Raw genomic sequence first — 57,671 nt, forward strand, 5'->3', positions numbered from 1 at the left:
TCCTACGACAAAAAGGACCGGATCTTCATCTATGGCAAGCACGGCCATGCTGAGGTGCGCGGTTTGCTGGGCCAGACCAGTGGCCACGCTGTGGTATTCGAGAGCTTGGATGAATTGCTTAGCCACGAGCTGCCAGCCAACATTACGCTCTACAGCCAGACCACCAAAAGCACGGATTCGTTTTACCGCATTAAAGGAGAACTTGAGGGCCGCGGGTATCAGGTGAATGCCAACGATACCATTTGCCGGCAAGTAAGCAACCGGGACAAAGACCTACGGCGGTTTGCCGATCAGTTCGACCAGATTGTGTTTGTGTCGGGCACTAAAAGCTCTAATGGCAAAGTGCTGTACCAAGTCTGCAAAGACACCAACGAGCACACGCATTTTATTTCCAGTACCGACGAGCTGCGGGCAGAGTGGTTTCAACCTGGCCAATCGGTGGGAATCTGCGGCGCTACCAGCACCCCCATGTGGCTGATGGAGCAGGTCCGCGACGCGCTGCTGGCTTTCTGACAGCCAGCCTCTCATCGGCCATCCGTGAATTTTTGCTTGTTCGGGGCTGTTGGCCAGATCAGGTAGCTTTGCTTTTATGCCCGCCACTATTTCTCCCCAATTCTCCGGTCCAGCCACTTCCCGGCGCGTCAAGCCTACTCCTTTGGGAAACAAAGGAGTGTGGATGGCGCTGGGTATTTTGGGGTGTTGGGGGGCTTTGCTGACGTTTCTGCTGGCTTTTTACCGTCCTGACTGGGCTACTCCGTGGCCTTACCTGCTGGCTCTGCTGCAGATGCACCTGTACACTGGCCTGTTTATTACGGCGCACGATGCCATGCATGGCGTGGTTAGCTCCAGCCAGCGCCTCAACAATGCGTTAGGTACATTGGCTGCCGGCCTGTTTGCCTACAATTGGTTTCCGCGGATGCTGCCCAAGCACCACGACCATCACCGCCATGTAGCCACTCCCGACGACCCCGACTACCACAACGGACGGCACCCGGGCTTTCTGCCGTGGTTTGGGCGCTTTGCCTGGAACTACGTGACCGTATGGCAAGTGGTGCTGATGGCTGCCACGTACAACGTACTCAAGCTCTTCTTCCCGCAGGCAAATGTTATTGCGTTCTGGATGGTGCCGGCGGTGCTTGCTACACTGCAGCTCTTCTTTTTCGGTACATACTTGCCGCACCGTGGAGAGCATGCTGTTGATAACGTGCACAAATCGCGCAGCCAGTTCCGCCACCATGCGTGGGCCTTTATTAGCTGCTATTTCTTTGGGTATCACTACGAGCACCACGATCAGCCCTATCTGCCGTGGTGGCGGCTCTGGCGTACCAAATAAGCCCATAAGAAAAAGAGCAATAGGCCACTTATACAACCAGTTGCAGCAACTACCATGCAACGTTTCTGCGTGGTAAGCGTTTTTCAACTGAATAGGAGGGCAACTCACAGAGCAGCAGGCACCACAGTGAAGTTGGCAAAGGCAATGCAGCGATAGGCCGTGCAAAAGCAGCGCAACGCAAACCGCCCCCGGTAACCCCTACAAGAAGGAGAGTGGGCCGACGGTACTTAACATCTGATTTGGTATATATTTATACCTTGCCCGTAACTGCCTGGGAACTAATGCTTGTTAGCGGTACGTATTTCATACTCATCGAGCAACTATGCTATTTGGCCTCTTACATGCGCTGCTTGCCATTCGGAGGCGGATGCTATGGGGGCTTCTGTGGCTGCTAGCAACTACTGCTGCACCAGCGCAGCCGGTAAGTGGTTCAAAGCAAAGCACAACGGCTGTTGCGCAATACCTGCGGAAAAGCGAGGAATTGCTGCCGCTGAATCCGGCGGCAGCATTGCTGCAGGCAGAGCAGGCGCTGCACTTGGCCGCTGTCAGTGGTCCGTCCGTCGAGGTGGGAGCTGCTTATCTAGCCATTGGGGCAGCATATCAGGCCCAGCAACACCACGAGCCGGCCTTGCGCTACTGCATGCGGGCATTGCGCCTGTATCAGCAATTACGCAATAAGCCCGGCCATGTACGGGCGCTACGCTTATTGGGCCGGGCTCAGTATCTGCAAGGCGACACAGGCCAGGCACATGACACATACAGGCAGGCGTTGGCACTAACGCTGGCTTTGCAGGACCCTAGCGCAAAAGCACTGCTATATGGCAACTTGGGAGAGCTGTATGGTGCCGGAGAGCAGTGGCGGCGGGCCCTGCGCAGCCACGAGCAGGCATACACAGAGTGGCAGCAAGCTGGCAGCCTTCCCGGACAGGCTCAGGCCCTGAATGCCATCGGGCTGGCACATCACCAGTTGCGGCAATATAGTCGCTCGTTGTATTACCTGCGTCTTTCGTTGCAGCAAGCCCAGCAACTCAGTGACAGTACCAGCACCGGTGAGGCGCTGGCCAGCACCGGGCGCGTATACCAGGACGTAGGCAACTATGAAATGGCTATGAGTTTTTACAACCAGGCCATCAGCCAACTGCCACAGCAAACGCCGCCAGTGCGGCGGGCGGCGGCCTTACAATCCTTGGCGCTGGTGCAGGATTCGCTTTCCTATCGGGTAGCCGCCATCCGTACCTTAGAACAAGCCCTGCCATTAGCTCAGCAAGCCGGCTCTCCGGTTCAGATTAGCGCCATATACCAAAAGCTCGCCAGCCTATACCAGCGCGAAAACAACTACCCGCAGGCGCTGGCGGCGCTACGCCGCTATTCCGATTTGCAGGATAGCGTGTTTGCCGAACAACGCTCGGCCCAGATTGCAGAGTTGCAGACGCGCTATGAAAGTGAGAAGAAAGGGCGCGAGATTCAGCTGCTGCTGAAAAACCGGCAAATCCAGGATGCCAGTCTGCACCGCCAGAAACTGTTGCGCAATGCCATGGCAGTAGGAGCCTTGCTGCTGCTGCTGACAGTGGCGGCCCTGTACCGGGGCCGCCGCGAGCAGGCCCGCATCAACCGGCTGCTGCAACGAAAAAACCGGGCCATCAACCGGCAAAAACAGGAGCTGAGCCACCTCAACCGCACCAAGGATACGCTGTTCTCTATCATTTCGCACGATCTGCGTAGCCCGCTCAGTTCACTCTATTCCATGCTCACGCTGCAGAGCATCGGCAACCTGCCGCCCGAGCGGATGGCAACGCACACGGAACGACTAAGCCGCACACTCGATGTAACCTTACGGCTGCTTGATAACCTGTTGAACTGGTCGGCAGCGCAAATCCAGGGCGACAAGGCGCGCCCCGAAAGAATTGAACTGCAGACTGCTGCCGACGAGGCATTGGCACTGCTTGCGGGGGATGCTGAGCGCAAAAATATCGGCTTGCACACCCAGCTACCAGAGCAATGCCTGGTGAGTGCCGATGTGAACATGCTGCGTCTGGTACTGCGCAACCTGATAGGCAATGCCATTAAGTTTACGCCGGCCGGTGGTACCGTAACCCTGGCTGCTCGTCTTCAGCAGGCAGGAGTGTGGGAAGTATCAGTGGTGGATACCGGCGTAGGTATTGCCGCACCCGACCAAGCCCGGATTTTCGGCGAAACTGGTTTGCATTCCACCCTGGGCACTGCCCGGGAGAAAGGAACTGGGTTGGGCTTGCGGCTATGCAAGGAGTTTGTAGAGCGCAACGGAGGACGAATCAGCTTTGAGTCGGTGCCGGGGCAGGGCAGTACCTTCCGGTTTACATTGCCGGCTGCGGTGCCTGAAGTGCTGCCAGTACCTCCTGTTGCATCAGGGCCAGCTATTGCTGCTGCCGCCGGATAAGCGTACGGTTCACAATCCGTTCTGTTACCCGCTCACGGTAGGTCTGGCCTAGCGGCAAGGCATGGCCTCCCACCCGCACTTCCAGGTTGCTCACCGACTCAATCCGGGCAGAGTTTACCAGGTAAGACCGATGGGTGCGAATGAACATGCCAGCCGGCAGCTGCTCTTCCAGATTTTTCAGGTTGACCAGGGTAAGGTGCGTGCGGCCGTCGGCGGTGTTAATCTTGGTGAAGTCTTTAAGTGCTTCAATGTACAGTACGTCGCGGTAGTGCAGGCGCACAAACTGGGCGTCAGTACGGATAAAAAAGGAGCCCCATCCCGCCAGTGTATCCTGCTTAGGGTCGTTTTCCGGCGAGTTGGCCCGCAGGATACCTGCTACTTTATTTACAGCTTTAAGGAAACGGTCCAGTGAAATGGGCTTCAGCAGGAAATCAATTACATCAAGGTTGAAGCCCTCCATAGCATATTGCGGATGAGCCGTCATGAGCACCACTAGTGGCGGGTGGTGAAGCGAACGAACCAGGTCCAGGCCACTCAGGTGAGGCATCGTGACATCAGAAAACAGCACCTGTACGTCATTGCTGAGCAGGTAGCGGTGGGCCTCCAGCGGGTCAGTGAATGTTGCTTTCACGTCCAGAATGTCCGTCATGGACACATAGGCCTGCAACAGGTCCAATACCAGCGGATCATCGTCGAGAAGCAGGCAGGTAATCTTCATGAAAGAACGGGAAGAAGCAGGAGATAGGGTCAAGATAGTAGAGTTTTGGAGAGTATGAGATATTTTCTATAAGAAGAAATCAATCTTAACGGCAAATATTACCATATACGTCTACTTTTTGGTGCTATTGCTCTACTTTACTGACTTATAATCAGTGGCTTCACTTAACTTATAGAATAGCCCTGATGCCAAACTGCTGGCGGCTGAAGTATTGGATTTGCTTGTTCTGCTTACCGTTTACCGCGCCCTGTTTCTTTTCTGCCTGCACACCTCGTTTGTACTGTCATGAACCCGGCTTACCTCCCCGCTGCCGCGTTGCCCCCGGTTGTGTTGGGCGTCGCGCTTACAATTGGTTTGCACGAAGGCCTGCGCCGGTCGCTGCACACAGTCTTCGGCTTGAAAACCCGCGCCATCAATATGCGCATTGACCCGAGTATGGATCTGATTTTCCTGTGCGAAGTTACGCTGCCCGGCACACTAGCCTGCCTGGCGGCTCTCACGCGGCCCGGTATTACCGCCGTGGCGCTACGGGAAGCTCATCTGGAATGGCAGCCTGATCCGGCGCATCCTATCGGGCGTGGCACCTCCACACTGGCGGCGCTGGAAAGCGGCAACTGTTTCCTCACGGCTAATACCCGGAAAATTCCGATTGCCTCGTTTTCCGCCGCCGACGTGCACCCGACCCGCGTGGATATGGAGCTTCAGGGGCGGCCGAACTTGCTGGAGTACCTGCGCTCCGATTGGTTTACGCTGGAAATATCCGGTACCAACCGGCGGCGGCTTACCCGGCCATTGGGCTTTAGTGCCGTCCTGGAATTCGACCTGCAAATGAGTCCGGAGCTAAGCTAGATTTGCTGGGTAAGACCAATAAAAAGCCTCTCTGCGAATGTGCGGAGAGGCTTTTTGCTGGTGCTACTCGCCGCCGGTATGGATAGCATTGGTTTTTTTGCAGCAGTCAGGCAGGCGGTTGTAGGCGCGGGCTTCGGCAACCTGCCCATCAGCGTCGTAGCCGGTTTTCTGCACAGCCGAACGCAGTGTGGTTGGGGTGGTTTTGTCGGGCCGGTAGCTGACGGTGAGCACCTGCGTAGGCACATCAAGCACGGCAGACTGCACACCCTTTTCATACGCCATAGCCTTTTCAAGGCGGGTTTTGCACATGTCACATACGGCGGAAGTCTTTAGCTTCACCTGTTCGGTAGCAGGGCCCTTGGTTTTGGCCGGTACGGGTGTCTGAGCCCGTGCGCTGAAGGAAACGAGGCTGATAGCCGAAAGCAGAGAGAATTTCAGGAAGTTCATAGCAAGTTACGCAACGCTGCCGGGCAGCAAGAAAGCAAAGGTGAAGCCAGGGGTACCGGCAAATCACTTAACAAATACACCGCCAGAAGCGTGCCGATACTCTGGCGGTGCGAAATTATTCCAGCCGGAAACGCAGGCCAGCGTAGGTGAGGCGGCCGAATGTAGGCCCCCACACCATTGCAGCATCAAAGGCCGGGCTGAATGGTGCGGCTGCCCCGGTAATAGGAGTAGGCTGGCGGAAGTTGGTTAGGTTTTCAATGCCGGCATACACCTCAAAGCGCTTGAAAGCGCGGGTCACCTGGGTGTTGAGCAGCGCAAAACGGCGCGCGTAAGGCAGCTGCATTTCGTCGGTGCCGTGCTGGTGGCCCAACTCGCTGGGATTGTAGGCCAGTGGGCGGCGACCATAGAGCTGCATGGTCAGGTCGGCGCGCCATTTGTCGAAGGCCGTAGCGTAGCCCACGTTGAAAAACAGGCGGTGCGGCACCGTCAGAGGCCGCGGGAGCAATACGTCGGAGTAGGTGGTCTGCACATCGAGGTACTTGTAGGCCGCTTTTGCGGTGAGGCCTTTCACAGGCTCTATCTGCACCTCGGTCTGGAAGCTACGTGAGAAGGACCGTCCGCCGGCCGCCAGGTTGCTGATCAGCAGTAAATTGGGTGAGCTGTACATATCGGCTATCACCTGGTTCTGAAACTCGGTGTGGTAGTAGTCGGCCACGAAGGTGGCGGGGCGGCTGGCCACTGTGAAGTATTGCGTGAAGCTGCCGCCTACGTTCCAGGCCTTTTCGGGCTGCAGGTTGGGCGCAATCAGGAATTCGCGTGAGCTAAGCAGGGCGCTGCTGTTTTCGGCAATGGGGTTGGCCACCCGAAAGCCCGTACCGGCTGCCAGCCGCAGCACCGTGTTTTTGGTAGCGTCGTACTTCACATTGAAGCGGGGCGTGAACTGCCAGCCGTAGAGGTTGTGGCGGTCGAGGCGCAGGCCACCCACCAGCGTGAGGTTGCGCGCGTTCTGGTAGGTGTACTCAACGAAGGTGCCGGGCACATTTTCCAGGCGGTTGCGGTGCTCCCGGGCGTAGCGTTTCTCAGGCGTATCGGTGGCATACGCAATGCCCTGGCTGAAAAACTCCCGGTAGTCGTCGTGGAGGTAGCTTAAACCCAGGCGGTAGGTGTGGGCCGTGGTGCCCAGTACGCTCTGGAATAGCAGCGTAGCCAAACCGGTGCGCTGGGTGCCGTCGTACTGGCGGATGGTGCGCTGGGTGCTGGTCGGCGTCAGGATGCGGCCGTAGGAGTAGTCGGAGCTGAAGTTGTGGGACGTACCGCTCAGCAGCAGCCCCAGGCTCTGATAAGGCCGGCCGCGCCAGGTATAGGAGGTTTTGGCGTAGCCGGTGTAGCGAGTGGTGCGAGTCGTGAAGCCATAGTCGCGCTGGTAGGCTTCAGCGCCTTTCGGGCGGAAAGCCAGTTGCCCGCCTTCCCGGGTTTCGCGCAGCGCGCCCAGCCCTGCTTCACTCACTAAGCCGTTGCCCGACTGATATTTCCACTTGTTGAACAGGTTGTACTGCGTGGTCAGCGGCAGGTCCATGAACCCGTCGGTGTTGCGGTCCACACGGCGGCTCAGGTGGTCAGTGTGAAGTAAAAAAGCCGTGCTAACCTTCTTGCTTAGCGGCGAGGCCAGATTCAGGTTCAGGTCGAATTTGCCCAGGTCGTTGGCGTAAGCGTTGAAGAACAGCCGCTCGGCCTTATCAGGTTCCTTGAGGCGGATATTGACTTGCCCGGCAATGCTTTCGTAGCCATTCACCACCGAGCCCATACCTTTGATGATGTCGATGCTCTCAATCCAGGTGCCGGCCAGGTAGCCCAGGCGGTAGGGCGTGGCCAGCCCGCGCAAAGCCGGCAGGTTGTCCACGGTCAGCAGCGAGTAGGCGCCATCCAGCCCCAGCAGCTGAATCTGCTTGGCCCCCGACACCGCATCGGTGGTGGAAACTTCCACCGCGGCGTTGGTTTCGAAGCTTTCGGCCAGGTTGCAGCACGCCGATTTGGTTAGGTCGCGGCTGGTTATCACCTGGGTGTTGGTGGGCGTGAGGGCCGAGTACGCCACGGCGCGGCCTTCCACTTTCACTTCGCCCAGCTCAGTGCCGGGCTGCAAAGCCACCCGCACATAGGGGGGGCCGATGGCGGCTACGGCCACGGTATCGGCGCGGTAGCCGAGGGCGTTGATGATGAGCCGGCTGGCCTCGGCGCGGGCCGGGCGGGCTAATGAGAACTGGCCGGTAGCGTTGGTAGTGGCAGCCTCGGTGGTGCCAAGCCAGCGCACCACGGCGCCGGGCAGCGGGGTGGCAGCGGCGGCATCCGTCACCTGGCCCCGCACCGGAGCAATACTATCAGTGGAAGATTGGGCCGAGGCGCTAGCAGCCGCGCCCAGCACCAAGCCGAGAGTAGCCGCCAGCAGAGGCGCAGAAATAGAAGGCATATAGTCAGGAAGTTAGCGTTCATTCAGAAGAAAACAGCTGGTGCAGCACACAGCAGTTTCAGCCGGCCTGAACCCAGGCCGGCCCTGAATAGACGCTAGACGACCAGCACCTGAATGAAGGCCAGCAGCTGCCGGCCCGCCCGTGTGGGTGGCGAGCTGTCGGAGGCGTGCCAGACCGCGGCGTGGGCCACGAGGGGCGCCGGAAACAGTGTGGGCCAGGCAGTAGTTGGCAGCCAATCAGCAATGGCAGGAAGAGGCAGCAGCTTCACCCAAGTTAGCTCCGGCGCGGGCACATCCAGCTTGTGCAGATGCGCCTGGAAGTCGCAGCAGGTACTCTTCAGCTGAGCCTTGGTGGGTTGAAGCAGGGCTTCCGGTTTGGTTTCGGCAGCCGGGCAGCGGTGCTCTGGGGTGCTGAACACCACAGCCGTGCTGTGGTAGCCGCTCTGCCGGCAGGTATGCTGTAGCACCGCCATGCCCACAGAAGCAGTGAGCACCAGCAGCGCCAGTAGCGCACTGAATAGCCGATGGGAGAGGGGACGCGTCATGAGCGTTACAAAGATACGTAACCCAAGGCAGGCTTACAGAGGCAAAGCATCTAGGTGTGCCAGGTAAAGTGTGCCAGGTGAAGCCCGGCGGCCAGTAAGCTTAACAGTGGATGGAGCGGAACCGACGTGCTGGTGTCTGACATTCTGTCAAGTATGCTGAAACAGATGCTTGCAACGTATTCCAATGAGCTTAGTATTGCGCTAAATATGCGGTTTTTAGCGTTTAAACGGCGTTTTCAGGGAGTGGTAGAAAATGGTAAATAGTGGTTGCCTTTTCTACGGCATTGTGTACTTTTGCTATCATCCCTCACCTGTGCCCACCAAGTATGCACCTGCTCTCCGGCGAATACGACTGCAAGCTGGACCCGAAAGGGCGGCTGGTGCTGCCGGCCAAGGTGAAGAGCAGCCTGCCGGAGGCGTCCGGCAACCAGTTGGTGCTGGTGCGGGGCTTTGAGCCCTGCCTGGTGCTCTACCCGCGGGAAGCGTGGCGCGTGATTCACGACAAGGTGATGGCGCTCGACGAGTTCAACGAAGAGTACCGGCAGTTTCAGCGCAACTTCTTCCGGGGCATGACCGAGGTGGAGTTGGACAGCATCGGGCGGTTTATGCTGCCGGGCTCCATGCGGCGCTACGCCGGTCTGGAGAAGGAGGCCATTATCGTGGGCCTCGGCAACCGCTGCGAAATCTGGGATACCACCCGCTACGACGAATACCTCATCAAGGACCAGCAGAGCTTCTCGAAGCTGGCCCAGAAATTTCTCACCACCGAAACCGGGCCTGGCGGCTCTCTGGCCGCATGAGCGAAACCTCCGCAAACGACTACCTGAACGATACGGCCTACCACCGCCCCGTAATGCTGCGTGAGTGCCTGGAGGCACTGGAGCTGCGCCCCGAAGGCCGCTACGTGGATGTTACGTTTGGGGGCGGCGGCCACTCGGCCCGTATCCTGGAGCACCTGAGCGGCGCCGGCCACCTCTACAGCTTCGACCAGGATGCCGACGCCGAGCGGGAGGCTGCCAAGCTGGCCCGGCCGCAGTTCACGTTCATCCGCAGCAACTTCCGCGACCTGTACCAAGAATTGCAGCGCCACGGCGCGTTGCCCGTTGATGGGTTGCTGGCCGACCTAGGCGTGTCGTCGCACCAGTTTGATACGCCGGAGCGCGGCTTCAGCACCCGCTTCGACGGGCCGCTGGACATGCGCATGAACGCCGAGGACGGACCTACCGCCGCCGACATCATCAACGAATACCCGGAAGCCGATCTGCACCGCATCTTCGGGATGTACGGCGAGGTGACCAACGCCCGCACGCTGGCCCAGACCGTGGCCTCGGCGCGGCGCGGCCAGACCATCGACACCATTGCCGGCCTGAAGAAAGCCATTGCCAGCTGCACCCCGCGCGGCAAGGAAAACAAGTACCTGGCCCAGGTATTTCAGGCGTTGCGCATCGAGGCCAACGACGAAATGAAGGCTCTGCAAGAAATGCTGGAGCAAACGGCGCAGGTGCTGCGGCCCGGCGGCCGGCTGGTGGTAATGAGCTACCACTCGCTGGAAGACCGGCTGGTGAAGAATTTTCTGGCCAAAGGCAAGTTCTTTGGCGAAGTGGAAAAAGACCTGTTCGGCAACACGAATCTGCCGTTTGAGGTCCTGACCCGCAAGCCTGTGGAAGCTTCTGAGGCCGAGATAGCCGCCAACAGCCGCGCCCGAAGCGCGAAGCTGCGCATCGCAATTAAGAATTAGTGATTAAGAATGAAGAATTACCGCTTTTCCTGCGCAAAGCATACGCTGCCGGCTCTGACCAACGGGGTGTGCGTTAGCGTGACGGGCACCTGTGCCGGTGTGGTAATGGCCTCATTACTAATTATTAATTGCTAATTATTAATTCCAACGCCGTGGCTCTCAATACCGTCAAACCCGTCGTCAGCCAGCCCCGCTCCAATGCCCCGCGGCACGTGGAGCCGGAGCCTGTGTTCCAACCGGAACCCGAGCCAGCGCGGCCTGCTGAGCGCGCCCCGAAAGCGGCCAAAGCCCCTAAAGTGACGCGGCCGGCGGCGCCCCGCAACTCGTGGAGCGTGTTTTCGCTGCTAGAGCGCCTCACGCGCATGGATGGCCTGTTTCGGGAGGGTCTGCCGGTGCGCTACCTGCCGCACGTGCTGTTCGTAATGCTGCTGATTCTGATTTATATCGGCAATACGCACTACGCCACCCGCATGAACCGCAGCATTCAGCGGCTTAAGGTGGAGGCCGAAGATTTGCGCGCCGATTACACAACGTTGAAATCAGACTATATGGAGGCCAGCAAGCAAAGCGAGGTGGCCCGCAAAGTGGCTGCCTACGGGCTGGTGGAAAGCTCTTCGCCGCCGTTCCGCATCGAAGTGCCCGCGGGCCGCCTCGACGAGGCCGCCCTGGATCTGGTGCCGGTGCTGACGGCCGACTCGCTGGCGGCGCGCGCCTTGCGCGACTCGCTGCGCCGCGCCGGCCCCGTCGGGCCTATTGATTCAATGTCCATTGAGGTGGGGGCCCCGCCCGTGCCTATCGGAACCGACGCGACCGGCGAACCGGCCGCGCCCGAACCCGCTGCTACACCTCGCCGCCGCTAACTGAAACGCTGCTAACCAAAACCATGAAAGGAAGCGTTAAAAAATCCATCGTTACCCGCGTACGGCTGGCGTTTTTGGGCGTCTGCCTGTTTTCGTGCGCGGTGGTCTGGAAGATTTCCAACATCCAGTTCAAGGAAGGCGAAAAGTGGCGCGCCCTGGAGCAGGAACGCCGCGTGGTGTACCAGCCTGTGTTTGCCACCCGTGGCACCATCCTCGCCGACGACGGCAAAAGCATCATGGCTACCTCGCTGCCCTTCTTCCGGGTGGCCTGGGACCCGAGCGTAGTAGACCGGGAAGTGTTCAATCAGGACGTGGATTCGCTGGCCATTCAGCTGGCCCATTTCTTCGGCGACCGGAGCGTATCGGAGTACAAGCGCAAGCTCAAGAACGCCCGGCTGGCCAAGCCGTCGGTGCGCTACATCCGCCTGAACTCACGCCAGATCAACTATCAGGAAAAGAAGGAGCTAGCCAACTGGCCGATTTTTCGGGAAGGCAAAAACAAGGGCGGCGTCATCTTCGAGAAGGTGGACAAGCGCTTCCGGCCGTTTGGCGGGCTGGCGCAGCGCACCATCGGCTTCGTGAACGAAGACAAGAACGGCGCGGGCCTGGAGTTCACCTTCAACCGCCATCTGGCCGGCAAAGACGGCGAGGCCCTGTTTGAGCGCCTGCCCGGCGGCAACAAGCCCATCTACGACGGCACTGAGGTGAAGCCGATTCCGGGCTACGACGTGCAAACCACGCTCGACATCAACCTGCAGGACGTGGCCGAAAATGCCCTCTACAAGTCGTTGGTGGACAATAATGCCCAGTACGGCTGCGTGATTCTGATGGAAGTGCAGACCGGCGAAATCAAGGCTGTGGCCAACCTGGGCAAGGTGGCCGAGGGCGTGTACCGCGAAGACTACAACTACGCCATTGCCGACCAGGGCCGCACAGAGCCGGGCTCCACGTTCAAGCTGGCCTCCATGATGGCCCTGTTCGAGGAAAACCCCGACCTCGCCCTCGACGACATCGTGGACACCGGCAACGGCCGCATGTACATCGGCGGAGCCGTGAAGACGGACTCGCACGGCTACGGCAAAATCACGATCAAGCAGGTGTTCGAGAAATCCTCAAACATCGGCGTGGCCGTGCTCGTGGACCGGCAGTTCAGCAAGCAGCCCCAGCGCTACGCCGACCACCTCAAGCGCTTCGGGCTGCACAAGCCGCTGGGCTTCCAGATGGCCGGCGAGGCACGGCCCTACGTGAAAGACCCACAGGACCGCAGCTGGAGCCGTACTTCGCTCACCACCATGAGCATCGGCTACGAGTTGAAGCTGGCCCCGCTCCAGACGCTGGCCTTCTACAATGCCGTGGCCAACAACGGCGTGAAGGTGCAGCCGATGATAGTGCGCGAAATCAAGCAGGCAGACAAGGTGCTGGAGCGGTTTGAGCCCACCGTGCTGAATCCCAAAATCTGCTCCGACGAAACGCTGGCCAAGATGAAAGCCATGATGGAAGGCGTCGTGACCGAGGGTACTGCGCGCGGTATCCGCAGCGAGGATTTCACGATGGCCGGCAAAACCGGCACTGCCTGGAAGTTCAAGAACGGTGCCTATACTAAGGTGTACTCCACCAGCTTCTGTGGCTACTTTCCGGCCGAGAAGCCCAAGTACAGCTGCATTGTGGTGGTCGATTCGCCCAAGAAAGGCCGTATCTACGGCGCCGACGTAGCCGCGCCGGTATTCCGGGAAGTGGCCGACAAAGCCATGGCCCGCGACGCCGCCAGCCAACGGCCGCTGCTGGCCCGGGCTGCGGTGCAGAAAGCCAAATTACCCTATGCCCCGGCCGGTATGCAAGACGAGCTGCGGCTGGTGTGCGAGCAAATTGGCGTGAAAAGCGAAGGCGCCGCTCCTGATGAAGATTGGGTGCGCACGCCTCTGGCTGCCGACAGCAACTCGGAAACACTGGCTCTGCAGCCCCTGGCTGTGAAGCCCGGCCGGGTGCCCAACGTCACGGGCCTCACTTTGCGCGACGCGCTGTTTCTGCTGGAAAACCGGGGCCTGCGCGTGCGCACCCAGGGCACGGGCCGCGTGAAGGCGCAGTCTGTGGCGGCGGGCACAATGGCGCGGCGCGGCACGGTGGTAGTGCTGGCGCTAGAACCCATTGGGCAGCGCTCGGCGGGGCCTGCACCGGTAGCGGCCCCGGCTCCTAGCCAGTTGGCCGAAAACAAGCTGCTCACGCCCATCGACACCGACCTCGACGCCAAAGCCCGCGCCCTGGCTGCTAAAGCCAAAGCCCGCCTGGCCGGCACCACGCCGGCCACAGCTGCGCCCATTAGGAAAACGCCTGACCCAAAAGCCACAGCGCAGCAGTCCGCCTCCGCCAAGCCTAAAAAGAGCTAGAACGACTCTGCGGGCTAAAAACAAATGAACGACCTTGCCTAATCAGCCCGAAATAACGCCCCCACTTTTCGCCTTGCTCGCCGACGTCACCGTGACGTCGCAGCATGGCCCCACCGACGTGCTGGTGCAACAGCTCACGCTGGACTCGCGGCAGGCCGCTCCCGGCGCAGTATTCTTCGCGTTGCGCGGCGCCGCCACCGATGGGCACCAGTTCATTGAGAAAGCCGTAGCGCAGGGCGTGGCCGCAGTGGTATGCGAGCAGCTGCCCGCCGAGCTGCATCCGGCCACCGCCTACGTGCAGGTGCCCGACTCGGCCGCGGCTATGGCCCACATGGCGGCGGCCTTCTACGGCCATCCGTCGCGCAGCCTCACGCTGATTGGCGTGACCGGTACCAACGGCAAAACCACCTGCGCCACACTGCTGCACAAGCTGCTGCGTGAGCTGGGCTACCACACCGGCCTGCTGAGCACCGTGCAAAACCAGATTGACGAGCAGGTGATTCCGGCCACTCACACTACGCCCGACTCCATCCGGCTCAACGAGCTGCTGGCCCGCATGGTGGAAGCCGGCTGCACGCACGCCTGCATGGAAGTGAGCAGCCACGCCGTCGTGCAGCACCGCACCACGGCGCTGCGCTTCGCCGGGGGCATCTTTACCAACCTCACCCACGACCACCTCGACTACCACGGCACGTTCGACAACTACCTGAAAGCCAAGAAGGGCTTTTTCGACATGCTGCCCAAAACGGCCTTTGCGCTTTCCAACGCCGACGACAAGCGCGGCATGGTGATGCTGCAAAACACCGCTGCCCGCCGCGAAACCTACTCCTTGCGCAGTGCCGCCACGTTCCGGGCCAAGCTGATTGAAAACGCCGTGCACGGCCTGCACCTGGAAATCGACGGACACGACGCGCAGTTTCGCCTGATTGGGGTGTTCAATGCCTACAACTTGCTGGCCGTGTATGGCGCGGCGGTGTTGCTGGGCGAGGAGCCACTGGAGGTGCTGACGGTGCTATCGGGGCTGCTGTCGGCGCCGGGCCGCTTCGAACCTGTCGTGTCCGACAAAACCCGCGTGACCGGCATCGTGGACTACGCTCACACGCCCGACGCGCTGGAAAACGTGCTCCAGACCATTGCCGATATCCGCCAGCCTACGCAGCAGGTAATTACGGTGGTGGGCTGCGGCGGCAACCGCGACGATGCCAAGCGCCCCATCATGGCGCACCTGGCCTGCCAGGGCTCCGATAGGGTGGTGCTGACCTCCGACAATCCCCGTTTCGAGGACCCCAACGCTATTCTGGTGCAGATGCAGGCTGGCGTGAAAGTGCAGGACCTAGCCAAAGTCCTGACCATCCCTGACCGGCGCGAAGCCATCAAAACCGCCGTCACGCTGGCCGGACCCAACGATATTGTGCTGGTAGCCGGCAAAGGCCACGAAACCTACCAGGAAGTGAAAGGCGTGAAAGCCGATTTCGACGATAAACGAGTATTGCAGGAGATGTTTGAGCTGCTGGGCAAGTAGGTCTGACCGTCTCATGAACGTCCTGCTGAGCTTGCCGAAGCATCTCTACCACTTCGTTGCGCAAGTAATTCAACGAAGCGGTAGAGATGCTTCGGCTCCAGCTCCGCCTTCGCTCATCATGACGGTCTGATTTGACTTGCTTTCTTATTATTCTGACAGCCAGCCCTACACCAAAATCAACACAAACGCAACGCTTGCCGAACCCCGAAAAACTGGAACCTTTGCAGCTTGCCACCACTCTGACCGCAACCTGCTGACCTCGCGCCCATGCTGTACTACCTCTTCAACTACTTATATAAAGTGCATCACGTGCCCGGCACGGGCGTGATGCAGTACAGCTCATTCCGGGCGGCGCTGGCCATCGTCACTTCGCTCATCATTGCCCAGTACTTCGGGGCGCCGCTGATCCGGCTGCTGCAGCGCCAGCAGATCGGGGAAAGTATCCGCGACCTGGGTTTGCAGGGCCAGATGGAGAAAAAAGGAACGCCCACTATGGGTGGACTGATCATTCTGCTGGCCATTCTGGTGCCGGTGCTGCTGTTTGCCAAGCTCGACAACATCTACATCGTGCTCATGATTCTGAGTACCGTCTGGCTTGGGCTGATTGGCTTCGTGGATGACTATATTAAGGTAGTCAAGAAGGACAAGGAAGGGCTGGCCGGCCGCTTCAAAATCATGGGGCAGGTGGGTCTGGGTCTCACGGTGGGCTGGGTGCTGTTCTTTTCCAACGATGTGACCGTGCGCCAGTATCTGCTGGCCAACGGCCAGGCCTCGGCCGTGGATGCCAGCACCATCTACCAAGATGTGAAGCTGATGATTACGACGGTGCCCTTCCTCAAGAACAACGAGCTCAACTACGGCGACCTGTTCGCCACGGCCGGCGACTTCTTCAACGAGTACTACGCCTTTTTCTACATTCCCATCGTCATCCTCATCATCACGGCTGTCAGCAATGGCGCCAACATCACCGACGGCCTCGACGGGCTGGCGGCGGGCACTTCGGCCATTATCGGCACCACACTGGCCATCTTCGCCTTCGTGAGTGGCAACGCCTTGCTGGCTGACTACCTGGATATTATGTTCATCCCGAACTCCGGGGAGCTGGTGATTTTCTGCGCCGCTTTTGTGGGGGCGTGCGTGGGCTTCCTGTGGTATAATAGCTACCCGGCGCAGGTGTTCATGGGCGACACCGGCTCGCTGGCCATCGGCGGCATTATTGCCGTGCTGGCCATCATCGTGCGTAAGGAGCTTCTGATTCCGGTGCTGTGCGGGGTGTTTCTGATTGAAAACCTGTCGGTGATGCTGCAGGTAAGCTGGTTTAAGTACACCCGGCGCAAGTACGGCGAAGGCCGCCGTCTGCTGCGCATGTCGCCGCTGCACCACCACTACCAGAAGCTCGGCTACCACGAATCCAAAATTGTGTCGCGGTTCTGGATTGTGGGCATCATGCTGGCCGTGCTGACGCTGGTTACTTTGAAATTGCGCTAATGATAGTTCCCGCAGAGGCCGCAGAGTCGTTCTGGAACGACTCTGCGGCCTTGCAGGAACCTTGTAAAAAACGAAACTATGCACTACGTCATCTTGGGAGCCGGGGAAAGTGGGGTAGGGGCGGCGCTGCTGGCGCACGCCAAAGGGCACTCCGTATTCGTTTCCGACCAAAGCCCGATTCAGCCTGTATACAAGGAGAAGCTTCACGCGGCCGGCATTCCGTTCGAGGAAGACCAGCATACGCTAGCAGAGGTGCTGAAGGCCGATGAGGTAGTGAAAAGCCCCGGCATCCCGGAGAAAGCGCCCGTTATTAAGGCATTGCGGGAGAAGGGCACGCCTATTATTTCCGAGATTGAGCTGGCCGGGCGCTACACCAAAGCCCGGTGCATCTGCATCACGGGCACCAACGGCAAAACTACCACCACGCTGCTCACGCACCATTTGCTGAAGGAAGCGGGCTACAAGGTGGGGCTGGCCGGCAACGTGGGCTTCTCGCTGGCCGAGCAGGTGATTGAGGACCAGTACGAGTACTACGTGGTGGAGCTGAGCAGCTTCCAGCTCGACGACACCTATGCATTCCAGCCCTGGATTGCGGTGCTGCTCAACATCACGCCCGACCACCTGGACCGCTACGAGTATTCGCTGGAGAAATACGCTCAGTCCAAGCTGCGCATCGTGCGCAACCAGGACAGCAGCAACTACTTCGTTTACAACGCCGACGACGAAAACATCCAGCGCTACTTCAAGGCGGCGCTCCGGCCGGTCAACCAAATGCCGTTCAGTTTGCATCACCGCCCCGATTATCAGCTGGGCGCCTACTACATCGATGAAAAAGACGTGTGCGTAGATATGCTGCCGGGGTATTTCAGCAAAACCGAGAAAATCAGCGTGGCCGCCTCGCCCCTGATCGGGCAGCACAACCGCCAGAACATGCTGGCCGCCATGCTGTGCGCCCGCCTGGCGGGCCTGGAAAAAAAGCAGATTGAAGTTAGCCTCGGCACCTTCCACAACGCCGACCACCGCCTGCAGCCCGTGGGCGAAGTTCAGGGCGTGCGCTTCATCAACGACTCCAAAGCCACCAACGTGGAGGCCGCCTGGTACGCGCTGGACGGCCTGCATCAGCCCATCGTCTGGATTGCGGGCGGCACCGATAAGGGCAACGACTATACCTCCCTGGTGCCGCTGGCAGCTTCCCGCGTGAAGGCTCTGATCTGCCTTGGCGTGGAGAATGAAAAGCTGCGCGAAGCCTTCGGCGACGTGGTGCCGCACATCGAGGAAACCCGCAGCGTGGAAACGGCCGTGCGCCGCGCCGCCGCGCTAGCCGAAGAAGGCGACGTAGTGCTGCTCTCGCCGGCCTGCGCCAGCTTCGACCTGTTCAAAAACTACGAGGACCGGGGCCGGCAGTTTGCGGCGGCCGTGGCCCAGTACCGCGACGACCTCACTCAGGAGGAGGCCAACGAATAACGGTGGCGCTTCACGCGCCCGACACTAAAGCACTAGGCACTAAGTACTAAGCCCCAATCATCATGGACATCATCAAAAACTGGCTGCGGCAGAACCTGAAGGGCGACCCGGTGCTCTGGGGCATCGTGATTCTGTTTTCGCTGATTAGCATGGCCGTGGTGTACTCGGCCACGGGCACGCTGGCGTACAAAAACGAGCTGCGGGGCCGCGCCGGGTCGTCGGAGATGATTCTGTTCAAGCATACCAGCCTGATTTTCGCGGGGCTGGCCCTGATGTGGCTGGCCCACCGCATCGACTACCGCAACTACTCGCGCCTGTCGCTGTATGCGCTGCTGGCCTCGGTACCGCTGCTACTGTTCACGTTCTTCATGGGCGGCACCACTCTTAACGACGCTTCGCGCTGGCTGACCATCCCGGTCATCAATCAGACTTTTCAGCCCTCCGACTTAGCCAAGCTGGCGCTGATTACGCACCTGGCCTCCATGCTCAGCCGCCGCCAGCAAAACGTGCAGGACTACAAAACCACGCTGCTACCTGTGATGCTGTGGGTGGGCGTGATTTGCGGCATCATCATTTTGAGTAACGCATCCACAGCGCTTTTGCTCTTTGTTACTTGCTTGCTGCTCATGTTTATTGGGCGTGTGCCGCTCAAGCAAATGGCCATAATGGTGGCCATTGGTGTAGTGGTAGGCGGCGTGGGGCTGGCTTCGGGGCAGCGCTACAAAACTGTGCTTTCGCGCATTGAGAGCTTCACCGACAAGAGCAAGCCGGTGCCGTTTCAGCTGGAGCACTCCTACATAGCCATTGCCACGGGCGGCGTCACGGGCAAAGGTCCCGGCAACAGCACCGAGCGCAACATTCTGCCCCACCCGTATTCCGACTTCATCTACGCTGTCATCATCGAGGAGTATGGCCTCGTGGGCGGCGTGGCGGTGCTGTTTCTATACCTCGCCTTTCTGTATCGAGGGCTGCTGACGGTGGTAAACAGCCACGGCGCGTTCGGGGGGCTGCTCTCGGCGGGGCTGAGTTTTAGTTTGGTCTTGCAAGCCATGGTAAACATGGGGGTGGCCGTGGGGCTGGGCCCGATTACGGGCCTGCCGCTGCCGCTGCTGAGTATGGGCGGCACCTCGCTCATCTTCACCGGCATCAGCGTCGGCATTATCCTGAGCGTAAGCCGCGGCGAGCGGGAAATCCGCCCTGTGGTGGGTGAACCCGCCGACACCGTGCGGATTCCAAGGAAGACGGCGTATGCGTAAGCCGTTAGTTGTCAGTTGTTGGTTGTTAGTCCGGGTTTCGGAGAATAGCTGCCACCAGCCTGACAACTGACAACCAACAACTGACAACTACATGAAATTCATCATCAGCGGCGGCGGTACCGGAGGCCACATCTTCCCAGCAGTGGCCATTGCCAACGAGCTGCGCCGCCGTTTGCCCGACGCCGAAATCTTGTTTGTGGGCGCCAACGGCCGCATGGAGATGACGCGCGTGCCGGAAGCTGGCTATAAAATCGTGGGCCTCGACATCAGCGGCCTGCAGCGCCGCCTTACGCCCGAAAACCTGATGTTTCCTATCAAGGTGATGCGGGCGGTGCGCAAAGCCGGCAAGCTCATCGAGCAGTTCCGGCCTGACGCGGTGGTGGGCGTGGGCGGCTACGCTTCGGCGCCGGTATTGCTGGCCGCCACTTCGCGCGGCATTCCCAGCCTCATTCAGGAGCAGAACTCTTACGCCGGCCTCGTCAACAAGCTGCTTGCCAAGCGGGTCAACAAGATCTGCGTGGCCTACGACGGCATGGGCAAGTTCTTCCCCGCCGACCGCCTTGTACTTACCGGCAACCCGGTGCGCACTGAAATTGCCACCGGCAACCGCGCCGAGGCCTTGGCCTTCTTCGGGCTTGATGCCAGCCGGCCGGTGCTGCTCGTAATTGGGGGAAGTTTGGGTGCCCGCACGCTCAACCAGGCCACGGCTGCCGCGTTGCCGCGCCTGCAGGCCGCCGGCGTGCAGTTGCTCTGGCAAACCGGCAAAGTCTACTACCCGCAGGCCCGGGAGCAAGCCGCGCCCTACGCCGCCACCGGCCAGCATGCGCTGGAGTTCGTGCAGCGCATGGACCTGGCCTATGCCGCCGCCGACGTGGTGGTGAGCCGGGCCGGGGCGCTGTCGGTGTCGGAACTGTGCCTCACAGGCAAGCCCAGCATCCTGGTGCCCTCGCCCAACGTGGCCGAAGACCACCAGACTAAAAACGCCATGGCCCTGGTGCGCAAAAACGCCGCCCTGCTGGTGCATGACACCGAAGCTGCCACCCGCCTCTACGACGAAGCCCTAGCGCTATTGCAGAACCCCACGCAACAGCAGCAGTTGAGCGCCAACGTACGCCAGCTGGCTCACCCGGAAGCCACAGGCGCCATTGTAGATGAGCTGCTGAAGCTGGTAAAGCAGTAACTACAGTACGTCATGCTGAGCGAAGCCGGAGGCGCAGTCGAAGCATCTCTACCTCTGGCTAATCAAATAGTGCTATAACGAAGCAGTAGAGATGGTTCGGCAAGCTCAGCATGACGGCCAACGACTTACTCCATCACCTAATCACCTGTTACCTGTCACCCTTCACCTGTCACTTCACTTGAAACAGCTCGTTTACTTCCTTGGCATTGGCGGCATCGGCATGTCGGCGCTGGCCCGTTGGTTTCGGGCCAACGGCCACCAAGTGTCGGGCTACGACAAAACCTGCACGCCCCTGACCGACGCGCTGCAGGCCGAAGGCATTGCCGTGCATTTCGAGGATGCCGTAGACCAGATTCCGGTTGAAGTTCGCCTGAACCCCGGCAATACGCTCGTAGTCCTGACACCGGCCATTCCAAAAGACCACCAGGAGTGGGCGTGGCTGCGCCAAAACGGCTTCGACATCCGGAAGCGCAGCCAGGTGCTGGGTGTGCTCACGCAGGGCCACCGCACCATCGCCGTGGCTGGCACCCACGGTAAAACCACCACCAGCAGCATGGTAGCGCACCTGCTGCACCACGCCGGCGTGCCCTGCTCGGCGTTTCTGGGCGGTATTAGCGTGAATCTGGGCTCCAATCTGCTGCTGCCACCCGCCGGCCACCCCGAGGCGCCGGTAGTAGTGGAAGCCGACGAATACGACCGCAGCTTTCTGACGCTGCACCCCACCATTGCCATCGTCACAAGCACTGACGCCGACCACCTCGATATTTACGGCGACAAAGAGTCGTTGGTAGAGTCGTTCCGGCAGTTTGTGGGCCAGATTCAGCCTGGCGGGACCCTGCTCATCAATCACACCGCCGACCCCAGCGTGGCCGCCGCCGCGCCCGCTGGTGTGCAGGTGATTCGTTATGGCCTGTCGCAGGAGCAGGGGCCAGAGCTGTACGCCACTGATATTACGGCTCAGGGCCACGAGTTTCATTTCAATCTGCACGGGCCGCTGGGCACGGTGCCGGGCCTCACGCTGGCTGTGCCGGGCTTCCACAACGTGGAGAATATGATGGCCGCCGCCGCCGTAGCCCAGCTGGAAGGCGTGGCGCCAGCGGCCCTGCAAGCGGCTGTGGCAGCCTACCGGGGCGTAAAGCGCCGCTTCGAGTTCATCCTGACGGCTGGCACGCCGGCCGCGCCCCAGGTATATCTCGACGATTATGCCCACCACCCACGCGAAATAGAGGCCTTCCTGCGTTCTGTGCGGGCGCTGTATCCGGGCCGTCGGCTGCGCGTTGTCTTCCAGCCCCACCTGTTCTCCCGCACCCGCGACTTCGCACCGGGCTTTGCCGAAAGTTTGAGCCTGGCCGATGAAGTGGTGCTGATGGACATCTATCCGGCCCGGGAACTGCCGATGCCTGGCGTCACGTCGGAATTGATTTTGTCCCAAATAACCGCCCCTAAAAAATCGTTGCAGACCCGCGACGAAATTCTTGCCAGTGTTGAGCTAGACGAAGATTTCGACGTGCTGGCTACCGTTGGAGCCGGTGATATTGACCAGTTAGTACCGCGTTTAAAGAATATTTTACATCTTCGTTGGCATGGAACTCAAGCGTAAGGTTAATAACGTGCTGTTTGCCGCTGGCTGCCTCGTGCTGCTGGGTGGGCTGGCCGTGTTTGCCGGCGTGCGCCAGGCCAGCCGGCCCGTGGGCCAGGTGGTTGTCACTATCGGCAACGAGTTCAATAACTTTTTCATCAGCGAGCGGGAAGTAACGGCGCTGCTCACCCGCGACGGCCAGCAGCGCCTGGAAGGCACCACGCCCGAAGAACTCAACCTGCCCGCCCTGGAAGCTCGCCTCAAAGCGCATAGCTTCGTGAAGGACGCCCAGGTGTACCGCGACCTGGCCGGCAACCTGCACGCCGACGTACGCCAGAACCGCCCTATCGCACGCCTTGTGCACGCCGACACCCGCCAGGACTCCTACCTCGATGCCGACGGCCACAAGCTGCCGCTTTCATCGTTGTTTACGGCGCGGGTAGTGCCGGTGGCGCGGCCGGGCGGCCAGCCGCTGTCGGCCGGCTTTTTCCAAGATTCCACGGGCCAGCGCTACTTGGAGCTATTGCGCTACATCGACGAGCATTCGTTTTGGCGGGCACAGGTGGCGGAGGTCTTTATTGCCCCCAATGGCAAGGTTTCTTTCACCCAACAAATAGGAGACCAGCAGGTAGAATTTGGTTTTCCTGAGAATATTTCGGAGAAATTTGCGAAACTGATGGTATTTTACCGACAAATACCCCCGGCCCTGGGCTGGGACACGTACCACCGCGTCAACATCGAATTCAAAGACCAGATAATCTGTGAGTGAGATTTTCTCGCTCTGTTATCTTGAAAAGGCTATTTTTGCCTTTCTACACCTGCTCCCACACGCACCTCTCTGCCAGCTTTCCCCGACATCCTCCCCATGCAGCACGATAAGATTGTAGTCGGCCTCGACATTGGAACCACCAAAATCTGCGCCCTTGTAGGCCGCAAAAATGAATTCGGCAAGCTCGAAATTTTGGGCATGGGCAAAGCCGTGTCGGAGGGGGTTGTGCGCGGTATCGTGTCTAACATCGACAAGACCGTAGATGCTATCAAGCGGGCCATCCGGCAGGCAGAAGAGCAGTCCGGTATCAATATCGGCGTGGTGAACGTGGGCATTGCCGGGCAGCACATCAAGAGCCTGCAGCACAACGGCAGCATCACGCGCGCCTCGGCCGACAATGAAATCACGCAGGAAGACGTGGAGCGCCTCACCGGCGACATGTACCGCCTCGTGACGCCTCCCGGCTCGCAGATCATCCACGTGATGCCCCAGGACTACAAAGTCGACTACGAGGAAGGCATTATGGACCCCGTGGGTATGTCGGGCGTGCGGCTGGAAGGCAACTTCCACATTATCACGGCGCAGAGCACAGCTATCAACAACATCAACAAGTGCGTCACGAAGGCCGGCCTCGAAATCGACAACCTGATTCTGGAGCCGCTAGCTTCCAGTATGTCGGTGCTGTCGGACGAGGAGAAGGAAGCCGGCGTGGCTCTGATTGACATTGGCGGCGGCACCACCGACCTGGCCATCTTCAAGGACGGCATCATCCGCCACGCAGCGGTGCTACCGTTTGGCGGCAACATCGTGACCAGCGACATCAAGCTGGGCTGCCAGGTGATGCAGAACCAGGCCGAGCAGCTGAAGGTGAAGTTCGGTAAAGCCATTGCCGAGGAAGCTTCCGACTACGAAATCGTGAGCATCCCCGGCCTGCGCGACCGGGCTCCCAAGGAAATCAGCCTCAAGAATCTGGCTTATATCATTGAGGCCCGGATGGAGGAAATCATCGAGCTGGTGTATGCTGAGATTCAGCGTACGGGCCACGCCGATAAGCTGGCAGCCGGCATCGTGCTGACGGGCGGCGGCTCGCAGCTCCAGAACCTGGTGCAACTCACGGAATATGTCACGGGCCTTGACACCCGCATCGGCTACCCCAACGAGCACCTCGGCAAGAGCAAAATCGAAGCCGTTAAGTCGCCGATGTACGCTACCACCGTGGGTCTTGTCCTGACTGGCTACCGCTCGCTCGATGAGCGCCTGAACCGCAACTACGAGCAGGAGCAGGAAACCCGTCAGGTAGCCACGCCGCACTATCAGCCGGCAGTTTCTGTTCCGGCTGCGCAACCCGTAGCTAAAGCGGAGCCCGCCAAGCCTGCTGAACCCAAAAAGCCTTCTGGTGCCAGCAAATTCCTGTCGGACATCATCAGCCGCACCAAAGGCCTGCTCATCGACGATTTCGACGATAAGCAGTATTAGGTAATTGGGGCCTTGGGGGCTGAGGGTCGTGGTTTTTCTGATCCTACATGTTCATCCAAGACCCTAAGCACCCAAGTCCCTAAGACCTCAACCAATGAACTATAAATTCGACATCCCGGCGCAGTCCAAGTCCATCATCAAGGTGATTGGCGTGGGTGGAGGCGGCTCCAACGCCGTCAACCACATGTTCAGCCAGGGCATCAAGGACGTGGAATTCGTCATTTGCAACACCGACAAGCAGGCCTTGGCATCCTCCACGGTGCCCAACCGCCTGCAAATTGGTTTGGATCTGACGGAAGGCCTTGGAGCCGGCGCCAATCCTGAACGGGGTAAGCAAGCCGCCATCGAAAGCCGCGAGCAAATCCGGGAACTACTCAGCAACGGCACCAAAATGGTGTTTATCACGGCCGGCATGGGCGGTGGTACGGGTACAGGTGCCGCGCCGGTTATTGCTAAAGTAGCCAAGGAGCTGGGCATCCTCACGGTGGGGATAGTGACGGCCCCGTTTATGTTTGAAGGCAAAAAGAAGCGTCAGCAGGCCGAGCACGGTATCAAGGAACTCAGCGAAAACTGCGACACCGTACTGGTAATTCTTAACGATAAGCTGCGCGAGATTTACGGCAACCTGCCCATCCGCTCGGCTTTCGCTAAGGCAGATAACGTGCTGAGCACGGCCGCCAAGTCCATTGCTGAAATCATCACCGTTACGGCTGATGTAAACGTGGACTTCGAGGACGTGAAAACGGTCATGAAGGACAGTGGCGCGGCCGTAATGGGCAGCAGCATCACGGAAGGCGAGAACCGCGCCCGCCGTGCGGCCGAAGAAGCCTTGGCTTCGCCGCTGCTCAACAACACCGACATTCACGGTGCCCAGCGCATCCTGCTCAGCATTATGTCTGGCGACCAGGCCGAGCTGGAGATGGATGAGTTGACGGAAATTACGGAGTGCATCCAAGATAAAGCGGGCCAGAACGCCGAGGTGATTTTCGGCCACGGCATCGACGCTACCCTGGGCCAGAGCATCCGCGTGACGGTAATTGCCACGGGTTTTGCCCGCGAGGCACACACCATCACGGCGGTGCCGGTGCGGGAAGAGGAGCCCGTTTTGCCGCAGCCAGAGCCTCAGTTGAACGTATTCAACAAAGAGCCGCTGGACGTATCGTCGGCGCCGGTAGTGCCTTCCTTCACGAGTGCTCCGCAGCCGGTAGCGGCTACTCCCGAGCCGGTGAAGTTTGATTTGGAGACGTCGCCCTATACAGGGCAGGTGCCGCCAGTGTCCGCGCCCTCGTCGCCTGCACCCGAGCCGGTAGTATACCAGGCTACCCAGCCCGCGCCACCCATTGCAGGCCGCCCGGCCCTTGATGCCCGTGCTGATGAGCGCCGCCGCCGCTTGCAGGAGTTGAGCAACGGCCTCACCAACGACGCCATCAAGGACCAACTGGAAACCCCGGCTTACCTGCGCCGCCAGGTGAAGCTGGAGAACGTAACGCCTTCGTCGGAGCGCAACATCAGCCGCTTCAACCTTTCCGACGACAACGAACTGCTGGGCGACAACCGGTTCCTGCACGACAACGTCGATTAATTATCGAATTAAGCAAACAAAAAGGGCCGTTGAGATATTCTCAGCGGCCCTTTTTGCTTGTTTGCATGTTCAGTTAGCGTGGTGTCTGTAAAGACCCAGAATCTATTCGGGAGGTATCGGCGGGAGCAACGTAGCGCGGGGCGGCAGGCTCCCGGTCAGGACTGAGTTGGTTGTGAGATGCTACCGAGCAGGCGGCTAATCCTGCTGCCAAGCCCACTGCCAGCAGCCAGTTGAACACTTGGTGCAGCGCGCATAATCGGCAAATTAGCCTTAGTGGAGAAGAGAGAATAAACTTCAAAACGGATTGGAAAAGCGTGGATTCTGGATGAACGTAGAATCGGTGAGTGTTTTGAGGAAGGCGACAAGCTGGCGCTTTTCGGTGGTGGTAAGGTCGAGCTTGGTGCCGCCGTTGGTGTTGGAAAGCAGCAGAATCGGGTCGACGTTGGGGCTGTTGCTGCGCATGTGCTCGTTGTAATGATCCACCACTTGCTCCAATGTTTGGAACCGGCCATCGTGCATGTAAGGGGCGGTCAGGGCAATATTGCGCAGGGTAGGCACACGGAACCGGCCCCGGTCGGCGTTCTGGCCCGTCACGTTGAACCGCCCCTGGTCGGTGAAAGTCAGGTCGAGGCCGTTGTTGAAGTATTGGGTGGTGCCGAGGCGGCTGGCCGTGAACAGGAAGTTGCTGCCGTTGTGGCAATGGTCGCATGAGCCGCCGCGGGCCGTGGCGTCGCCGCCTTCGCCAGGATGGTTGAAGAACAGGATGCGGCCCGCCCGCTCGTCGGCACTAAGCACCGCCTGCCCCAGCAGTGACTTTTCGTAGCGGGAATTCGACGAAATCAAGGTCCGCTCGAACTGAGACAAGGCGTTAAGCACATTGGCTTCAGTGATGGTAGTCGAGCCGAAAGCCTGTGCAAACAGGGGCGGGTAGAGCGTGGTTTGCTGCAGCTTGCCAACACCAATGGCCAGCGACTGGTGCAGCTCCACCGGGTTTTCGATGGGCGTGCGGGCTTGGGCTTCAAGGGCGGTAGCCGAGCCATCCCAGTTCAGGTTGGGCTCCCAGAGCAAATTCACCAGTGACATAGTGTTGCGCGGATGCGCAACGCCGTCGACCCCGATGGCCCGCGCGCGGCCATCGGTGAAGGCCTTGCTTTGCTGGTGGCAGCTTCCGCACGACATGGTATTGGTGCTGGAAAGCCGGGTTTCGTAGAACAGCTTGCGGCCCAGCTCAATGCCTTCCACGGTTAGCGGGTTATTGGCGGGCAGCACCACGTTCTGCGGCAGCTGCGAGGGCAGTACCAGCGTGTAGGGCGTGGCCGGCGCTACGGGCGGAGCAGGTGGAGCCGGGGCTACTGCATCCTTACCGCAAGCCGCGGCCAACAGCAGCAAACCGGATAGCGGCAGGCGGAAGCGCAGGCGGGCAGTCATCAGTAAACCAGCAGAAACGAAGTGAGAAGGAAAACTCAAGATACACAATGTGTTTTCAACGCGGCAATTGGTCCGTTTCGTTTCCAATGGCTGCGAGTACGCTAGGTGCACGTGTGAGTGCCATTTGCGTACTTTGGGCCGGCCGGCCGCAGTAGGCGGCCCGTTTTGCTTGCTATGGTTGTCCGTTTTGGTGCGCTGCTGCGCGAATATCGTTTGCTGTTTCTGTTTGGCTGCCGCTGGCTACTCTTGAGTGCCATCATCGGTGGGCTGGCCGGTACAGCTTCCGCGGGCTTTCTGGTGGCGCTCGACTTCGTGACTAACTGGCGGGAGCTGAATCCGTGGATTATTGCACTGCTACCGGTAGGTGGCTTGCTGGTGGGGCTGCTTTACTACTACTGGGGAAAAAGCGTGGAAAGCGGCAATAATCTGCTGCTCGATGAAATAACCCGACCCACTCAACCGGTGCCGTTGCGCATGGTGCCGCTGGTGCTCGTGGGCACGTTGCTCACCCACCTGTTTGGGGGCTCGGCGGGCCGCGAGGGGACGGCCGTGCAGATGGGCGGCGCCCTTGCCGACCAACTCAGCCGCTGGCCGCGCCTCGTGCGGCGCCGCGAGCGGCGGTTGCTGCTGCTGGCCGGCCTCAGCGCCGGATTTGCTTCGGTATTCGGGACGCCGCTGGCCGGGGCTGTGTTTGGGTTGGAAGTGGTGCTGCTGGGCCGTCTGCGCTACGATGCCTTGCTGCCCGCCTTCCTGGCCGCTGCCGCCGCCGACTACGTGACGCGGGCCTGGGGCGTGGGGCATACAGCGTATCCGTTGCTGGCAGTGCCGGCCATTGCACCGCTGCCGCTGCTGAGCGCCGCCGCGGCCGGGGTGGCGTTTGGGCTGGCCGGGCGCTTGTTTGCCGGGGCCACACACTTGGTATCGGCGTTCTACAAGCGCCTGATTGGCTGGCCGCCGCTACGGCCGGTAGTGGGTGGCGCCGTGGTGGCGCTGCTGATTTGGGTGGCGGGCACCACGCGCTACAGCGGGCTAGGGGTGCCTACCATCGTGCAGGCATTCCAGGAGCCGCTGCCGGTATATGTTTTCGCGCTGAAAATCCTGTTTACGGCGCTTACGCTGGGTGCTGCTTTCAGAGGAGGAGAAGTGACGCCGCTGTTTTTCGTGGGCGCCACGTTGGGCAACGCCCTGGCGCTGGTACTGCCGCTGCCTATGCCGCTGCTAGCGGGATTGGGTTTCGCGGCGGTGTTTGCCGGAGCTGCTAACACGCCGCTGGCCTGCACCCTGCTGGCCATGGAGCTGTTCGGGCACGAGTGCGGCCTATACGCTGGGCTGGCCTGCGTGGTGAGTTACCTGTTTTCCGGGCACCGCGGCATCTACGGCGCCCAGATGGTAGGCCAGGCCAAGCACGGTCTCTGGCAGCGCCAGCAAGGACGCCGTCTGCGGGATTTACGGTAGCTACTTGAATATTCACTGGCAGGCAGCGTAATAGCAAGAAGCTGTCTGAGCTAACAACGTCCTGGAAGGAATGCTACCGGTTCAGAGAGCTTACTGCCCGACGGCGCTTACCGTAAACATGTCAGCAGCCTGATTATCAGCCAGCAGCTTGGCATTAGCGCCACCCATTACGTTGTAGATGCTCGCAAACCGGATAGGGTGGGGGCCGGAAAACATCTTCAGAATATCAGCCCGGATCTGTAGCTGCGCAGTGCGTCCCTGCCCAATCTGCAGCGCGCTTCCGTTCAAGCTTGGTGCTACGGAACGGATTGTATTGGTGGGACTGCTGAAGCCGACCACGTGAAAAATGATGGCTGTGTTGGGCGACTGGGGCGAGCGTCCTTCCAGTTTGGTGTTGATATACCCCGTGTTCCATACCCAGAGCATGTCACTCGGCTCCAGTGCCCCGGTCCGAGGCCCCGTCACGTTGCGGGCGCTGTCTACCCCGATTGTGAAAGCCACACTGGTGTAGGTGCCAGCCGGAACATTGGAAATGGTAATGCTTTTGGAAGCTGGCAGCGCTTCATCGAGCAGATAGTAGCTTTCCGGCTGCACGAACTCCGAGCCGTCTGCTTTTTTTAGCTTGATATTAGAGAGGTAGTAGCGAAAGGTAGTGACCGTAAATTCGTCGCCAGCCAATGTGCGGTAAGGCACCGGGCGGCTAAGCTCCAGCACCTCATTTCCTACCATGTTGCTAACGTTCAGCGTCAGGCTGCCAGCCGCTTCGTCTTTCTTACACGCGGTAAAAAAGGCCATCATGCTACCTAAAGCCACGCATGTCAAAGAGGGAAACTGGTAACGACGCATATACAAGGCTGGTAGAAAGGCTGAGTCAGAAACACCGTAAAAGCATCTGCCAGAAAGCTTTATACTACAGTAAAGTAGAAACTCTTTCCCGGCCACACAACTTCTGGCAGTGCGGCATTGCAGCTTCTCAGTAGGGGGTAAGGCTAAAAAGCGACGAGCTGTGCTGCCTGGTCCTGCAACAGTTGTGTGTAGAAAGCATTGGTCAGCTGGCCTTCAGCGGTTAGATGCTGGTCGATGAAGGGCAGGCGTACCCGAGCCGGCAATACGGCAGTGTTCAGGTACATCAGCACATCGGTGAGGTGGCTCAGGGCCAGCAGGCCGCCCTGGGCGCCGGTTCCCAGCCCAACCAAAGCCGCTTTCTTGCCCCGGATACCGCCCTGGTAGGGGAGGCCATCAATGAAGGTTTTCAGCACGCCCGGAAACGAGCAATTGTATTCCGGCACCACAAATACCAGCTTGTCGGCGGCGGCAGCGAGGTCGGCCAGACGGTTGAATGTGTCGTGGCGGCCAGTATTGTGATAGAGCGCCGATACGCTGACGTCGGCAGGCAACTCTACCAGATCCAGAATCTGGTGCTCAGCCTGCAGCTCACTGAGCAGGCTGGCGTATAAGTTAGCAATGCGCTGGGCGCGGGAATCGGGGCGGTTGGTACCGACAATAATGGTAATCATGGGGGAGAGTGAGAAGTAAGAGCCAGAACGCAAGAACTAACGCGGATTCTACGTCTGGGCGACGACGAAATCTTTGCGTTCTAATTGCCCTGCCAGGAAAGCGTCAACAAAAAAGCGAACCGGCAGGCCGGTTCGCTTTTTTGTTGACGCTGATAACACTAACCGTAAACCTTACACGAGGTTATTGGAAGTTGCTTTTGCCGCCAGGAATTCACGGTTCAGGATGGCAATGTTTTCCAGCGAAATGCCCACAGGGCACTCTGCTGCACACGAGCCGATGTTGGTGCAGGCACCAAAACCTTCCTTGTCCATTTGCGCCACCATGTTTTCCACGCGGGTTTTGCGCTCTACGTGGCCCTGGGGCAACAACGCCAGCTGGCTCACCTTCGCCGAAACGAACAGCATAGCCGACGCATTCTTGCACGATGCCACGCAGGCACCGCACCCAATGCAGGTAGCGGCTTCAAAAGCACGGTCGGCAATTTCCTTAGGAATCGGAATTTCGTTGCCGTCGGGCGTGCCACCGGTGTTTACGCTGACGTAGCCGCCGGCCTGAATGATCCGGTCGAAGGCCGAACGGTCAACGCTCAAGTCGCGGTTTACGGGGAAGGCATTGGCGCGCCAAGGCTCAATAACGATGGTGTCTCCGTCGGAGAACTTGCGCATGTGCAGCTGGCAGGTGGTAGTGCCCGTTTCGGGGCCGTGCGCACGGCCGTTGATGAACAGGTTGCACGAGCCACAGATGCCTTCGCGGCAGTCGTGGTCGAAGGCAACAGGCTCATCACCTTTGCGCAACAGGTCCTCGTTCAGCACGTCCAGCATTTCCAGGAAGGACATTTCGGGCGAAATATCTTTTACCTGGTAATCTACAATCCCGCCTGCTGCAGTACGGCTTTTCTGCCGCCATACTTTCAGCGTGAGGTTCATTGGTTTGGCGTTGGGGTTACTTCCGGCCATTGTATTTCAGGGGTATCGAGTAGTGGGGATTGGGTAGTGAGTGGCAGGGAGTGTGCCGAGTGTTCTGCACACTCCCTGCTACTTACTACTACTTGTAGCTCCGTTGCGTGAGCTTGACATTCTCAAACGACAGCTCTTCCTTGTTTAGAATCTCCGGCTGATTATCGCCAACATACTGCCAGGCAGCTACATAGGCATAATTGTCGTCGTCGCGCTTGGCTTCACCTTCTTCGGTGGCATATTCCTCGCGGAAGTGGCCGCCGCAGCTTTCGTTGCGGTTCAAGGCGTCATCCATCATTAGCTCCCCCAGTTCCAGGAAGTCGGCTACGCGGCCGGCTTTCTCCAAGGCCTGGTTTAGCTCGGTTTCGGTACCGGTCAGCTTTAGGTCGTTCCAGAATTCTTTGCGCAGCTTCTGGATTTCGCCTTTGGCGTACTTCAGCCCTTCCGCGTTGCGGGCCATGCCGCAGTATTCCCACATCAGGTGTCCTAAGTGCTTGTGGAAATCATCGGGAGTGCGCGTACCGTTGATGCTCATCAGCTTCTGCACGCGGGCCCGCACGTCGGCTTCAGCCTCCTTGAAGGCCGGATGCTCGGTCGTAACAGGCTTGGGAGGCGTAGAGGCCAGATAATCACCAATGGTGTACGGAATTACGAAGTAGCCATCCGCCAGACCCTGCATCAGCGCTGAAGCACCAAGGCGGTTGGCACCGTGGTCAGAGAAGTTGCACTCACCCGTGGCATACAGGCCAGGGATGGTGGTTTGCAGATTATAATCCACCCAAAGGCCACCCATGGTATAGTGTACGGCCGGATAGATGCGCATTGGCTCTTTGTACGGGTCCTCGTCAGTGATTTTCTCGTACATAGCAAACAGGTTGCCGTACTTCTGGCTTACCGCATCGGCGCCGGTGCGCTTGATGATATCGGCAAAGTCGAGGTACACGGCCAGGCCGGTTGTTCCCACGCCGCGTCCTTCGTCGCACATCTGCTTGGCATTGCGCGAGGCTACGTCGCGGGGCACCAGGTTGCCGAAAGCCGGGTATTTGCGTTCCAGGAAGTAGTCCCGGTCGTCTTCGGCAATGTCAGACGCCTTGATTTCGCCTTTGCGAATCCGTTCGGCCATCTCCACCGTTTTCGGAACCCACACGCGGCCGTCGTTCCGCAGCGACTCTGACATAAGCGTCAGCTTCGACTGGTAGTCGCCGGAAACCGGAATGCAGGTTGGGTGAATCTGAGTGAAGCAGGGGTTAGCGAAGTAGGCGCCCTTCTTGTGTGCCCGCCACGCTGCAGTAGCGTTGCAGTACATGGCATTGGTGCTCAGGTAGAATACGTTGCCGTAGCCACCAGTGGCTAGCACTACCGCATGCGCCGCGTGCTGCTCGATTTCGCCGGTAATCAGGTTGCGCGTGATGATGCCGCGCGCCTGACCATCAACTACCACCACGTCCAGCATTTCGGAGCGGGTGTACATTTTCACTTTGCCGTAAGCAATCTGGCGCGACAGAGCCGAGTAGGCGCCGAGTAGCAACTGCTGGCCAGTCTGGCCGCGGGCGTAGAACGTGCGGCTTACCTGGGCACCACCAAAGGAGCGGTTAGCCAGTAGGCCGCCGTATTCGCGGGCAAACGGAACGCCCTGCGCTACGCACTGGTCGATGATGTTCACCGACACCTGCGCCAAGCGGTACACATTGGCTTCGCGGGCCCGGTAGTCACCCCCCTTAATGGTATCGTAGAACAGGCGGAACACAGAGTCGCCATCGTTCTGATAGTTTTTGGCAGCGTTGATGCCTCCCTGCGCAGCAATGGAGTGCGCCCGGCGGGGCGAATCGTGGTAGGTAAAGGCTTTTACGTTGTAGCCCAACTCCGCCAGCGAAGCAGCCGCTGCGCCACCAGCCAAACCAGTGCCTACTACGATGACATCGTATTTGCGCTTGTTGGCCGGGTTAACGAGCTTGACGTTGAACTTATGCTTTTCCCACTTCTCGGCTAAGGGACCTTCGGGAATTTTGGAGTCCGGAAACATAGGCGTGCTTGGGTGGAGTTAGTTGAAAAAGTAGAAGTAAATCGGCATGGCAGCAAAGCCGGCGCAGACAACAACGGAGAAAACAATGCCCAACAGCTTGATGGCGGGCGTGTACTTGCGGTGCGTGAGGCCCAGCGTCTGGAAAGCACTCTGGAAGCCGTGCAGCAAGTGGTAAAGCAGGGCTACCTGTGCCAGCACGTACAGTGCCACATACAACGGGTTGCGGAACGCGTCAACTACAAGGGCGTAGGCATTTTCATTGCCCTGCGAATCCTTCAGCGGCTCACCGAAACGCAGCGTGCCGAAGAAGTTATAGAGGTGCACAATCAGGAAGAAGAGCACTATGCTACCCAGCACGGCCATGCTGCGGGCATGCCAGGGGCTGTTTTGCTCGATATGGTCGGAAACGTAGCGGCTGCCGCGAGCAGCTTTATTCTTAAGCGCCAAGGATATGCCTTGGTAGATGTGTGCCCCAAATCCTAGTACCAGTCCGATTTCCAGAATCCGGATAATGGTGTTGTGGCTCATGAACTCGGAGTAGGCATTGAAAGCCAGACCGCCGTCGTTTTTAAATAATTGGAAGTTGCCAGCTAAGTGTACTACCAGAAAAGAGCACAAAAACAGACCGGTGGCGGCCATAACGATTTTGCGGCCGATGCTGCTGGAAAACGTGTTACTAATCCAACTCATAGGAGCGAGAAAAAGGGTTTGGTGGGGTCGGTGAATCAGCCAAAGGTACGGGCCGACCCGCTAGGAAACAATCCAAATAAAGTCTCCATCCCAGTCGTTATCTTACGTGAATCTATCCGTCCGGAATGCCGTTAGACGGACTGGTGAACAGGCTTCGGTTGAGTAACCTCTCAGGCAGGATTTTTGTTGGACTGCTATGTATGATTTCACTGGCATCCTCGGGCCAGTAACCTTGTTTTCTCTTTACTGCGCAGACGTATGATTTCTTCCTTACTATTCTGGCTGGCACGGCGTGGGCCGTGGCTGGTGTTATTGGTGGCGTTGTTGGCCTGGGTTACACCTGAAGCGCAGGCTACCCACTTGCGGGCCGGCGACATTCAAGCCAAGGTAGATACCACCATCGGGCCCAGCTTTAACCCAAACAGGGTTTTCTTCAAGATGATTCTCTTCCAGAAGACGCCCGTTGGTCCTATTCCAGACGAGCGTTTTGTCACGATTTTCTTTGGTGATTGTAGCGCACCACAGCAGATTCAGCGCCAGTCGGTGACGGTAATAAATGGCGAAACCAACCGCAACGTGTATGTTTTCGAGCACACGTACAATGCTGTAGGCACCTATACTGTGCACTATATCGGTGAAAACCGCAACGTAGGCGTGCTGAACATGGCCAACTCTGATCAGCAAAGCTTTTACATATCCACTACGTTCACCCTCGACCCGGGTCTGGGCCGCAACCGTTCGGCCATCCTAACTAAGCCTTCTATCGATAATGCGGCGGTTGGGCAAGTGTTTCTGCACAATCCGGCGGCATTTGATCCGGATGGCGACTCCCTGGCTTTCGTGCTGCGCCCCAGCCAGCAGGTGCCCGGCGGCATCAGTGGGCCTACTGCACCCTGCTTCGTGCCAAGTCCTGCTAACGCTACTGGTTACGTAGTGCCCAATCAGCTGATTGGTGCAAATAACGGCCAGCAGGTGCAATACAATGACCCGCCTAGTGGCAACCCCACTGGCGTGCCCGGAGCTCAATCGATTTTTCAGCAAAACCCAGTCACGGGTACCATCATCTGGAACTCGCCGGGCACGGTGGGGGAGTATAATGTGGCATTTGAAGTGCGTGAGTACCGACGCACGCAGTTTGGCCGCCGCCTGATCGGTACGGTGATTCGCGACATGCAGATCAACGTGCGCGGCACGGCTAATCAGCGCCCGATTCTTACAATTCCGCCAGATATCTGCGTGGTGGCCGGCACCTTGGTGACGGGCAACGTGACGGCTACTGATGCCGACCGCAACCCGGTCAGAATTACGGCCAACAGTGGTATTCTGCCGCCGGCTACGTTCACGCAGACTTCTGCTGGCCCGCCTACGGCGGCTGGCACGTTCCGCTGGACACCGGACTGCTCCAACATTGCCGCGCAGCCTATCCGCGTGAGCTTCACGGCCGAGGACCAGCCTACTGGCGGTAACCCGGTGCTGATCGACCAGCGCGTCTGGAACATTACGGTAATCGGGCCGGCACCGCAGAATCTGCAGGCCATCCGACAGGGCAACAACGCGGTACTTACCTGGAACAGCTACGTCTGCCAGCGGCCGGGTGCCCGGATTCTGATTTTCCGCCGGGAAAACCCGGGTCCCCCTATTTCCGGCCCTTGCGTGACCGGCATTCCGGCCTCGGCCGGCTACACCTTGATTGAAACCCTGACGTATCCAACACCACCAGCTACCGGCGACCTGCTATCGTACGTGGATACCAACAACGGCCAGGGGTTGCAGCGGGGCAGAACGTATTGCTACCGCATTTATGTGGAGTTTCCGCTGCCGGCCGGGGGCAAGAGCCTGGCTTCGCAGGAGGCCTGCGTGAGCTTCGCGGGCCGGTCGGCCGTGTTCACCAATGTCACGGTGGACGCTACCTCTCCTACAGCTGGTCGCATCACGGTGAAATGGACCAAGCCCGGCCCTATCAACACGTTTAATGCACCGCTGGTATACCGTTTGTTGCGGGCCACTGGCCAGAGCAGTACGGCGACCTTCACGGAAATTGCCCGCATCGTAGACCGGCCCAACGACACGGTGTACGTGGACAACAACCTCGATACTCAAACCCGCTCCTATATCTACCGGCTGGAGTTCATCAGCAACGCCACCACCCAGCCAGGCTCGGGCACGGTTACGGAAACGGCAGCTCCCGCTTCTAGTGTGCGCGTAGATGGCACGCCCGATCCGCAGAACAACCGTATCACGCTGCGCTGGACCTATAACGTGCCGTGGGACAACAGCCGCCGCCCCACCACCATCTTCCGCCGCGACCCGGGGGCGGGCAGCCAGTTTGTGCAGATTGCCACCGTCACGGGTACCAACGCCGGCGGCACGTATGTGGATCAGGGAACCACGGCCCGGCCGTTGGTGAAAGGCCAGGTTTACTGCTACTACGTCTCGACCAACGGCACCTACAGCAACCCGGCCATCATCGACCCGCTGATCAACCTGAGCCAGCAGCAGTGCATTCCGTTGCAGGCTATTCCGTGCCCGCCCGTCCTGAGCCTCAAGCGGCCCAACTGCGACAGTCTGGCCACGCGCCTGTTTGATTTGCCGGCTACGCCAGCCTCCGGCCCGATTTATACCAACGTGCTGAGCTGGACGCTGGGCGCTACGCCACCTGACTGCAGCCGGGGCATTGCGTCGTACAACATTTTCTACGCCGCCAACCCTACGGATTCCTTGCGCTTCCTGACGTCGGTGCCTGGCAACCAGATGAGCTACCTGCACCGCAACCTTACCTCGGAAGCCGGCTGCTACGCCGTACAATCCGTGGATTCTACGGGTATCCGCAGCGTGCGTAGCAATGTGGAGTGCAAAGAAGACTGCCAGTTGTTCTTGCTGCCGAACGTGTTTACGCCCAACGGCGACGGCCTCAACGACACGTTCCGGCCCAAAGTATTCACGCCGATCCGCCGTACCAACTTCCGGGTATTCAACCGCTGGGGCGTGAAGATCTATGAGAGCGACAAGGAGCCGCTGATTAAGTGGAACGGAGGCAGCCGCGCCGAAGGTAGCTCCGGCTCGACGGTAGTGGAAGGTGTTTACTTCTACCAGGCCGACGTAGAATTTAGTGACGTGAACAACACCAAGCGAACCTATAAAGGGTGGGTGGAAATCAGCCGCTAAGCACCCCAAAGTAACCTGTTTCCTGCCACAAAAAAACCGGGCGTCTCCTCGCGGGGCGCCCGGTTTTTTTGTGGCAGGAAACGCGGCAACGGCGCATGCTCTGGTGTCAGAAAACATTTTTGTGCAGCTTGCATCCGATTTTTCTCCCACCCCGCACGGAAAAGCGGAACCGGATAGGAGAGCCCTGCCAAGTGTCAGCGCCAAAGTTGGGGCCGTCCACAAAATCTGTGAAATCCGCTAAAATCCGTGCTAATCCGTGATCCTTTGAAAGCAGTAATCTTCCCCGGCCAGGGTAGCCAGTTCAGCGGTATGGGCCGCGACCTGTACGAGCAGCATCCCGAGGCCAAGCGCCTCATGGACCAGGCCAACGATATTCTGGGTTTCTCGCTCACCGACGTTATGTTCTCGGGCTCCGAGGAAGACCTGCGCCGCACCGACGTAACCCAGCCGGCAATCTTTCTGCATTCGGTGGCGCTGGCCGCCGTGCTGCCCGATTTCCGGCCCGATATGGTGGCAGGCCACTCGCTGGGCGAGTTTTCGGCGCTGGTAGCGGCCAAGGTGCTGCGCTTCGAGGACGCGCTGCAACTGGTAGCGCAGCGGGCCAAAGCCATGCAGGCCGCCTGCCAGGAGCAGCCCGGCACTATGGCCGCCATCCTGGCCCTCGACGATGACACTACGGCCCGCATCTGCCAGGAAATTACGGCGGGTGGCAACGTGGTGGTAGCGGCCAACTACAACTGCCCCGGCCAGCTGGTGGTATCTGGCTCCCAGCGCGGCATCGAGCTGGCCTGCGAGCAGCTGAAAGCGGCCGGTGCCAAGCGGGCGTTGCCGCTGCCGGTGGGCGGCGCCTTTCACTCGCCCCTGATGCAGTCGGCGGAAGCGGCGCTGGCGGAGGCCATTGCCAAAACCACTTTCTCGGCCGGCATCTGCCCGGTCTACCAGAACGTAGACGCCGCGCCGCACACCAACCCCGACGAAATCCGGGAAAACCTGGTGCGTCAGCTCACGGCCCCGGTCCGCTGGACCCAAAGCGTGCAGCGCATGGTGCAGGATGGCGCCACCGAGTTTGTGGAGTGTGGCCCCGGTAAAGTGCTGCAGGGCCTCGTGAAGAAGATTGCGCCGGAAGTAAGCGCGCAATCTGCCGTAACGCAGGCGTAGCTACTCCTTTGATGCCCAGCAACAGTCACTCCCAGCTTGCTTTCAGCACTGATTGGAGGTGGCTGTTGTTGGGTGTTGCCATTTGGGCGGGCCTGTTTGGCTACGCAACCTGGCACGGCCTGGCCATGACGCCGGACTCCTGGAACTACCTGGGCGCGGCCCAAAGCGTTGCCACTACCGGCCAGCTCCGAAATGCCAATGGCACGCTCTACACTGCGTGGCCGCCCTTGTTTCCGGTGGTGCTGGCGGGCTGGAAAGCGGTTTTGCCGTTTGGTTGGAAGTGGCTGCAGGGCACGTGCCTGGCCGCCAGCCTGCTGCTGTGGGGGCGTTTGGGCCAACAGCTGCTGACTCATCCGGCCTTGATCCGGCTGTATATTCTGGTGTTGGCGTTTTCGACGCCCTGGCTCATGTGCGGCGGCTTTTTGTGGTCGGAGCCACTGTTCATTCTTTTGCTTTCGGGCTACCTGTACGCGCTGTATTGCTACAGCAGAAACGGCACTGCCACGATGCTGCTGTGCGCTACGGTGTGCGGCATTTTGCTGCCTTTGCAGCGTGTGACAGGGTTTTTTGTGCTGGCAGGTGTAGGGTTGAGTGTGGTGGCGCTGTATCCGGTGTGGGCATGGCGCCGCCGGTGGCTGCTGGTGGGGCACGAGCTGCTGACGGTTGGGGCCGGCGCGGTCTGGCAATACTACACGCTGGTAGTGGCCGCCGCCCGCAACCTACAGGAAATTCAGGGCTGGAACATTTGGGTGCAGGCGGCCACTGATTTCGGCCACGCTATGGGCCGCTGGCTTATGCCGCTCACCACGTACGCCAGCCAGGGATACGGCCTGTACGCAGTGCTTTTTCTACTACTCACTACCGGTGGCCTAATGGTGCCGGGGCCCCGGTTTTTGCGTTTGCTGGGCATCATGGTTCCGGTGGTGCTGCTGCCACTGGTGCCACTCGCCTGGCTCGGGCAGAGCGGCGCCGGCCTCACCGATGCCGACCGGTACACGGCCGTACTATATGCTCCGTTTTTCCTGCTGCTTTTTGCGCAAGCCCAGCAGGTACTGGCTAGCCAAAGTCCCAAACGGCAGCGGCTGATGCTACTACTTGGCTTTTGCTGGCTGCTCTACCCAGCCGCCAGAACCATCCGCAACAGCATCTTTCTGCACAACCATCCGTCTGCATTTGCCGCAACCAAGCAATAGCGCGGCTCAGGATTAAATCCGCTAACACTACAATTGGTCGGCTATAGGCGCTGTACTGGCAACTGGTCGGGGCAAGACTCCAGCAGCTCTGCTATTGTTTGCCGCAGGCCCGGGTGTACTACCGAACCGGCAATTTCGGCTAGCGGCGCCAGCGCAAACCGGCGCTCCGGCAGGCGGAGATGCGGAATCCGCAGATCCGAGGTCGTTACTATTTCCTGCCCATAAAGCAGAATATCCACGTCCAGCGTGCGGGCGCCCCAGCGGACCTCACGCACGCGGCCGGCCTGCTGCTCGGTAGCCAGGCACACCTGCAGCAGATTGGCAGGCGGGAGGCTAGTTTGGATACCGATTGCTTGGTTGAGGAACGGCGGCTGGTCTTCCAGCCCCCAGGCGGCCGTTTCGTAGAGGCCAGATGCGGCCACAATAGGGCCAGCGGCTTTGCTCAAATACTGCACCGCTTCCTGCAGAATCGTGGCCCGGTCGCCGAGGTTGGAGCCGAGCAGGAGGTAGGCGATAGGCATAGTGGCTATCAAAGGCTACAACACGCGCCGTAGAAACGCTGCCGTCACTTCTGCTGCCTGTAGTGCCTCGGCAGGTAGCTCTGCTTTCAACCAGGGGTGGGTGCCGCCGAAGTTGTGCGTCACGCCGGGTAGCACCTGCAGCTCGGCGGCCGGGTACCACTCTTTGAGTTGCAAGGCCCGGTCCAGAGGAACGGTTTCGTCCTGGTCGCCGTGCAGCACGAGGACGGGGCGGCCACGCAGCTTGCGGCGTACATTATGGCGGATGTCGAGGCGCAGGCGGTTCTGGTGGTAGTCTTCCACAATTTGGTAGTGCATGGGCAGCTGCTGGCCGGTGCGCGAGTTTTCCACGTGAAAAACGCCCTGCTGTTGCCACTGCTGCATAAGGTGCTCAGGCCAGCCGGGATTCACGTTGCTGATGGCCGCCCACGTCACCACGGCCCGCACGCGGGCGTCTTCGGCGGCTTTCAGCAGCACCAGCCCGCCGCCCCGGCTGTGGCCGATAAGGGCCATATGGGTCAGGTCCATTTCGGCTGCCGGAATACCCGACTGGCCCTGCTGCAGCGTGTCGAGCAGCGCCCCAATATCGTCGAGCTCCAGACTGAAGTTGTTCTGGCCAAAGGCTTCGAGGTCCTCCAGGTCGCCGGTGCCGCCCACCACCAGGCCGTTGTGCGACAGGTTAAGCTTCACGAACACAAAGCCCTGCTCGGCAAACCAATCGGCCAGCACATTGAAGTGGCCCCAGTCCTTGAACCCCTTGAAGCCGTGCACAAACACCACCACCGGCTTGGGCTGGCCAGTGGGCACGTAGCGGGCATCAGCCATGAACGGCCGGTGGTGGCGGGCGCTGGCAAGAGGAAAGTCGAGGCGGACAGGTTGAGTTGGCATGCAGCGAAGATAGGAGATGCAGCGGGCAGTAGCCGGGCACCGACGGCAGAAGGTGTGGGTGCTTTGGCAAGGCGCCCGCGGAAGAACACTCAGCAAAAAGGTCACGCCAGCTGTTTCCAGAACTCATTTCCGTGCCGATTTACCATCTCACCTTTTTCCGCGTACTTTCGCAGCGCCCAAAATACCCGCATGACCGTAACGCTGGACCAGATACAGGCGCCTATTGCCGCCGAAATGTTGGAATTCGAACAGAAATTCCGCGCGTCCATGCAGACCAAGCAACTGCTGCTGGACAAAATCATGGGCTACATCGTGAAGCGCAAGGGCAAGCAGATTCGGCCCATGTTCGTGTTTTTTACGGCCAAAATCAGCGGCGGCGACCCGCTGCCGGAAGCATCGTTCCGAGGCGCGGCCCTCATCGAGCTGCTGCACACGGCCACCCTCGTGCACGACGACGTGGTGGACGAAAGCAACTACCGGCGCGGGTTTTTCAGCATCAACGCCCTCTGGAAAAACAAGATTGCCGTGCTCGTCGGCGACTATCTGCTGAGTAAAGGCCTGCTGCTGAGTCTGGAAAACGACGATTACGAGCTGCTCAAAATCGTGAGCAATGCCGTGAAGGAATTGAGCGAAGGCGAGCTGCTGCAGATTGAAAAAGCCCGCCGCCTCGACATTACCGAGGACGTGTATTTCGACATCATTCGGCAGAAAACGGCGTCCCTGATTGCCTCCTGCTGCGCCGTGGGCGCCGCCTCGGCCGGTGCCGACAAAGAAACCATCGAACGGGCCCGGCTTTTCGGCGAGAAAGTAGGCATGGCCTTTCAGATCAAAGACGACCTGTTCGATTTCGGTACCGCCGAAATCGGCAAGCCGGTGGGCATCGATATCAAGGAAAAGAAGATGACGCTGCCGCTCATTTATGCCCTGCAGCAGGCCGACTGGCTCACCAAGCGCCGCATCATCTACAACGTAAAAAACAACGACGGCCGCAAAGACCGGGTGCAGGCCGTCATCGAGTTCGTGCAGCAGTCCGGCGGGCTCGACTACGCCATCAAGGTGATGGAACGCTACCGCGACGAGGCAGTAGCCGTGTTGCACACGTTTCCGGCCTCCGCTTCGCGCACCTCACTGGAACAGCTTATCAACTACACGATAGAACGCAACCACTAGAATCACTGATTCACACGGATTTTGCACGGATTACACGGATTTTTTGGACGGCGCTGATTCGTTTCCTTCAACCGGACCAAGCAAAAAGGATTGCCAACTGGCAATCCTTTTTGCTTGCTTGAAAGGGACAACCGTCCACAAAATCCGAGGAATCCGAAAAATCCGACCTAATCAGTGATTCAGTTGGTACGACACGCTGCCGGGCGCTACTTCCGACACGTCGAATTTCACGCCGTCGAAGGTGCTTTTGACGGTTATTTCGTGCGTCATATCGCAGCCGGGGCATTTCACTTCCTCTTTCTCGTATTGGCCGTCGTCTTCCATAGAATTGGCCAGATGGTCGGGGGCGGGCACACCGAGCGAATCAGTGAAAACCTCGGTGTGGCACATGTTGCACTCAAACTTGAGGCCTACGGTGTGGCCCTGCAGGTCGGCGAGGGGAGCGAGGGCATCGGGTTGCTGTTGAATCCACATAAGCGGGCGTAGGTTTGGTTGTGAGGAAGGGACAAGAATGCGGCATCCGGCAGCGCCGGGCAGTTGGTTGTACGGGCAGAAGGGCCGGCAGGGTTGTGCGCGAGCTTCGCCGTGCCCAGGCACCTATGAGCTGCGGTTCAGTTTGTTTGCGCACTGATCAGCAGCCGAACTTGCCCTGGTGCCACGCCCCGGTTCGTTATACTTGCGCTGTATATTTCTTGGCCTGCTATCGGGCCTGTCTGTCTGCTTTTCTATGCCCGATTTATCTGATTTGCCGCTAGCCAGCCTGGCCAGGCTGGCGCGCCCACTGCCGCGCGTGCCGCGCTGGCGCACCTTGCTTGGCTCCCTGGCCATGGCCCGCCAGCCCATCCAGAACCTCGACCGCGCCCTCACGCACCACGGCGACACGGTGGGTTTGCACCTGGGTGGCGTGCGGCCCTGCATCGTCACGCGCGACCCGGCCCTGACCCAGCATATTCTCCAGAAAAACCACCGCCGCTACCTCAAGTCCGACCTCACGCACGGCCTGATCCGGTACCTCGGCCGCGGGCTGCTCACCAACGAAGGGGCCGACTGGCTGCGACAGCGCCGCCTGATCCAGCCCGGCTTGCATCGGCAGCGGCTAACGGCCCTCACGCGCCTGATGCAGGCCGCCGCCGAAGAGTGGAGCCAGGACCTGCGCGCCCGGCTGGCGGCAGTTGGTGGCTCGCTCACAGTGGATATTCATGCCGAAATGACCCGCGTGGCTTTCCAGATTATTGCGCAGGCCACATTCGGGACCAGCATGACCGATGCCGAGCGTGACCGGCTGTCGGAGGTTCTCACCCGCATTCAGGCCTTTTACGTGCGCACCATCCGGCAGCCCTACCTGCGGCCCTGGTTTCGGTTGCGCGGTGCCTTCCAGCAGCACGATGCCCTCAGCCAGGAGCTGCGCGAGCTGGTGCGCGGCTACATCCGTCGGCGGCAGGCGTCGCAAGGTGCCGGCGTGCCAGTGGCAGCTGCTTCCGCAACGCCCGCCCCAGTCAAGCCCGGCCAGCCAGCTGACACCGCACCGCCGCCCGACGACCTGCTGCAAATGTTGCTGGATGCCCGCTACGAGGACACCGGCGAAGCCATGAGCGAAGAGCAGCTACTGGACGAAGCCAATATCCTGCTGCTGGCCGGACACGAAACCAGCGCCAATGCCCTGAGCTGGATGCTGCATCTGCTGGCTCAGCATCCCGAAGCCGCAGCGCAGATCCGGCAGGAGCGGGCGGCAGTGGGCCTCGCTCAGCGCCCACCCGAGTTTGCGGAGCTCACGCAGCTGCCCTACGCGCTGCAGGTAGTGCAGGAAACCATGCGCCTCTATCCGCCGGCCTGGATTCTGGACCGGGTGGCCTTGGAAGACGATGAGTTTCAGGGCCTGCCCATCCCAAAAGGCACGCTGTTTTCCATCTACGTCTATGGCATCCACCGCCACCCCGAGCTGTGGCCCGAGCCCGATGCCTTTCGGCCCGAGCGGTTTGCGCCCGGCCAGCAGCCGCCCATTCCGGCGTATGCGTACCTGCCCTTCGGTGGTGGGCCGCGCCTGTGCGTGGGCAGCCACTTCGCCCTCACCGAAATTCAGCTGGTGCTGCTGGAAGCTTTGCGCCACTTCGATTTTGCGCCCGTTTCCGCCGCCCCCGCTGGTACCGATCCGCTGATTACGTTGCGGCCAAAAGGGCCGCTGTGGCTACAGGTGCGGGCAGTGAGTTGATAGTCGGCGTGATGCTTTTCGTTGACCTCAGTAGCTGTTAGCCCCGCTACGACTTCCGTAGCACCATACAACCAGAAACGCCGCAGCTGATCAGCTACGGCGTTTCTGGTTGCTATTAGTAGGTGCTTCGTTCTCTTCCTATCCCAAGAGGCTGGAGGAAGCGTTATTCTGCCAGTAGCTGGTCGATGGTTTTGTTGAATTCAGCCACTTCCTGCTCGTAGTACTTGCCGGTGCCGGGGCCCGAGTAGCCGGTGTGAATCTTGCGCACCTCGCCTTTCTTATCCAGGAAAATGGTGGTGGGGAAGGCAATGACCTTCTGCAGCTGCGGCAACGACTTGCTGGCTTCCGCCGACGAGGCTTGCCCGGCCACGGCCAGGTCGTAGCCGATGTTCATGCGCTCCTTCATTTTCAGCAGCTTCTGCGAGGCCACTTTCTGGTCGGTAGTACGCTCGTAGCCCAGCCCGATGATTTCCACGCCGCGCTGCTTGTTCTTCTCGTACCAGGGGGCCAGGAAGTTGGTTTCGTCCATGCAGTTTGGGCACCATGAGCCCAGGATCTGCAGCACTACTACTTTGCCCTTGTACTTGGGGTCGGAAGGGGAGATGCTACCTCCTTCGTAGATGCTTGGGAACTTGAAGTCCAGCTTTTTCTGGCCGGGCTTCATGCCGGTCAGGGCGTTGGCGTCGGGCAGCTTGGCGCTCGGGTCCAGCGTGGCGGTCCAGGTTTCGTGGCCCGACTTGCCGCTGTAAAAGTCGCCCTGCAGCGCAGTTCCTTGTTTCTGCGCCGTGAACAGGAAGCCGTGGCTGCCATCAAACGTCGAAAGCTTGAGCGTGTTCCCGTCGGCCTGCCCCGCCAGGTAGCGGTAGTCGCCGGTAGAAGTCAGGAAAGTACCGCTTACGTTTGGGCCTTCCTGCTTGAAAATTCCGACGGCCGGATACGTTTTGCCGTCGCTGCCTTTAAACGTGACTTTCCAGGTGCCATCGAAAGATTCCACCTTCTGGTCGGCCATCACCGGAAACAGCGGCTCGGCGCCCTTGGTGGCCGCAAACGCCACACGGTATGGCTCCTTGCCGTCGTATTTCACCCAGGTGCCCTTGAGCTTGTCGGCGCCATCGGCGCGCACCACTAGGGCGGCATCGAACACGCCCAGCCGGATGGTGGTAGAGTCACCGGCGGTGCTGATTTCGTCGAGTTTGAGGCGTTCTTCGCCATTGCGTAGCGTCACGGTGGGCTTGCCGCCGTCGGTGGTCACATCAAACAGAAACGGTATTTCCTGGCCCTGGGCCGACAGTACGCCGCGCCAGGTGCCGGCCGAAAGTGCCGTAGCACCGGCCGTGCCGGCAGCTTCGGTAGCGGCCTGGTTTTCAGAAGTAGAGGAATTGGGCTGGCAGGCCACGGCGGCCAGCGCGAGTCCGGCCCCGAGTACTGCCTTGCGAATGTCAATGGCAACGGGCATACAAAAGAGGGTTAAGGTGATTCGGGGCTAAACTACGGCGCCCCCGAATTAGTTTAAAGCGCAAGAGCCGCGAATGTAGCCCAACTTTGGCCGGCGCCGGCTGGAATCATTCTAAATGCCAGCCGGTATCAGCTTCCAGCCACCGAAAAGTTGGGCTGCGCAACGACCGGTACCTATATTTGCGTACCTGTCTTAGATAGGCACGTTCTCTCCACTTTTTCCCTTTTGAATTATGGCGTTTGACTTAGAAATGATCAAGGCTGTGTACGCTGGCATGGGCTCCCGCATCGAGGCCGCCCGTACCGCCGTTGGCCGCCCGCTTACCCTCACCGAAAAAATCCTGTACGCTCACCTGTACGGCGGCACGGTTTCGCAGGCGTTTGAGCGGGGCGTTTCCTACGTCGACTTCGCCCCCGACCGTGTAGCCATGCAGGATGCCACCGCCCAGATGGCGCTGCTCCAATTCATGCAGGCCGGCAAGCCCCAGGCCGCCGTACCCAGCACTGTGCACTGCGACCACCTGATTCAGGCCAAAGAGGGCGCTACCGAAGATTTGGCCATCGCCAACTCCGAAAACAAGGAGGTCTACGACTTCCTGGCTTCGGTTTCCAATAAATACGGCATCGGCTTCTGGAAGCCCGGCGCGGGTATCATTCACCAAGTGGTGCTCGAAAACTACGCCTTCCCCGGCGGCATGATGATCGGCACCGACTCACATACGCCCAACGCGGGTGGCCTCGGCATGATTGCCATTGGCGTAGGCGGCGCCGATGCCGTGGACGTAATGGCCGGCATGGCCTGGGAGCTGAAGTTCCCGAAAGTAATCGGCGTGAAGCTGACCGGCAAAATGAACGGCTGGACTTCGGCCAAAGACGTAATTCTGAAAGTAGCTGGTATCCTGACCGTAAAAGGCGGCACCGGTGCTATTGTGGAGTACTTCGGCGAAGGCGCTAACAGCCTTTCCGCTACTGGCAAAGGCACCATCTGCAACATGGGCGCTGAAATCGGGGCTACCACCTCGGTGTTCAGCTACGACGAGAAGATGGGCGACTACCTACGCTCCACCGAGCGGGCCGACATTGCCGACCTCGCCGCCGGCGTGGCCCAGCACCTGCGCGCCGACGACGAGGTATATGCTAACCCCGAAGCTTTCTACGACCGTCTCATCGAAATCAACCTCGACGAGCTGGAGCCCTACGTGAACGGTCCGTTCACGCCGGACGCCGCCTGGCCGATTTCGCAGTTTGCGGCAGCCGTAAAAGAGCACGGCTGGCCCGAGAAGCTGGAAGTGGGCCTGATTGGCTCGTGCACCAACTCCAGCTACGAAGACATCACGCGCGCCGCCAGCATTGCCGGCCAGGCCGTAAGCAAAGGCCTCACGGTCAACGCTGAATTCACTGTAACGCCCGGCTCGGAGCTGGTGCGCTACACCGTGGAGCGCGACGGTTTGCTGGACACCTTCGCCCAGATGGGCGGCGTGGTGCTGGCCAACGCCTGCGGTCCGTGCATCGGCCAGTGGGCCCGCCACACCGACGACCCCAAGCGCCGCAACTCCATCATCACGAGCTTCAACCGCAACTTTGCCAAGCGCAACGACGGCAACCCAAACACTCACGCCTTCGTGGCCTCGCCCGAAATCGTGACGGCCTTCGCCATTGCCGGCGACCTGACCTTCAACCCCCTCACCGACACGCTGACCACCAAAGACGGCCAGCAGGTGAAGTTCGACGAGCCGCAGGGCATTGAGCTGCCGCCCGCTGGTTTTGCCGTAGAAGATGCCGGTTTCCAGGCTCCCGCTGCTGATGGCTCGGGCGTGCAGGTGCTGGTAGCCCCCGCTTCCGACCGTCTGCAGCTGCTTGACCCCTTCAAGCCGTGGGAAGGCACCGACCTGAAAGGGTTGCGCCTGCTCATCAAGGCGCAGGGCAAGTGCACCACCGACCACATTTCAATGGCCGGCCCATGGCTGAAATACCGCGGCCACTTGGATAACATCTCCAACAACATGCTCATCGGCGCCATCAACTCCTTCAACGGCGAAGCCAACGCCGTGAAGGATGGCCTGACGCAGGGCACGCCTTACTCGCCGGTACCGGCGGTAGCGCGTAACTACAAAGCTCAGGGTATCGGGTCGATTGTGGTAGGCGACGAGAACTACGGCGAAGGCAGCTCGCGCGAGCACGCTGCCATGGAGCCCCGCCACCTGGGTGTGCGTGCCATCTTGGTGAAGAGCTTTGCCCGGATTCATGAAACCAACCTCAAAAAGCAGGGCATGCTGGCCCTCACTTTCGCCAACAAGGCCGATTACGACCTGATTGAAGAGGATGACACGTTCGACATCCTCGGCCTGACGGAGTTTGCCCCTGGCAAGCCCCTGCAGATCCGTCTGCACCACGCCGACGGCGACACCGACCTCATCACGGTGAATCACACTTACAACCAAGGCCAGATCGAGTGGTTTAAAGCCGGCTCGGCCCTAAACCTGATTCGCTTGAAAGAGTCAGGCGAGGCCCAACTGTCGCAGAAGTAATTCTGAATTCGGTTCCAAGTAAAAACGGCCGCTTCCCGAAAGGGAGGCGGCCGTTTTTTTGTGCCTTATCAGGATGGAACTGCGCCGCAAACCGGTTGAGTCTAGGCTGAAATAGGATGTTTGTAAAGTCTGAATATCTGACTGAAAATAGCTGCAGCGAGATTTTAAGGCAGATTTTAGAATATAGCCGAAGTCCTGAAAACGCAATAATTCGGGTGTAGGAGAGGAGGGCGGTGCGCTATACTTGTCACAGCATATCAGTCCGGAAGACTGGTAGCAATCCTCACCGCCATACGCTCCTGCCATGCTTCGCCCTGCCTCCCGTCTGCCACTTGCCCTGAAAGTGCTCTTCACCGCCTTCCTGGTCGTGATGGTGCCAGTGTATTGGTACAACTACGGTCCCAGCAACTTCCTGTACTTCTGCGACATATCGTTGCTGCTCTGCCTAATCAGCGTCTGGACCGAGAAGGCCCTGCCGGCGTCGATGGCGGCGGTGGGCATTCTGCTGCCGCAGGTGCTCTGGTGCGCCGACTTCGTGGGCGAGCTGCTGGGCGTCCGGCTGCTGGGCATGACCTCGTACATGTTCGATGAGAACCGCAGCCTGTTTCTGCGCGGCCTCTCGTTCTTCCACGGCTGGCTGCCGTTTCTGCTGGTGTACCTGGTGCGCCGCCTCGGCTACGACCGGCGCGCCCTCTGGGCCTGGACCGGCGTGGCCTGGGGCCTGTGCCTGGTAGCATTCTTCCTGCTGCCGCCCGCCGGCGCCGTCATGCCCGACCCAAAGATTCCGGTGAACATCAACTACGTGTTCGGCTTCGATGACGCCGCCCCGCAAACCTGGCTGCCGGCCCCGATGTACTTAGTCTGCTGGATGCTGGTGCTGCTGGTAGTCGCCTATCTGCCCACGCACTTAGTGCTGCGCCGCTGGAGTGCCCGCCGCCCAACTCAGCCGGCTCCGCTGCAGCTGGTAGTGGCCGGAATGCAGGAAGTGCGGTAAGGCGTGGCTGGTTTAGTCGGGAGTATGTAGGAACACCTTGAAACTGCTATAGTAAAGGCTATAGCGCAGTTTACTAAAAACGGCCGCCTGCTCGAAGAGGAGCTGCGGCCATTTTTGTTCGAATAAACTTTGAAATGCAAAGTACTTTAAAGTATGTTTGTTCGCCCCGAGTAACTTGGCAGTTGCCTGATGTGGTGTGGGCGTTATGTTTTCTGAATCTTATGCGTAATCTATTGCATCCGAAATGGTTGTTGCTGGTCAATACCGTGGCCATTGTTGTACTGGTGCTTCTGAGCTATGGGCAGTTCAAGGTTATTCAAAGCCTGCTGCCAACCAGTAGCGTGCAGACCTGGGCGTGCCTGGGGGGCGGCCTGGCAGGGCTGGCCGCCAGCACGCTGATGTATGCGCTGTGGCAGCTGAGGCGCCGACAGGAGGTCCGTACGCTATACTGTGTGCTGACGCTGGCAGGATATGCGGCCTTCATCTGCCTGAGCGTGAGCCTGGCGGATGAACTGGTTCCCCGGGCCGTGCCGCGCTGGATGGTGCCCACCGACCCGCTGGTGTACCTCATCACGTTTCTGATGCCTACGCTGGCCCACGCCGGTTATGCCCTAGTAATGCGCCTGACGCCCGCTGACCGTGAGTATTCCGTCCTGATTAATGTGCTGCTGGCTCTGGCGGTGCCGGGCGTGTGGTTCGTGCTGATTATGCTGCCGGGCGGCTTCCTGCTGGAAAACATTCTGCCTGCCTGGCTTAGTGGCGGGCTTATGGTGACGGGGCTGGTGGTGGGCACCATCGGATTTCTGTTTTACGTGGTGCGGGTGGTGTACATTCTGGAACTGCGACGGGGCGGTTACGGCCGTGAGTTCAGCGTGCTGTGGAAAGTACTACTGGGAATTGTGTTGCCGGTGATAGGCTTGCTGGTGAACAACGGGCTGTTCTGGGGAGGTTTTGGTAGCGCGGAGGCGGGCGTATTTGGCAATTTCAACAGTCCGTGGTTTTATGGGCTGGCCGTATTGAATGGGATGCTGCTGTGTCTGCCGGCCAGTTCCAACCGCTGGCTGCACCTGCTGCTGCTGTTTGGGCGCAGTGTGCTGTTGGGCTACACATTCTACTTTTTTCTAGTGTTTCTGCCGTTCCTGCCGCTGTCGTTGTTAGCCGTCATTATCATTGGAACCGGTTTTCTGATGCTCACGCCACTAGTGCTGCTGCTGGTGCACGTACGCGAGTTGGCTGCCGACTGGAAACTGCTGCGGCCGGTGTTTTCGGGGCGAGTACTGCTGCTGGTATTACTGGGCGGAATAGGTGCGTTGCCGCTACTCATCACGGCCCGTTATCTGTTCGACCGATACACTCTACACCAGGCTCTCGATTACCGCTACGCCCCGGATTACCGCCGCCGGTATGATTTGGATGAGTCGGCCCTGGCCCGCACGCTGGCGGTGGTGAAGCAGCATAAAGACCGCAGCAACCGGGGCGACGTCATGTTTGGCTCACATGTGCCGTACTTATCGTTGTACTTCAATTGGCTGGTGTTGGATAACCTTACACTATCGGATACTAAAATTGCGGATCTGGAACAGGTGTTCCTGGGCGCGCTGTCAGAAGATACGGCATCTAAAACCCGGTCTTTTGCCATACCAACACCAGCCGCCCCGGCCATCACCCAAGTAACTACTAAGAGCACATATGACGCCCACCAGCAGGCTTGGGTGAGCCAAGTGGAGCTGCACGTGGCAAACACCGATACCACCTTGCGCGCCGGTGAGTACACTACGCTGCTGAACCTACCTACTGGCTGTTGGGTAGGCGACTACTACCTGGACATGAACGGCCGTCGGGAGCATGGTATTCTTGCTGAGAAAAAGGCTGCCGCCTGGGTTTATGCCCAAATTCTGAGCGAAACCCAAGTGCGGGACCCAGGCCTGCTGACCTACCAGAACGACCACCAACTGAATTTGCGGGTGTATCCGGTGGTCGGCCGCACCTTCCGCGTAACCGGGTTTCAGCTGTTGCATAAGGAGCCGGTTGTTCTAACGCTGGATGGTCGCACACTCCGTCTGGGGCAGGCACTCAAAGTGCCGGACGTAACGGTCCCGGTACTGGCTTCAGACGGGGAGGTAGCATATATGAGCGGCGCGGCTAAGCAGCGCCTGCCGCTGGTGCAGCGCCGGCCGTACTACCATTTTCTGCTCGATGTGTCAGCCCGTCAGCAGCAGCATCGTCAGGTGTATGCCCGCCGCCTAGAGCAGCAGTTTGGGCCCGAGGTGCTGCGCGATACGTCCACACGCTTTACGCTGGTAGATGCTTATGCTACTCAGGTACAAGCCGGAGCCGACTGGCAGCAGCAGCTTACCGGACACCAGAGTCGGGGCGGATTCTACTTAGAAGGCGCTTTGCGTCAGCTGCTGGTGCACGCCCGCCAACGGCCCCGCGCCACCTACCCGATTCCGATAGTAGTAACTGAAACGCTGACTACGGCCGTGCTGGGTTCCGACCTAGCCGAATTGCAGGCTGCGTATCCGGAATCGGACCGGTTTTACGTACTGGATGCCAACCAGCAGTTAACCGCGCATTCGTTGCGGCAGAATTCACACAAGCCTCTTACGGATTCCTTCACAACGTCGCTTCCCACAACCACCCGCCCGAAAGTGCGCGCCTGGCCCTCGGCTATCCGGCCGCTGGCCTACCTCGCCGATAATGGCACGGCCGAGGTAGTGCTGGCGCACCCGGCGGCTCCAATGCGGCCAGCGCTGGCGGCCGGTGGGCGCTGGCAGACGGGCTTGCTGCTACACGGCTACCAGCAATGGCAGGCGTTCCATCCCGAAGCCACCGACGAGCAGCGTGTACCGTTTGTACAGGCCAGCTTCCGGGCCGGCATCCTGACACCCTTCACAGCTTACCTGGCCCTCGAAAACCAGGCCCAGAAAGCGGCATTACAACGAAAGCAGGAGCAGGTTCTCAGCGGTAAGGCGGCCCTGGATGTAGATGAAAGCGAATCGAATCAGCCGACAGCCGTGCCGCTGGATGACTACCTCGGGCTGCTGGTGGTGGCGGCAATAGGCTTGGCCGCGTGGCACATGCGGAGGCCGCAGACAGCGTAGCGCCAGCTTAAGGGGATACGTGCTTAGTTGGACTGCTCCGCCCGCGCCTCCCGGGGCTTCTGCACCAGGTAGTAGTACAACAGAATCAGGAGGCCCGTCAGGAACGGCAGTAGCGCCAGGTGCTTGCCTGTGACGTTGCCCCACACCCGCACAGTATCGAAGCCCAGGAATTCGCTGACCATCCAGTAGGAATTGGCCGAAATCCAGAACACGATGGCCAAGTTGTGGGCTAGCTCTGACGCTACGTGTCTAGTGCGCCAGGTAATAACGAGGGCAATGGTCAGGGTCGGGAAAATCATGCTGATGCCCAGCGGCTTCCAGAGCATGCACCAGCCGATATCCTTGAGCAGCCAGAACAGGATATGTAGGTTTTCCATCCGGCGGTACGGGGCCGGAATGGTGTAGGTCTGGTCGTCAGGCTGAGACATAGCGAAAGGAAGGGAAGCCAAATATAAGTTGGGAACGGCTTTCTTTGCGCGCTTTCGTATGAGGGGCATCTTCCCTTCCTTCTCTCCCGATTTCGCTGATATATGCCCAGTACGCTGAAAAAAATAGCCAAAGGCGCCGCTTACGCAGGTGGCAGCATTGCCGGTATTCTGGTGCTGTATGGCGTGGCAGCTGTGGGGCTTTCGGCGGTGCCGGTAGGCAAGCGGGGGAAGCCCGCGCCCGATGCTGTGGAGGTGTACATCCTCTCCAATGGCGTACACACCGATATTGTAGTGCCCGTGCGCAGCTCGCAAATCGACTGGACCACGCAAGTCCGCTATGCCCACACGCCCGCCGCTGACTCCAGCATGCAGTTTGTGGGCTTTGGTTGGGGCGACAAGGGCTTCTACCTCGATACACCGACCTGGGCCGAGCTAAAGCCCAGCACGGCTTTCAAGGCCATGTTCTGGCTCGGCGAGTCGGCTATTCACGCTACATTTCACCACCGGCCCACCGAGGGCAAAGACTGCGTGCGGTTATACCTTACCCAGGCTCAGTATGCCCACCTGATCGACTTTATTCAAAAAAGCTTCGATTACGATGTCGAGGGCCGCGTCGAGCATATTGCGGGCCACAGCTACGGCCAGCATGATGCGTTTTATGAAGCCCGGCGCACCTATAATCTGTTTTACACCTGCAACAGCTGGGCTAATGAAGCCCTGAAGTCTGCCGGGCAGCGCGCTGCCTTCTGGACGCCCTTCGATGCTGGCATTTTCTGGCACTATCGGGAGCGAGGAAATTAGCAGTGTGCTGCATTACTTTCTGACTAATAGAAAGTTGCGTAATGCGGGCATGAAAAATATTTTGTGCCTGCTATCATTCAGGGCGAAAGAACGTATATAGCGCCTATGATAACCTACGACGAAATCTTCGAAAAAAACCGCCAATGGGTGGCAACCAACACCACCTCGAACGCGGAGTTTTTGGCGCACCTGGCTGCCGACCAAAAACCTGACTACCTCTATATCGGCTGCTCCGACTCGCGCGTGACGGCTGAAGAACTGATGGGTGTGGCGCCCGGCGAGGTATTTGTGCACCGCAACATTGCCAACCTGGTCATCAACATCGACCTCAACTCCACTTCGGTGATTGAGTACGCTGTGGCTCACTTAGGCGTAAAGCATATTGTGGTGTGTGGCCACTATGGCTGCGGTGGCGTAAAAGCAGCCATGCAACCCAAAGATCTGGGCATTATGAATCCGTGGCTGCGCAATATCCGCGACGTATATCGTCTGCACCACGCTGAGCTCGACAAGATTGAAGACACCACGGCGCGCTACGACCGGCTGGTGGAACTAAACGTGCAGGAACAGTGCGTCAACGTCACTAAAATGGCGGTGGTGCAACAGACGTATCTGGAGAAAGGCTATCCAACGGTACACGGCTGGGTATTCGACCTGAAAACCGGCCTGCTCAAAGACCTGAACTTGGATTTCGAGCACATTCTGCACGACATTCAGGAAATCTATAATCTTGGCGACCAGGTGATGTTCGGGGAAGGCAAAAAAACGCCGGCCATTGAAATTGGCCATGAAGCTAAAACAGAGACACAGCGCTAACTTTCAGATAGTAAGCTGCTAAGCAGCTTATGGCTGCCTATAAAAGTAGAAGCCCGTCTTTTCTGCTACAAATAGCAGGAAAGACGGGCTTTGTTGTGGAAAATGGAGGAAGCTAATTGAGCCACACCTGCGCCACTTTCTCGAAGCGGTGGTGGGCAAACGCCCCATATGGGCGCTCGGCATAGAAACCCAGCACATGCACCTGGGGCTGGCCGGTACGGGCATTGCGGCGCAACTGCACTGGATAAACACGACCAGCTTCCGGCCAGTCACCTACGTGGTCAGCGGGGCGGCGCGAGGCGTCTATGCAGCGGGCATACAGCTGCACTGGAGGCGAAACGGGGAGCTTTACTTTCGACATATCCAAAGATAAGCATATTGCCCGTTTCCTAAAAATATTAGTCGGATTATTTACAGTGGTTATACCCCTCAGTACAGGTTTTAACAGAATTTTAATTCCTGAAAGCAAGCATCTCGACTACATTGAAGACACTGCGTAACGACAGCTTTTGTCTATTCATTTGCTAAACAAGTTAGTCGATGAAGCTGGCGCAATACCCTTTGCAGCACACTGCTGCTATAGTCTTGGAAGAAGCTTCTTGCAGGAACTATATCCTACTACTGCTGCGGTCAGGGCTGCACTACAAGCGTCCGGACCAACTGCCCACCAGTGCCCTGCACTTGTACCAGATACAGACCGGCTGGCAGGCTGCTAACGTCGAGGCTGATGGCCGTACCGCTGAAGCTGACTTGCCGTACTAGTTGGCCAAGAGGATTTAGCAGCAGCACCCGCTGGCCACCAAAACGGGCTGGGATTTCTACCCGCACCCGCCCGGAAGCCGGATTGGGATATAACTGCCAGGCGCCGGCTGCCAGCGCCGGCCGGGTAGGCAGCACTACGTTGTAGCGGGTTTGGGCAGCATCGGCGGCAGCCTGCAGCTGTGCCAGGGTAGGAGCGGCCAGCACTGCAAACGCTACAATGGCCGAGTCGGTGGGGGCAAGCCGAGGAAAGCTGGCACCCACCACGTGGGCAATATCGGTGCCGGTGGGCAGGCCCGTGGTGCGCTGGCGAATGCCGTTGCTTAGGGTGAGGTATTTCTCGATACGGCTGAATCCGTTGGAAAGCTGCACGGCGCTACCGGCCGGTGCATTCACATTGATGGCATAGGTGGTCGGCGTGCCCCCGCTCAACCATTTCACTCCCACATACACATCCGGACTGCTGGCATCGTAGGCGTAGCTTAGGCGGCGCACCGAATCCCAGGCTACCACGTTGCGGGCATATTCGGGCACCACGTCCCAATCCATGAACAAACCCGCGTAAAGTGGTTTGAGCGTGTCCGGCGTCACGTTTTTGAGCTGATATTCCAGCACCACATAGTCGCGGTGCGGGGCCTGGGCCCAAGCGTAGCCGCGCTGGCGCACCTGCACGCCTACGGTGCGGTAGCGCGTGGCCGAGGGCAGTGAGTCCTGCAGCACATTGCTGGCTTCCTGGTCGGCGCGCAGGGGCTGGCGCCGCAACGCGGCCTGTGTCAGGCGGAAAAAGTCGGCATCGGCTACATTCCGCTCGTTGCGTAGGCGGCTGGAAACGCGGCCGGTGCCAGCAGCCAGCAGCAGGCCGCCTTCATAGAGCAGCGGCGTGCCACCCCGGTACGTTACCCCTTCGCCCAGATCAGAGCCGAGGCCGTCGTAGCCGAGGCTGCCGCGGCTGGTGAGCGTGAGAGCCAGGTCGCCGGCATTGAGCACCACGTAATCGGGGTTGAGTAGCACGGTGCCATACTGGTCTTCCTGGTAGCCGGTAGCGGCATCCTCGAAATGATAGCGCAGCACAGCGCGGGTATTGAGCGGCACCCCGGCCGCTACTGCCAGCCGAAACGGGGCCGCCGTATTGGCGGCGCGGGCCAGCGTCGCCAGTGCTCCGGCCCCAAACGTGCCTTGCCGTACGGTGAGATGGGGAGAAAGCGACGTAACAGTGAGTGTCAGGTTCTGAACCGGCAGCAGCAGGTTCTCCACTTCCACCGTCAGCCGGATGGTGTCGGCGGGCTGGTAGGCGCCTTTAGCGGGGCTGAACCGGCGCTGAGTGAGGCGCACGGCCCGCTGGTCGTTGGCGCGCACTGCCCGAAACATATTCAGGCGGCCCGTTCCGAGCTTACCAATGTAGGCGGCGTTGCCGGGCAGCGCCTCAATGTTATCAGTGGTGCGGCGCAGCTGGGCGCGCACTTGGGCAGCCGTAAACTGCGGGAATCGCGCCCGCACCAGCCCGGCTGCGCCGGCTACCAGCGGCGCCGAAAACGACGAGCCCGTGGCCGGGATATAGTCGGTGTCGGTGTCCCCCCATACCGTCAGCACATTGTCGCCGGGCGCCACCAGGTCCAGCCGGCGGCTGTAGGTAGCAAAGCCTGACTTAACATCCGTCCGCCCGGAGGCGCCCACCGATAGCACATGCTCGTAAGAGGCCGGGTAAAAGTCCAGCTCGGCATTGGTGTTGCCGGCCGAGGCCACCACCACCACGTCGCGGTTGACGGCGGCATACGTAATGACGTCCTGCTCGAACTGCGAGCGGCCGCCTACGGCCCCCCAGCTCATGTTGATGACTTGGCAGCCGTGGTCGGCGGCGTACACAATGGCCTCAAAGCCTGCGAAGCTGCCTCCGGGCGTGCTCGGAAAGATTTTCAGGGGTAGAAAGCGGCAATTAAACCCGGTGCCGGCCACGCCGCGGCCATTATCGGGGCGGGCCGAAGCCGCGCCGGCTGAGTGCACGCCGTGGCGGGGCTGCTGGTAGGAGTCAGAAGCCGGATTGTTGTCGTTGTCGGCGAGGTCCCAGCCGCGGTAGTTGTCTACGTAGCCGTCGTTGTCGTTATCGAGGCCATCGGGCGGGTCCTGGCGGTTGCGCTGCCACTGGCCGTTAAGATCTTCGTGCGAGAGCCGGAAGCCCGTATCGGTGATGCCGATCAGCACGGTGGAGTCGCCCTTGGTGACGTCCCAGGCCTGGTAGGCGCGGATGTTGCGCAGATGATACTGGCCGTTGGCATTTGTGGAGTCGGCCAGCGGGTCGTTGGGCTGGTAGAGGGGGGCGCGGGAGTAAAGCGGCTCTACATACGCCA

General features: G+C 59.6%; 45 protein-coding genes (2 of these 45 only partly in view). 28 read left to right on the plus strand and 17 right to left on the minus strand.

Features of this window, described 5'->3' with window-relative positions; genetic code table 11:
• The 3 genes from H8B14_RS08305 to H8B14_RS08315 all read left to right on the plus strand — a co-directional run.
• Positions 1-513: the 3' portion of a 4-hydroxy-3-methylbut-2-enyl diphosphate reductase gene (locus H8B14_RS08305; protein WP_187315148.1), read on the plus strand. The gene continues 336 nt to the left of window position 1, outside the view; only the last 513 of its 849 coding nucleotides appear in the window; its start codon lies beyond the left edge, outside the window; its stop codon occupies positions 511-513.
• Positions 514-589: 76 nt separating this feature from the next.
• Positions 590-1,333, plus strand: coding sequence for a fatty acid desaturase (locus tag H8B14_RS08310; protein ID WP_410054454.1), 744 nt, complete (start codon positions 590-592; stop codon positions 1,331-1,333).
• A 481-nt stretch (positions 1,334-1,814) separates the two neighbouring features.
• Positions 1,815-3,749 (plus strand): tetratricopeptide repeat-containing sensor histidine kinase, encoded by a 1,935-nt coding sequence (locus H8B14_RS08315; RefSeq protein WP_187315149.1) that lies wholly within the window; start codon positions 1,815-1,817, stop codon positions 3,747-3,749.
• On the opposite strand, the gene H8B14_RS08320 is transcribed toward H8B14_RS08315, so the two are convergent.
• A complete protein-coding gene (locus tag H8B14_RS08320; protein ID WP_187315150.1) occupies positions 3,727-4,467 on the minus strand; it encodes a LytR/AlgR family response regulator transcription factor in 741 nt (246 codons plus the stop codon). The two genes, H8B14_RS08315 and H8B14_RS08320, sit on opposite strands and share 23 nt — an antisense overlap.
• A gap of 285 nt (positions 4,468-4,752) precedes the next feature.
• On the opposite strand from H8B14_RS08320, the gene H8B14_RS08325 reads away from it, so the two are divergent.
• A complete protein-coding gene (locus tag H8B14_RS08325) occupies positions 4,753-5,316 on the plus strand; it encodes a hypothetical protein (RefSeq protein ID WP_187315151.1) in 564 nt (187 codons plus the stop codon).
• A gap of 63 nt (positions 5,317-5,379) precedes the next feature.
• Here the strand turns inward: H8B14_RS08325 and H8B14_RS08330 are convergent, their stop codons facing one another.
• From H8B14_RS08330 to H8B14_RS08340, 3 genes are all read right to left on the minus strand, one after another.
• Positions 5,380-5,763, minus strand: a complete 384-nt coding sequence (locus tag H8B14_RS08330; protein WP_187315152.1) for a heavy-metal-associated domain-containing protein — start codon at positions 5,761-5,763, stop codon at positions 5,380-5,382.
• A gap of 115 nt (positions 5,764-5,878) precedes the next feature.
• Positions 5,879-8,227 carry a TonB-dependent receptor gene (locus H8B14_RS08335; RefSeq protein WP_187315153.1) on the minus strand — a complete coding sequence of 783 codons (2,349 nt, stop codon included), beginning with the start codon at positions 8,225-8,227 and terminating at the stop codon, positions 5,879-5,881.
• 95 nt (positions 8,228-8,322) lie between these two features.
• Positions 8,323-8,772: a hypothetical protein gene (locus H8B14_RS08340; RefSeq protein ID WP_187315154.1), complete on the minus strand. Its 450-nt coding sequence runs from the start codon at positions 8,770-8,772 to the stop codon at positions 8,323-8,325.
• Between the two features lie 326 nt (positions 8,773-9,098).
• Here H8B14_RS08340 and mraZ point away from each other — a divergent pair, with 326 nt between their 5' ends.
• The 13 genes from mraZ (at position 9,099) to ftsZ (ending at position 26,070) form a co-directional block, all read left to right on the plus strand.
• Complete coding sequence (mraZ, locus tag H8B14_RS08345) at positions 9,099-9,572, plus strand: division/cell wall cluster transcriptional repressor MraZ (RefSeq protein WP_187315155.1); 474 nt, start codon at positions 9,099-9,101, stop codon at positions 9,570-9,572.
• Positions 9,569-10,510: a 16S rRNA (cytosine(1402)-N(4))-methyltransferase RsmH gene (gene rsmH, locus H8B14_RS08350; protein WP_187315156.1), complete on the plus strand. Its 942-nt coding sequence runs from the start codon at positions 9,569-9,571 to the stop codon at positions 10,508-10,510. The genes mraZ and rsmH overlap by 4 nt, the downstream gene beginning before the upstream one ends.
• A 128-nt stretch (positions 10,511-10,638) precedes the next feature.
• Positions 10,639-11,370, plus strand: coding sequence for an FtsL-like putative cell division protein (locus H8B14_RS08355; RefSeq protein ID WP_187315157.1), 732 nt, complete (start codon positions 10,639-10,641; stop codon positions 11,368-11,370).
• Between the two features lie 23 nt (positions 11,371-11,393).
• Positions 11,394-13,754, plus strand: a complete 2,361-nt coding sequence (locus tag H8B14_RS08360) for a penicillin-binding protein (RefSeq protein WP_187315158.1) — start codon at positions 11,394-11,396, stop codon at positions 13,752-13,754.
• A gap of 73 nt (positions 13,755-13,827) precedes the next feature.
• Positions 13,828-15,276, plus strand: a complete 1,449-nt coding sequence (locus tag H8B14_RS08365; RefSeq protein WP_187315159.1) for a UDP-N-acetylmuramoyl-L-alanyl-D-glutamate--2,6-diaminopimelate ligase — start codon at positions 13,828-13,830, stop codon at positions 15,274-15,276.
• A gap of 267 nt (positions 15,277-15,543) precedes the next feature.
• Positions 15,544-16,764 carry a phospho-N-acetylmuramoyl-pentapeptide-transferase gene (gene mraY, locus H8B14_RS08370; RefSeq protein WP_187315160.1) on the plus strand — a complete coding sequence of 407 codons (1,221 nt, stop codon included), beginning with the start codon at positions 15,544-15,546 and terminating at the stop codon, positions 16,762-16,764.
• Positions 16,765-16,842: 78 nt separating this feature from the next.
• On the plus strand, positions 16,843-18,228 hold the full coding sequence (gene murD, locus H8B14_RS08375; protein ID WP_187315161.1) for a UDP-N-acetylmuramoyl-L-alanine--D-glutamate ligase: 1,386 nt from the start codon (positions 16,843-16,845) through the stop codon (positions 18,226-18,228).
• A 62-nt stretch (positions 18,229-18,290) separates the two neighbouring features.
• Positions 18,291-19,484, plus strand: coding sequence for an FtsW/RodA/SpoVE family cell cycle protein (locus tag H8B14_RS08380; protein WP_187315162.1), 1,194 nt, complete (start codon positions 18,291-18,293; stop codon positions 19,482-19,484).
• A gap of 91 nt (positions 19,485-19,575) precedes the next feature.
• Positions 19,576-20,664, plus strand: a complete 1,089-nt coding sequence (gene murG, locus H8B14_RS08385) for an undecaprenyldiphospho-muramoylpentapeptide beta-N-acetylglucosaminyltransferase (RefSeq protein WP_187315163.1) — start codon at positions 19,576-19,578, stop codon at positions 20,662-20,664.
• Positions 20,665-20,842: 178 nt separating this feature from the next.
• Positions 20,843-22,264, plus strand: coding sequence for a UDP-N-acetylmuramate--L-alanine ligase (gene murC / locus H8B14_RS08390; protein WP_261989937.1), 1,422 nt, complete (start codon positions 20,843-20,845; stop codon positions 22,262-22,264).
• Positions 22,248-23,012, plus strand: coding sequence for a cell division protein FtsQ/DivIB (locus tag H8B14_RS08395; RefSeq protein ID WP_187315165.1), 765 nt, complete (start codon positions 22,248-22,250; stop codon positions 23,010-23,012). The genes murC and H8B14_RS08395 overlap by 17 nt, the downstream gene beginning before the upstream one ends.
• A 96-nt stretch (positions 23,013-23,108) precedes the next feature.
• Positions 23,109-24,488 carry a cell division protein FtsA gene (gene ftsA / locus H8B14_RS08400; RefSeq protein WP_187315166.1) on the plus strand — a complete coding sequence of 460 codons (1,380 nt, stop codon included), beginning with the start codon at positions 23,109-23,111 and terminating at the stop codon, positions 24,486-24,488.
• 94 nt (positions 24,489-24,582) lie between these two features.
• Positions 24,583-26,070, plus strand: coding sequence for a cell division protein FtsZ (gene ftsZ / locus H8B14_RS08405; protein ID WP_187315167.1), 1,488 nt, complete (start codon positions 24,583-24,585; stop codon positions 26,068-26,070).
• A gap of 294 nt (positions 26,071-26,364) precedes the next feature.
• Here the strand turns inward: ftsZ and H8B14_RS08410 are convergent, their stop codons facing one another.
• A complete protein-coding gene (locus tag H8B14_RS08410) occupies positions 26,365-27,498 on the minus strand; it encodes a cytochrome-c peroxidase (RefSeq protein ID WP_187315168.1) in 1,134 nt (377 codons plus the stop codon).
• Between the two features lie 174 nt (positions 27,499-27,672).
• Between H8B14_RS08410 and H8B14_RS08415 the strand changes: the two genes are divergently transcribed.
• A complete protein-coding gene (locus tag H8B14_RS08415; RefSeq protein ID WP_187315169.1) occupies positions 27,673-28,953 on the plus strand; it encodes a chloride channel protein in 1,281 nt (426 codons plus the stop codon).
• A gap of 90 nt (positions 28,954-29,043) precedes the next feature.
• Here H8B14_RS08415 and H8B14_RS08420 read toward each other — a convergent pair whose 3' ends face one another.
• The 5 genes from H8B14_RS08420 to H8B14_RS08440 form a co-directional block, all read right to left on the minus strand.
• Positions 29,044-29,751 (minus strand): MbnP family protein, encoded by a 708-nt coding sequence (locus H8B14_RS08420; protein WP_187315170.1) that lies wholly within the window; start codon positions 29,749-29,751, stop codon positions 29,044-29,046.
• A gap of 191 nt (positions 29,752-29,942) precedes the next feature.
• Positions 29,943-30,470, minus strand: a complete 528-nt coding sequence (locus H8B14_RS08425) for an NADPH-dependent FMN reductase (protein WP_187315171.1) — start codon at positions 30,468-30,470, stop codon at positions 29,943-29,945.
• A gap of 171 nt (positions 30,471-30,641) precedes the next feature.
• Entirely contained in the window at positions 30,642-31,397 is a 756-nt protein-coding gene (locus H8B14_RS08430) for a succinate dehydrogenase/fumarate reductase iron-sulfur subunit (protein ID WP_187315254.1), read from the minus strand.
• Between the two features lie 118 nt (positions 31,398-31,515).
• Positions 31,516-33,450, minus strand: a complete 1,935-nt coding sequence (locus H8B14_RS08435; RefSeq protein ID WP_187315172.1) for a fumarate reductase/succinate dehydrogenase flavoprotein subunit — start codon at positions 33,448-33,450, stop codon at positions 31,516-31,518.
• Between the two features lie 18 nt (positions 33,451-33,468).
• A complete protein-coding gene (locus H8B14_RS08440; protein WP_187315173.1) occupies positions 33,469-34,140 on the minus strand; it encodes a succinate dehydrogenase cytochrome b subunit in 672 nt (223 codons plus the stop codon).
• A 258-nt stretch (positions 34,141-34,398) separates the two neighbouring features.
• On the opposite strand from H8B14_RS08440, the gene H8B14_RS08445 reads away from it, so the two are divergent.
• The 3 genes from H8B14_RS08445 (at position 34,399) to H8B14_RS08455 (ending at position 39,656) form a co-directional block, all read left to right on the plus strand.
• Complete coding sequence (locus H8B14_RS08445) at positions 34,399-37,305, plus strand: T9SS type B sorting domain-containing protein (RefSeq protein ID WP_187315174.1); 2,907 nt, start codon at positions 34,399-34,401, stop codon at positions 37,303-37,305.
• A gap of 264 nt (positions 37,306-37,569) precedes the next feature.
• A complete protein-coding gene (fabD, locus tag H8B14_RS08450) occupies positions 37,570-38,463 on the plus strand; it encodes an ACP S-malonyltransferase (protein ID WP_187315175.1) in 894 nt (297 codons plus the stop codon).
• 125 nt (positions 38,464-38,588) lie between these two features.
• On the plus strand, positions 38,589-39,656 hold the full coding sequence (locus H8B14_RS08455) for a hypothetical protein (RefSeq protein ID WP_187315176.1): 1,068 nt from the start codon (positions 38,589-38,591) through the stop codon (positions 39,654-39,656).
• A gap of 41 nt (positions 39,657-39,697) precedes the next feature.
• On the opposite strand, the gene folK is transcribed toward H8B14_RS08455, so the two are convergent.
• Positions 39,698-40,177 (minus strand): 2-amino-4-hydroxy-6-hydroxymethyldihydropteridine diphosphokinase, encoded by a 480-nt coding sequence (gene folK / locus H8B14_RS08460; protein WP_187315177.1) that lies wholly within the window; start codon positions 40,175-40,177, stop codon positions 39,698-39,700.
• A gap of 15 nt (positions 40,178-40,192) precedes the next feature.
• On the minus strand, positions 40,193-41,062 hold the full coding sequence (locus H8B14_RS08465) for an alpha/beta hydrolase family protein (protein ID WP_187315178.1): 870 nt from the start codon (positions 41,060-41,062) through the stop codon (positions 40,193-40,195).
• A gap of 189 nt (positions 41,063-41,251) precedes the next feature.
• Between H8B14_RS08465 and H8B14_RS08470 the strand changes: the two genes are divergently transcribed.
• Positions 41,252-42,232 carry a polyprenyl synthetase family protein gene (locus tag H8B14_RS08470; RefSeq protein WP_187315179.1) on the plus strand — a complete coding sequence of 327 codons (981 nt, stop codon included), beginning with the start codon at positions 41,252-41,254 and terminating at the stop codon, positions 42,230-42,232.
• A 171-nt stretch (positions 42,233-42,403) separates the two neighbouring features.
• On the opposite strand, the gene H8B14_RS08475 is transcribed toward H8B14_RS08470, so the two are convergent.
• Complete coding sequence (locus H8B14_RS08475; RefSeq protein WP_187315180.1) at positions 42,404-42,706, minus strand: hypothetical protein; 303 nt, start codon at positions 42,704-42,706, stop codon at positions 42,404-42,406.
• A gap of 253 nt (positions 42,707-42,959) precedes the next feature.
• On the opposite strand from H8B14_RS08475, the gene H8B14_RS08480 reads away from it, so the two are divergent.
• On the plus strand, positions 42,960-44,441 hold the full coding sequence (locus H8B14_RS08480) for a cytochrome P450 (RefSeq protein WP_187315181.1): 1,482 nt from the start codon (positions 42,960-42,962) through the stop codon (positions 44,439-44,441).
• A 163-nt stretch (positions 44,442-44,604) separates the two neighbouring features.
• Here the strand turns inward: H8B14_RS08480 and H8B14_RS08485 are convergent, their stop codons facing one another.
• A complete protein-coding gene (locus H8B14_RS08485; protein WP_187315182.1) occupies positions 44,605-45,897 on the minus strand; it encodes a peroxiredoxin family protein in 1,293 nt (430 codons plus the stop codon).
• Positions 45,898-46,129: 232 nt separating this feature from the next.
• On the opposite strand from H8B14_RS08485, the gene H8B14_RS08490 reads away from it, so the two are divergent.
• The 3 genes from H8B14_RS08490 (at position 46,130) to H8B14_RS08500 (ending at position 52,522) form a co-directional block, all read left to right on the plus strand.
• Positions 46,130-48,424: an aconitate hydratase gene (locus H8B14_RS08490; RefSeq protein ID WP_187315183.1), complete on the plus strand. Its 2,295-nt coding sequence runs from the start codon at positions 46,130-46,132 to the stop codon at positions 48,422-48,424.
• A 304-nt stretch (positions 48,425-48,728) separates the two neighbouring features.
• Positions 48,729-49,418: a hypothetical protein gene (locus H8B14_RS08495; RefSeq protein ID WP_187315184.1), complete on the plus strand. Its 690-nt coding sequence runs from the start codon at positions 48,729-48,731 to the stop codon at positions 49,416-49,418.
• Between the two features lie 221 nt (positions 49,419-49,639).
• Complete coding sequence (locus H8B14_RS08500; protein WP_187315185.1) at positions 49,640-52,522, plus strand: MSEP-CTERM sorting domain-containing protein; 2,883 nt, start codon at positions 49,640-49,642, stop codon at positions 52,520-52,522.
• A gap of 23 nt (positions 52,523-52,545) precedes the next feature.
• Here H8B14_RS08500 and H8B14_RS08505 read toward each other — a convergent pair whose 3' ends face one another.
• Positions 52,546-52,950 carry a hypothetical protein gene (locus H8B14_RS08505; RefSeq protein WP_222840562.1) on the minus strand — a complete coding sequence of 135 codons (405 nt, stop codon included), beginning with the start codon at positions 52,948-52,950 and terminating at the stop codon, positions 52,546-52,548.
• 102 nt (positions 52,951-53,052) lie between these two features.
• Here H8B14_RS08505 and H8B14_RS08510 point away from each other — a divergent pair, with 102 nt between their 5' ends.
• Together H8B14_RS08510 and H8B14_RS08515 are read left to right on the plus strand one after the other, a co-directional pair.
• Positions 53,053-53,751 carry a TIGR02117 family protein gene (locus tag H8B14_RS08510; RefSeq protein WP_187315186.1) on the plus strand — a complete coding sequence of 233 codons (699 nt, stop codon included), beginning with the start codon at positions 53,053-53,055 and terminating at the stop codon, positions 53,749-53,751.
• A 105-nt stretch (positions 53,752-53,856) separates the two neighbouring features.
• The gene (locus H8B14_RS08515) at positions 53,857-54,567 is read left to right on the plus strand and encodes a carbonic anhydrase (protein WP_187315187.1); all 711 of its coding nucleotides are present in this window, start codon (positions 53,857-53,859) and stop codon (positions 54,565-54,567) included.
• Between the two features lie 112 nt (positions 54,568-54,679).
• Here H8B14_RS08515 and H8B14_RS08520 read toward each other — a convergent pair whose 3' ends face one another.
• A complete protein-coding gene (locus H8B14_RS08520; protein WP_187315188.1) occupies positions 54,680-54,928 on the minus strand; it encodes a hypothetical protein in 249 nt (82 codons plus the stop codon).
• 269 nt (positions 54,929-55,197) lie between these two features.
• Positions 55,198-57,671 carry the 3' portion of a S8 family peptidase gene (locus H8B14_RS08525; RefSeq protein WP_187315189.1) on the minus strand. The gene runs 343 nt beyond the window's last position, so the window shows 2,474 of its 2,817 coding nt (coding positions 344-2,817); its start codon lies off the right edge, out of view; it ends in the stop codon at positions 55,198-55,200.

The organism is Hymenobacter puniceus, assembly GCF_014333525.1.
GTDB lineage: Bacteria > Bacteroidota > Bacteroidia > Cytophagales > Hymenobacteraceae > Hymenobacter.

Excerpts from the sequence above, each read along its gene's own strand:
- H8B14_RS08310 (WP_410054454.1), top strand. The coding sequence starts at position 590 with ATGCCCGCCACTATTTCTCCCCAATTCTCCGGTCCAGCCACTTCCCGG.
- H8B14_RS08320 (WP_187315150.1), bottom strand. The coding sequence starts at position 4,467 with ATGAAGATTACCTGCCTGCTTCTCGACGATGATCCGCTGGTATTGGAC.
- H8B14_RS08325 (WP_187315151.1), top strand. The coding sequence starts at position 4,753 with ATGAACCCGGCTTACCTCCCCGCTGCCGCGTTGCCCCCGGTTGTGTTG.
- H8B14_RS08330 (WP_187315152.1), bottom strand. The coding sequence starts at position 5,763 with ATGAACTTCCTGAAATTCTCTCTGCTTTCGGCTATCAGCCTCGTTTCC.
- H8B14_RS08335 (WP_187315153.1), bottom strand. The coding sequence starts at position 8,227 with ATGCCTTCTATTTCTGCGCCTCTGCTGGCGGCTACTCTCGGCTTGGTG.
- H8B14_RS08340 (WP_187315154.1), bottom strand. The coding sequence starts at position 8,772 with ATGACGCGTCCCCTCTCCCATCGGCTATTCAGTGCGCTACTGGCGCTG.
- mraZ (WP_187315155.1), top strand. The coding sequence starts at position 9,099 with ATGCACCTGCTCTCCGGCGAATACGACTGCAAGCTGGACCCGAAAGGG.
- rsmH (WP_187315156.1), top strand. The coding sequence starts at position 9,569 with ATGAGCGAAACCTCCGCAAACGACTACCTGAACGATACGGCCTACCAC.
- H8B14_RS08360 (WP_187315158.1), top strand. The coding sequence starts at position 11,394 with ATGAAAGGAAGCGTTAAAAAATCCATCGTTACCCGCGTACGGCTGGCG.
- mraY (WP_187315160.1), top strand. The coding sequence starts at position 15,544 with ATGCTGTACTACCTCTTCAACTACTTATATAAAGTGCATCACGTGCCC.
- murD (WP_187315161.1), top strand. The coding sequence starts at position 16,843 with ATGCACTACGTCATCTTGGGAGCCGGGGAAAGTGGGGTAGGGGCGGCG.
- H8B14_RS08380 (WP_187315162.1), top strand. The coding sequence starts at position 18,291 with ATGGACATCATCAAAAACTGGCTGCGGCAGAACCTGAAGGGCGACCCG.
- murG (WP_187315163.1), top strand. The coding sequence starts at position 19,576 with ATGAAATTCATCATCAGCGGCGGCGGTACCGGAGGCCACATCTTCCCA.
- H8B14_RS08395 (WP_187315165.1), top strand. The coding sequence starts at position 22,248 with ATGGAACTCAAGCGTAAGGTTAATAACGTGCTGTTTGCCGCTGGCTGC.
- ftsA (WP_187315166.1), top strand. The coding sequence starts at position 23,109 with ATGCAGCACGATAAGATTGTAGTCGGCCTCGACATTGGAACCACCAAA.
- ftsZ (WP_187315167.1), top strand. The coding sequence starts at position 24,583 with ATGAACTATAAATTCGACATCCCGGCGCAGTCCAAGTCCATCATCAAG.
- H8B14_RS08410 (WP_187315168.1), bottom strand. The coding sequence starts at position 27,498 with ATGACTGCCCGCCTGCGCTTCCGCCTGCCGCTATCCGGTTTGCTGCTG.
- H8B14_RS08415 (WP_187315169.1), top strand. The coding sequence starts at position 27,673 with ATGGTTGTCCGTTTTGGTGCGCTGCTGCGCGAATATCGTTTGCTGTTT.
- H8B14_RS08420 (WP_187315170.1), bottom strand. The coding sequence starts at position 29,751 with ATGATGGCCTTTTTTACCGCGTGTAAGAAAGACGAAGCGGCTGGCAGC.
- H8B14_RS08425 (WP_187315171.1), bottom strand. The coding sequence starts at position 30,470 with ATGATTACCATTATTGTCGGTACCAACCGCCCCGATTCCCGCGCCCAG.
- H8B14_RS08430 (WP_187315254.1), bottom strand. The coding sequence starts at position 31,397 with ATGAACCTCACGCTGAAAGTATGGCGGCAGAAAAGCCGTACTGCAGCA.
- H8B14_RS08435 (WP_187315172.1), bottom strand. The coding sequence starts at position 33,450 with ATGTTTCCGGACTCCAAAATTCCCGAAGGTCCCTTAGCCGAGAAGTGG.
- H8B14_RS08440 (WP_187315173.1), bottom strand. The coding sequence starts at position 34,140 with ATGAGTTGGATTAGTAACACGTTTTCCAGCAGCATCGGCCGCAAAATC.
- H8B14_RS08445 (WP_187315174.1), top strand. The coding sequence starts at position 34,399 with ATGATTTCTTCCTTACTATTCTGGCTGGCACGGCGTGGGCCGTGGCTG.
- H8B14_RS08455 (WP_187315176.1), top strand. The coding sequence starts at position 38,589 with ATGACGCCGGACTCCTGGAACTACCTGGGCGCGGCCCAAAGCGTTGCC.
- folK (WP_187315177.1), bottom strand. The coding sequence starts at position 40,177 with ATGCCTATCGCCTACCTCCTGCTCGGCTCCAACCTCGGCGACCGGGCC.
- H8B14_RS08465 (WP_187315178.1), bottom strand. The coding sequence starts at position 41,062 with ATGCCAACTCAACCTGTCCGCCTCGACTTTCCTCTTGCCAGCGCCCGC.
- H8B14_RS08470 (WP_187315179.1), top strand. The coding sequence starts at position 41,252 with ATGACCGTAACGCTGGACCAGATACAGGCGCCTATTGCCGCCGAAATG.
- H8B14_RS08475 (WP_187315180.1), bottom strand. The coding sequence starts at position 42,706 with ATGTGGATTCAACAGCAACCCGATGCCCTCGCTCCCCTCGCCGACCTG.
- H8B14_RS08480 (WP_187315181.1), top strand. The coding sequence starts at position 42,960 with ATGCCCGATTTATCTGATTTGCCGCTAGCCAGCCTGGCCAGGCTGGCG.
- H8B14_RS08485 (WP_187315182.1), bottom strand. The coding sequence starts at position 45,897 with ATGCCCGTTGCCATTGACATTCGCAAGGCAGTACTCGGGGCCGGACTC.
- H8B14_RS08490 (WP_187315183.1), top strand. The coding sequence starts at position 46,130 with ATGGCGTTTGACTTAGAAATGATCAAGGCTGTGTACGCTGGCATGGGC.
- H8B14_RS08495 (WP_187315184.1), top strand. The coding sequence starts at position 48,729 with ATGCTTCGCCCTGCCTCCCGTCTGCCACTTGCCCTGAAAGTGCTCTTC.
- H8B14_RS08500 (WP_187315185.1), top strand. The coding sequence starts at position 49,640 with ATGCGTAATCTATTGCATCCGAAATGGTTGTTGCTGGTCAATACCGTG.
- H8B14_RS08505 (WP_222840562.1), bottom strand. The coding sequence starts at position 52,950 with ATGTCTCAGCCTGACGACCAGACCTACACCATTCCGGCCCCGTACCGC.
- H8B14_RS08510 (WP_187315186.1), top strand. The coding sequence starts at position 53,053 with ATGCCCAGTACGCTGAAAAAAATAGCCAAAGGCGCCGCTTACGCAGGT.
- H8B14_RS08515 (WP_187315187.1), top strand. The coding sequence starts at position 53,857 with ATGATAACCTACGACGAAATCTTCGAAAAAAACCGCCAATGGGTGGCA.
- H8B14_RS08520 (WP_187315188.1), bottom strand. The coding sequence starts at position 54,928 with ATGTCGAAAGTAAAGCTCCCCGTTTCGCCTCCAGTGCAGCTGTATGCC.